Below are 54073 nucleotides of genomic sequence, written 5' to 3'. Positions count from 1 at the left end.
TTTGAAAATTTTTGAAAGTTTTTTCAAAATAAATCATTCTCAGGCACTTTTAAAAATTAAACTTTCGGACGGTAGTGAGTTTAGTTATTAATTCGGACTGGTTGTGGTTTGATTAAAGATTTGAAAACACGATATTACTGGTCTTTTTTGAGTGTCGCCTCAAAGTGTTGTGGTTTGATTAAAGATTTGAAAACACGATATTAAATTACTTGAAGAATTGAAAGCAAAAATAGTTGTGGTTTGATTAAAGATTTGAAAACACGATATTTTTGGAAATGAAATACTTTAATTTCTCAAGTTGTGGTTTGATTAAAGATTTGAAAACACGATATTAGTTTCGATTTAATCTCGTCACGTTTGCCTGTTGTGGTTTGATTAAAGATTTGAAAACACGATATTTTTTCGACTATGTCGCTACCTGCTACGGTAGTTGTGGTTTGATTAAAGATTTGAAAACACGATATTACAAAAAAAGAATGGAGAAATATCAAGAGTGTTGTGGTTTGATTAAAGATTTGAAAACACGATATTCTTTTTTTAACGAGGTAATGTTTATCAGTGTTGTGGTTTGATTAAAGATTTGAAAACACGATATTGCGGAATTCTTAACAGCTTCAAATGCGGTTGTTGTGGTTTGATTAAAGATTTGAAAACACGATATTTAATTCATTTAGCTTTTTGCGTGAAATGTGTTGTGGTTTGATTAAAGATTTGAAAACACGATATTATCTTGACACTCATCTACATAAACAAAATCGTTGTGGTTTGATTAAAGATTTGAAAACACGATATTAAAATTTGTGAATGTTTTAACTTTTGGTCTGTTGTGGTTTGATTAAAGATTTGAAAACACGATATTATAGATGGAATGTGGCAAAGTTATTTTACAGTTGTGGTTTGATTAAAGATTTGAAAACACGATATTGCTTCTTTTAAGTTATTAGTATCAAGCGCTGTTGTGGTTTGATTAAAGATTTGAAAACACGATATTTTTCCTTGACGCATTAATTCGTCTCCTTCTGTTGTGGTTTGATTAAAGATTTGAAAACACGATATTGTACCAAATACTGAAGAGCCAACAAGCGACGTTGTGGTTTGATTAAAGATTTGAAAACACGATATTATTAAACGCGCTGGTTCTCTTTACGAATGTGTTGTGGTTTGATTAAAGATTTGAAAACACGATATTGGTGCCACCTTTATCGATTGACTATCAAGAAATTATCGTGTTATTTATTGATAAAAAATGCTTCTTTTTTGTAGTGATAAGGCAAAATTGAGGCGTTTTTTGTTTTTTAGGGATAGGGCCTGAGGTGTTTGTGCTGTTTAAATTGGATGTAATAAATTAAATCAAGGTGGACAGGTCGCGACCTGTCCGTACGGGGGAAATTAGATTTGATTTTTTAAATTTGAATTTTATTTCTATTTTTGAATTTATATAAGCCATTTTAATAGTATAAGCCATGAAAAATCGCAAAAGAAATCGAATGAAAGGATTCGATTATTCAAGTAATAATTTGTATTTTGTTACAAATTGTGTGAAAAATAATTTGTGTTGTTTAGGAAATGTAATTTCCGATGCTATCGTAGGGACAGGTCGCGACCTGTCCGTACATCATTCCAAAAATCATCATTCCAAAAATCATCATTCCAAAAATCATCATTCCAAAAATCATCATTCCAAAAATCATCATTCTGAAAATCATCATTCTGAAAATCATCATTCTGAAATTAATCCATTTGGAAATGTTGTGATGGAATTGAATTCGTTTGGTTTAATTGTGAAAAATCAAATAGAATGGTTAGAAAATCAATATCCTTATATTTCCATTCATAATTACGTTATTATGCCAAATCATTTTCATTTGATATTGGAAATTGATGGTTCAAAAGTGAATATAAATGAGATTAAAATTAAATCATTATCAAGTTTAATGGGGGCTTTAAAAACGACTTCTTCTAAGCAAATTCGTGATTTTGGTTTTATTGATTTTGCCTGGCATCGTTCTTTTCATGATCATATTATTAGAAATGAAAAGGAATATGATTTGATTTCAAATTACATAGATAGAAATCCACAAAAATGGTTTGAGGATCGATTTTATTCTGGTCAATTAAAACAATTCTAATTGAGTAGGTTGCGGTTCTTTTGGCACTTCGGCTTTACCCCAAAAATTTAAAATATTTCCAAATTGTTTATCGGTTATTCGCAAGACACTCACTTTTCCGAGTGGCGGTAATAAGTTGTGAATTCGTTTTTCGTGCACATCGGCACTTTCACTACTGGCACAATGTCGTACATAAACCGAATATTGCATCATACTAAAACCATCTTTCAAAAGGTTATTTCTAAATCCCGAAGCATTTCTTCGGTCTTTTTTGGTTTCGGTAGGTAAGTCAAAAAATACAAATAACCACATAATACGGTATCCATTTAGTTCCATAATTTGGGATATTTAATTTTTTTTCTATCGCCAGTATAGCATTGTTGTAAAGAACTTGCTGTTTTTTGTAAAGCTACCATTAATGGACTTTTTTCCTCCTTAAAATAAACCGTTCGGGTTAAGATTTGTAAAAGTTCGGCTTTGATTGCTGTATTCAATTCTTGTTCTGAATAGTTTTGCATGATTTCGGCAACTTTTTCATCTACAATTGGTCGGAAAGGTTCCATTATGTCATCAGCCAAAGCAAAAGCATTATATTTACTTTTGTGATGTATTCCTAAGGTATTCAATAATCCACTTCCTGAAAGCGCTCTTGCGGTTGCAGCTCTTAATATGGCATAACCATAGTTTAAGAAATTATTAGGATAATCTCCAAATCGTTCTCTTTTGAAGTTGTGTTCAAAAAAAGATTTCCAATAAAAGTTAGCGGCTACTCCTTCCATGTTAGCGCTATCACCGCTTAATACTTTAGATGCTAAAAATTCAAAATTATTATTCTTAGATGTGATTTTTTGGAGTAATATTCCTTGATTCGTAATTTTTTCTATAATCGTTTGTTGCCAAAGTTGCTTTTTTAGTGGAGCACTAGCATTAATTTGATTTTTAAAAATTTCTTGTTGGATGTGATGGCTGTTGAGGTTTAAGAACATTCCATTTGGCAAATGGTTGGTGTTACAAATAATAACAGCTGTATTGTTATCAATTAATAAGTTTAAAGCAGGAATGCTCAAATATATTTCTGGATGATCTATAACTAAGTAGCCAATATCTTCAATTGGAATTGTACTTTCTCTTGTTTCGGTTTTAATTACAAGCTGTAGATTTTTAGTAGAAATTGAAGCTTTGTTTTCTAAGAGTATTGATTTTTTTAGCATTTTCTAGGATATTTTTAATTTAAAGTATTAAAAATTAAGCGATTAAGCGCTTAATAGCCTTTGAAATGCAAAAAAAGCAGATGAAAGTTTCTTTTTAACTTTTTAAAAGAAGTACAAGTTTTAAAATCGTAAGATAGCTTTTAAATTATTTTTGTATCATTTTTGTATTTTTACCAACAATTCAAGGCTATGAAAATCAAAATATCTTTTTTCTTTCTTCTTTTCTCTTTGTTCTCATTAGGGCAAGTGCCGCATTGTGGCTTTGATTTTACCTCTTATTTAGTAGTAAAAGTTCATGAAGAAGGAAAATCAGATAATATTCCCGATTTGAAAATTACTTTGGTCAACGAAAAAGGTGAAGAAGTCATCAACGAGAATAATAAATACAGTTGGAAGTACGGCAACCAAGCTTTGGTTTTTACTCGAAATCATTTAATAAGTAAACCAAACGAACCCGAAAAATGGTTTTTTCCGTATTCGGGAGATACCTATTTACTTTCGGTAACGAATACGTTTCCTGCGGAAGAATTTTACATTAAAATTGAAGATACTAAAGGAAAGTTCAAAGAGCAATTAGTCCAATTGCAAGCTTTTAATATGTATATTTTATGTTCGAGTGAAAACGAACGCCAAGCCAGAACTTTCGGACCTAGAAGTAATAATCCGATTGAAGTGATTTTGGAGAGAAAATAAAAAAACACCTCAAAAAAGGTGTTTACTAAATTAATTACCGTTGTTAACAGCAATAACTTTTAAAGTTTTGTTACCAGCAGGCAATTCCCAATCTACTTGATCGTTTACTTTAAACCCAATAATCGCCACGCTAAGCGGAACTAGTACAGAATATTTACTTTCTTTGATATTCGCCTGAGAAGGTAAAACGATTTGAAATTTCATTTGTTTTTGAGTGCTCATATCTTCAATAGTTACCTCCGAGTTAATTCGGATAACATCGTTTACAATGGCATTATCTTCTACAATATTACCTCTGTCTAATTCTTGAGTTAACAGATTGATTTCTTTAGCACTCGTAGCTGAAAGATTACTTTTAGTAATTTTTTTAAGCAGCTTATGATCGCTTGATGTAAATGTTGGTATTGGTTTCATATTATTTTAATTTAAGAATATTGTTTCTTTATCTAATGTTTTGTTTTTGGTTTCTGGATTGGTAAAATAAATTTCTTTAAAGTTTAAGTTGGTGTTATAATTTACTCGTTTAAAGAAAGTTTCTGCTGTAACTTGGTCAGGGGCTTCAAATCCGCAAGCTCCAATGAATTCAGCTACCGCTTTCAAAGTGTTTTTATGGAAATTTGCTACACGAACGCGTTTATCAGTAATGTCTAAACCTTTGTAAAGTGATTTGTCTTGCGTTGCGATACCAACCGGACATTTTCCGCTATCGCATTGTAAGGCTTGAATGCAACCTAAGGCAAACATCATTCCGCGAGCGCTGTAACAAGCATCGGCACCTAAAGACATGTTTTTAGCAATATCAAAAGCGGATATGATTTTTCCTGAAGCTAGTATTTTAATTTCGCTTCGTAAACCATAATCTAACAACGATTTGTGAGCAAATACTAAGGCATCCGATAACGCCATTCCCATATAATCGATGAATTCAAGTGGAGCAGCTCCTGTTCCTCCTTCAGCACCATCAATAGTAATGAAATCAGGAAGGATATTGGTAATTAACATCGCCTCTAAGATTTCGGTAAACTCTTCTTTTTTACCGATACAAATCTTAAATCCAACCGGTTTTCCATTAGACAAGTTTCGCAATTTTTGTATGAAATATAACAACTCAGTAGCATTAGAAAATGCGGTATGTGCTGATGGCGAATGAACGGTTGTGTGCGGTTCTAAGGCTCTAATTCGGGCAATTTCCGGTGTGTTTTTTTCAGCTGGAAGTAAGCCACCATGACCTGGTTTTGCACCTTGCGATAGTTTAATTTCAATCATTTTCACTTCTTTTAAATTGGCTTTTTCTACAAAAAGAGCGTCATTGAAGTGTCCTTTTCCATCTCTACAACCAAAATATCCTGTTCCAATTTGCCAAATCAAATCGCCTCCTTTTAAATGGTAATCACTGATTCCGCCTTCTCCTGTATTGTGAGCGAAATTCCCCATTTTAGCTCCTTCATTTAGAGAAGAAATAGCGGTTTTACTCAAAGCACCATAACTCATTGCACTAATATTGAAAATACTAGCACTATACGGTTTTGAACATTGCGAATTTCCAATGGTTATTCGGAATTGACTGAAATCGTTCTTTTTAGGATAAATCGAATGCGCTGCCCATTCATAACCAATTCTATTGGGCTCGTCTTGCATTCCAAACGAAATAGTTTGTTTTTGGTTCTTCGCTCTTTGATATACGATGGAACGTTGTCTTCTGTTAAAAGGTTTTCCATCCAATTCACCTTCAAAAAAGTATTGGCGAAATTCAGGGCGAACCGATTCAAATAAATAACGTAAACGTCCTATTAATGGATAATTTCTTCGTACCGAATGCTTAGATTGAAAGCTGTCGATAGTTACTAGAACAAGCATTAATAAAGGAGCAGATAGAAAAATTGGGTGCACTTTATAGTAGGCAACCAAAAAAAGAGTTCCCATCAAAAATGATAACGTGACTAACCAAATTATATGGCGTGCATATAATTTTCCCAAAAGTTTTTTTTGCGACATGATGTTAGAATTAAAAAAAATAATGATTACAGAAGATACTTCTGAAATGAATAGAAAATGTTTTAAGTAAAAATCCTCCGTCTGAGAATTAGGAATAGGATAGACGGAGGCCTAATTGATAAAGGCCTTGCTGTGTGTAAATGCTACTACTTTTGTAATAGTATTTGAAATTAAAGTGATATTTGAAACTAGGTATTTCAAAATGAATAGGTTTAATTTGGGTACAAAGTTAAGGAAACTAACGAGATAAAAAAATTACTTCCACTTAATATTACACCCAATACTCGGTTTCTGTTCTGGATTAATTAATCGATTCATCACCACACCATCAATAGCGCTTCGTAAATCAGAACCACTTAACGGAATACCATTTCCTGGTCGGCTGTCGTCTAATTGTCCACGGTAAACCAACTTATTTTGATTGTCAAAAAGATAAAAATCAGGCGTACAAGCCGCATCGTAGGCTTTGGCTACTTCTTGTGTTTCGTCATATAAATACGGAAATTCAAATCCGTTTTCAAAGGCAAATTCGGTCATTAATTCAGGAGCATCTTGCGGATATTTGACTACATCGTTGCTAGATATCGCGACAAAACCAATGCCTTGCACACGATAATCGTTTACTACACGAATTACCTCGTCCATCACATGATGCACAAACGGACAATGATTGCAAATAAACATTACGACCGTTCCTTTTTCACCTTTGCAATCAGCAAACGTTTTAAAATCGGTAGCATTAGTATCTTTCAAATTGAAATCAGGAGCAATGGTGCCTAACGGTAACATGTTAGAAGGAGTTTGAGCCATTTTGAAATTAGAATTTAGAAATTAGAATTTTGAATATATTTAATTGTTTTTTGGAACACAGATGACACAGATTTGAGAAATTTACACCGATTTTTTTAATTTTTAATTTCTTCAATCCGTGTTCCTGAATAAATTTTTTAAAATTGTTCTTGAACTTGTCTTTGTTCTTGAACTTATTCTTGCTAATTATACGCACCAAATCTTTTATTGTTACAAAATGCGTCAATACTTTTTTTTTGGGATTCCATTTTCTTACTTTTGCACAACAACACAACACACTATGTACAAAATCTTCATTCGTCCGTTACTTTTCTGTTTCGATCCAGAAAAAGTGCATTATTTTACCTTTTCATTAATTCGTTTTTTGAATAAAATTCCAGGTTTTTCAAGCTTATTTCAATCGCTTTACGAAGTAAAAGATGCTCGTTTAGAAAGAGAAGTTTTCGGAATTAAATTTAAAAATCCGGTTGGTTTAGCGGCAGGATTTGATAAAGATGCGAAGTTATATCAAGAGTTGTCAAACTTTGGTTTCGGATTTATTGAAATTGGAACGTTAACGCCTATTGGACAAGAAGGAAATCCTAAAAAACGTTTGTTTCGCTTAAAAGAAGACAATGCGATTATCAACCGAATGGGTTTCAATAATGGTGGTGTTAAAGAAGCAGTAGAACGTTTGAAACAAAATAAAGGCGTTTTAATTGGTGGAAACATTGGAAAAAATAAAGTTACGCCAAACGAAGAAGCGGTTAAGGATTACGAAATCTGTTTTGAAGCTTTGTTTCCGTATGTAGATTATTTTGTGGTGAATGTGAGTTCGCCAAACACACCAAATCTTCGCGAATTACAAGATAAAAAACCTTTGACGGAGTTATTGCAAACACTTCAAAATCAAAACAACGCAAAACCGAAACAAAAGCCAATTTTACTAAAAATCGCTCCCGATTTGACCGATGAACAACTTTTGGACATCATTGATATTGTAAACGAAACTAAAATTGCTGGCGTAATTGCTACGAATACGACAATTTCTCGCGAAGGTTTACAATCGGAAAACAAATCTGAAATGGGTGGTTTGTCTGGAAAACCATTAACCAAACGCTCTACAGAAGTGATTCGTTTTCTTTCGGAAAAAAGTAATAAGTCGTTCCCAATTATTGGAGTAGGAGGAATTCACACCGCAGAAGATGCGATTGAAAAGTTGAATGCTGGTGCAAGTTTGGTGCAGCTTTATACTGGATTTATTTACGAAGGTCCAGCTCTAGTGAAAGCGATTAACAAAAAGATTTTGGAAAACAGCTAAAATCCCTATCTTTGAAGCTATGAACGAAATCAAAATTATCGAGTGTCCGCGCGATGCCATGCAAGGTATCAAACCGTTTATTCCTACCGAAAGAAAGGTAAAATACATCCAATCGTTATTGCGTGTAGGCTTTGATACTATTGATTTTGGAAGTTTTGTTTCGCCAAAAGCGATTCCGCAAATGCAAGATACGGTTGAGGTATTAGCGCAATTGGATTTGTCTGCCACTAATAGCAAATTATTAGCGATTATTGCCAATACACAAGGTGCTCAAAATGCATCTGTTCATAAAGAAATTCAATATTTAGGTTTTCCATTTTCGATTTCGGAGAATTTTCAAATGCGAAATACCCATAAAACTATTGCGGAAAGTTTAATTACGTTGCAAGAGATTTTAGAAATCGCTGATAAATCCAACAAAGAAGTCGTGACTTACATTTCAATGGGTTTTGGAAATCCGTATGGAGATCCTTGGAATGTTGAAATTGTAGGAGAATGGACTGAAAAATTAGCGAATATGGGGGTGAAAATCCTTTCGCTTTCTGATACCGTTGGAAGTTCCACTCCAGAAGTAATTGATTATTTGTTTTCTAATTTGATTCCGAAATATCCAAACATTGAATTTGGTGCGCATCTTCATACTACGCCAGACAAATGGTTTGAAAAAATTGATGCGGCTTACAACGCAGGTTGTCGTCGTTATGATGGCGCGATTCAAGGTTTTGGTGGTTGTCCCATGGCAAAAGACGATTTGACAGGAAACATGCCAACAGAAAAATTATTGTCGTATTTCACTACTAAAAGAGAAAACACGAATACCAGTCCAATGAGCTTTGAAAGTGCTTATAATGAAGCGACTAAACTATTTGGCGAATTTCATTAAGCTGTTTTTCTTCGTTTAAAGGCTTTATAAATTTCTACCCAAAGTACCGAAATACTTCCCACTAAAACACATAATCCTATTTGGGAACCACTTACCATTTCGAACAAGAAGAAGTTTGAAAATGCAGGAATAAACAACAATAATCCTGTCAATACGATGGTTACTCCAATAATCAATCCTACCAAATTATTTTTGTATTGAATCGTTTTGAAAATGGAATAATAAAACGAACGATTCGCCAATGTTAATACTATATTTGAAGTGATTAAAGTTAAGAAAATCAAAGTTCTAGTACCGTTTTCTGACATGTTTTCTCCAATAGCATATTGATAAATGTACAGTAATCCTAAAGTAATGACTAATCCTTGAATGATGCTAATCAAAACTTCTTTGAAATTAAAGAATGTTGTGGTTAGTGGTCTTGGTTTTTGTAGCATGAGATTATCTTCCATCGGTTCATTTTCGTAGATAATGGAGCAAGTTGGTCCCATGATAATTTCCAAGAAAATAATGTGGACTGGTGTGAAAATATTTGGATACATCCAACCCAAAGCCAACGGAATAAACACAATTAATATAATCGGAATATGAATAGAAATGATGTATTGAATCGCTTTTTTAAGGTTGAGGTAAATTTTTCTTCCCATAGCAATAGCATCCGTCATTCGTTCGAAATTGTCGTCGATTAGAATTAAATTGGCGGCTTGTTTGGCGATTTCAGTACCTTTTTTGCCCATAGCAATTCCGATGTGTGCCGATTTTAAAGCGGGTCCGTCATTTACACCATCGCCTGTCATGGCTACGATTTGATTATTACCTTTTAAAGCTTTGATGATTCTTAGTTTTGCTTCTGGAAACATTCTGGTGAAAATAGCGGTTTCCATTACTTTTTCTTTCAAAGTCGCTTCATCCATTACCATTAATTCATTGCCATTCAATACTTTATCGGCGTTTTTGAACCCGACCTGTTTTGCGATGGTTGAAGTCGTTTCAGCATTATCACCGGTTACGATTTTTACTTGAATTCCTGCTTTGTAAAACGTTTCAAAAACCGCTTGAATGTTATGTTTTGGTGGATCGTAAAACGCTACTAATCCTTTAAAATGAAACTTTAATTCTTGTTGGGTAGCTGGATAATCCGTTCCTTCAAAGTCAGAAACACCCACGCCTAAAACTCGGAATCCTTTTTGCATCATGGTTTTCATTGCTTCAAAAATCTGATTTTTTTCAGCTTCACTTAAATAACTAACCGCTATTAATGCTTCTGGAGCGCCTTTCGCTGCAATGATTTTTTTACCCGATTCGTTTTCGAAAACGTGTGTCATCATTGGTGGTTTTCCACCTAAAGGATATTCGTGAACCATTTTAAAATGAGGTCGTTCGTCTTCGCTTTCAAAATTAGAATACGCTTCATGTATCGCAATTTCCATCGCATCAAACGGAATGGGTTCACTCGACCACATGGCGTAATTCAAGACTTCTTCTGCTTCGGGATTTAGTTTTTGAGAAGTTTCTATTGTCGAATTGGATTTAAAAAGATACAATTCGGCTAAACTCATTCTGTTTTCAGTAATCGTTCCCGTTTTGTCGGTGCAAATTACGGTGGCGCTTCCAAGAGTTTCAACGGTTTTGGTTTGTTTGGTAATGATTCCCATTTTCATCAAACGCCAAGCACCAAGAGCCATAAAAGTGGTGAAGGCTACCGGAATTTCCTCTGGAATAACGCTCATTGCCAAGGTTAAAGCCTTCAATAAACTGTCTAAAACCAATCTTGAATTATAGTAATTTATCGCCCAAACGACTGCAAAAATCACCAAACCGATAATTGACATTTTGGTAACGAAATTCCCAATTTGAATTTGCAAAGGTGTTTTTTCTTCTTCAATCGCATTCAAACTCGAACCAATTTTTCCTAATTGCGTTTTATTTCCAATAGCTGTTACTTCACAAATCGCTAAACCAGAAGCTACAATTGTGCCTTGAAAAACTTGTTTGTCTTCGGATTCATTTGACTTGAATACGGCTAAAGATTCACCTGTTAGTATAGATTCATTTACCGAAAAATCGTTGGATGAAAGAATAATTCCATCAGCAGGAATAAAAGCACCTTCTTCTAGTTGAACACAATCACCAATTACAATTTCTTCGGTTGGAATTTCGATTAATTGACTGTTTCGAATGACTTTACATTTTGGTTGGGTTAGTTTTTTTAAAGCTTCAATGGCATTACGACTTCTAGATTCTTGAAAAACCGAAATTGCCATAACAAAAACAATTGCAAAAGTCATGAAAATACCATCGCCATAATCTCCAGTTATGAAATAAATACTGGTAGCGGTCAATAATAAAAGAAACATGGGTTCTTTTACAATATCTAAAATGGAGTTCAGAAAATGGTTTTTTTTCTGGTGTTCGACAGAATTAGTGCCGAACTTTTTTGCGGATTCTATTACTTCTGAATCGGTTAGGCCTGTACTTGTTTTTTTAGAATCGCTCATTGAAGATGAAAAATTAATATGCAAGTTACATAATTTATTCTTAAAAGAGATAGATTATTTGGCTAATTTTTACTATATTTGCACGCAATTTAACAACAACTACAAATTGCACCATGAAAGCACACACAACTAAAATCGTTGGCGAAGGTCTTACTTACGACGATGTTTTGCTTATTCCAAATTATTCAGAAATTTTACCTCGCGAAGTTAGTATTCAATCGAAGTTTTCGAGAAATATTACGTTGAATGTTCCTATCGTTTCCGCAGCAATGGACACGGTTACCGAAAGTTCTATGGCAATTGCTATGGCACAAGAAGGCGGAATTGGCGTTTTACATAAAAACATGACGATTGAGCAACAAGCTGCAAAAGTAAAGAAAGTAAAACGTGCGGAAAGCGGTATGATTATCGATCCAGTAACGTTGCCTTTAACAGCTACGGTTGGTGATGCGAAAATGGCAATGAAAGAATTTAGTATTGGCGGAATTCCAGTAGTAGATGAAAACGGAATTTTAAAAGGAATTGTAACGAATAGAGATTTACGTTTCGAAAAAGTAAATTCACGTTCGATTTTAGAGGTAATGACTTCTGAAAATTTAGTAACGGCTGCTCAAGGAACCACTTTACATGAAGCAGAAGATATTCTTCAAGAAAATAAAATTGAAAAATTACCTGTAGTTGATAACAACAATAAATTAGTTGGTTTAATTACGTTTAGAGATATTACGAAGCTTACTCAGAAACCAATTGCTAATAAAGATAAATTTGGTCGTTTGCGAGTTGCTGCGGCTTTAGGTGTTACGGCTGATGCAGTAGATAGAGCAACAGCATTAGTAAATGCGGGAGTTGATGCAGTAATTATCGATACCGCTCATGGACATACAAAAGGTGTGGTGGATGTATTAAAAGCTGTAAAAGCAAAATTCCCAGAATTAGATGTAGTAGTGGGTAACATTGCTACTCCAGAAGCAGCATTATATTTGGCTCAAAACGGAGCTGATGCGGTTAAAGTTGGAATTGGTCCAGGTTCGATTTGTACAACAAGAGTTGTAGCTGGAGTTGGATTTCCTCAATTTTCAGCGGTTTTAGAAGTAGCTGCAGCTTTAAAAGGTTCAGGAGTTCCAGTTATTGCTGATGGTGGAATTCGTTACACAGGTGATATCCCTAAAGCTATTGCTGCGGGTGCTGATTGTGTAATGTTAGGTTCGTTATTAGCAGGAACAAAAGAATCTCCAGGAGAAACCATTATTTTTGAAGGAAGAAAATTCAAATCATATCGTGGAATGGGTTCTGTTGAAGCGATGCAAAAAGGTTCAAAAGACCGTTATTTCCAAGATGTAGAAGACGATGTGAAGAAATTAGTTCCAGAAGGCATTGTAGGTCGTGTTCCTTACAAAGGTGAATTAAACGAAAGCATGCAACAATTTATCGGTGGTTTAAGAGCCGGAATGGGATATTGTGGTGCAAAAGATATTCCAACCTTACAAGAAAATGGACGTTTCATTAGAATTACAGCGAGTGGAATTGGCGAGAGTCACCCACACAACGTAACGATTACGAAAGAAGCTCCGAATTATTCGAGATAAAAAAGTGTTCAATGCTCAGTGAGTAGTGTTCAGTAAAAATAAAAACCTGATAGTTGTTAGCTATCAGGTTTTTTGTGCTTAAAAATGAACACGAATTTCACTAATTTACACCAATTAATTCGTGCTAATTCGTGAAATTTGTGTTTAATTACTTCGCTCCAAACAATTGAACGGCATAAATTTTCTTGTTTTCCCAATCGATGCTAAAACCTATTTCAGTGTAGAAATATTGATGGTCTAAAATGTTTTTTAAATGATTGGGTGATTTTTTCCACAGATTGAACATTTTTAAGGCTAAAGCGTCTAAATCGGTTTCAGTGTAAATTTGGTCTTTAATACTAGTAAATAATAGATTTTCACCCACTAAAACAAACGAATTTCCGCCATAGAAATACACGCGCTCTTTTGGTGTTTCTTTTTTTATCACTGTTTGTTCGTGTGATAAAGTTTGTGCTTTTGCGATGTATTTGGCATGGTCGTCTGCGGCTTTTTTTAAATAAATATCCAAACCAAGTAATTTTCTGTCGTTATTGGAACGTTCTTCGTTTATTAATTTATATAGTTTAGTTTTTAGCTTCTCTAAATCAATTTTGTTTTGATTTTGGCTGAAACTTAAAGTGGAAATTAAGAGTAGGAATAGGGTGATTTGGGGTTTCATGTTAGTTTGGATTTTTTATAATAACTCGTTTAAGTTACAGATTATTGCATTTTTTACAGAAATCTGATTTAATTTGTTCATTTCTCAAAAGATTGAAGTTTTCTTTTTGCCATTCGCACCATTCTTTTTTATTCAGCTGATAGACTTTGTTTAAAATTTGTTGATTGGTTTTTACATCGTTTTCATCAAAGAATAGAGTTAACGTTTGCGCTAATAATAATGCTTCTTCTTTTGAAAATGTAGGCTTATTCATTTCGGCTTTGAGTAAAGCAATACTATAATTATAAACACTCCAATGATTGACAAATAAAGCCAAATTCATTCTATCTTCTTTTGTTTTTATATTCGATTTAAAACTCATGTAAACTCTATCGAAATAACGATTGATGTTCTTATAATCGTTGATATGATTGCTATAATAAAGTAAAATGTAATCGAAATTGGATTGAAGTTTTTTATTTTCTTTTAAAGTTATGAATTTATTTTCTATTGACGCCGGCTTACTAACATTCGTAAGTTTAGAAATATTAATATCCCATTTTTCAAGCAATTCAGTATTAATTCTACAATAAAGAATTAGTAAATTCAGTTGCGTGTTTTTTGGTAGGGATTCAAATTTTTCTAACCAAATTTTAAGAAATTGTGTCGTTTTAAAAAAATCTTGTTTAAAATTTTTACATATTACTGCCGTTGCATTTTGAACTAATTTAGGATTTGTTTTTATTTCATTAAAAACCATTTCATCAAAAATACTAGCACTGTATTCCAAAGTATACATTTTTGAAAGTGCTAAATTCGCCTTTTTATAATCCTTATCATAAATAGCAGTTCTTAGATTTAAGTCATATAAAGAACTTAAATAATCTTCATTTGACAACGAATCTTTATTGATTTCTCCATAATAATTGACAACCAATTTAGAAACTCTTTGGTCATTTAAATACGTTTCAAACTCCTTGTTTTTTATATTGATGTAATCTCTAATTTCATTTTTGGGTTTACTTGCTAAATATTCCATGTTTTCCATAGCTAATTGAATGTAGCATTTTTCCCAGTTTTCTTCAGCTATAACCAAAGAAGGTTTTACTTTTATATTTAAAGAATCTTTTGCAAATTTTTCGATAGCAATTGCTCTGCTGTCATGTAACTTTTTGTTTGAAATTTCATTTCCTTCCACGGAACTATAACTATATATTTGAGTGGAATGAACTTTATCATATAATTTATAGTAATTTTCATTATTTGATTTTACTTTGTTTTTGTCAAATTCAAATAAAATTTCTTCAGTATATATGATTCCTTTATTACTCAAACTTGTATCATTTGTTTGTTCAATGATTGGTTCTAATGGAAATAAATCAATGGTTTTTGATTTTATTTGTAAAGGCACAACATATTCGCAAGCGCAATTATCAAAAATCAAAATTACATTAGCGACAATTTCTTTTCCTAAAAGATGACTTGGAACTTTTCCAACTTTAGTGATTAACTTGTATTCGTTTTGAGCGGTGTTGTTTTTTAATAATTCTTCTCTGTAAATAGGTTCAGACATTACGCCATCATAAATTGGAGAGAAGTCAAAAGTATTTGGTTTGTTGCAACTCATTTGCTCTTTTTCAACAAAATCAATTGCAATTCCATCTTTTGGTTCAGAAAACATCAATTCAAATTCCTGTTTGTCATGATAATACAGAATGACATTTTCACCTTCTATTGCAATATTATTTCCAATATGTAGTTTTGTTCCAAAATCAATCGGTCTACATTTTTTATTCTTTTCTTCAACTCCAAATGCATTTTCAGAGAGTTGATTTGGTATTTGAATTCCTTTTATCCCAAAAACGTGAGTAGCGTAAATCCTATTTCTTTTTATATCAATAAAAAAACCTAAATCGGCTGCATCAAAATCTTTGTTAGTTATGTTTTTGTAATGAGGTGGCGAATTTTTCCACTGATTGAAAATCGTTTGAGCTAATTTATCTAATTCTTTATCGCTATATTTTTCTTGTTTAATAGAAGTAAATAAAATGTTTTCACCAAATCCACTAAACTTTTTTCCACCATAAAAAATAACTCGATCACTTGGATTCTTCTTTTTTACATCTTTCTGTTCGTGCGATAAAAAACCTAATTTCTTTAAATATAGACTATGGTCTTCTGCAGCCTTAAGAAGAAAAGTGTCTTTTTCGAATTCTTTTAATTTTAGTGATTTCCTGTGATTGTTTATTAAAAAACTCACTTTTGAATTTAACTTTTTAAAGTCAATTTCAACTTCTTGTTGTGAGAAAATTGAAATGGAAAATAGAAAAGATACAAATAGAAAAAATTTACTCATAGATTTTGGTTTGATGTCTAATTAATGCCAACTTTCATGCCAAAAAATCCAAGAGATTCCTTCGGAATGACAAAGTTGTGGATAACTGAATACTGTGACTGATCACTAAAAAATTATCCCTTCAAAAACTCATTGATTTTCTTCCTATCACCAGCAATCCATAAAATGTCATCGGATTCTAAAACAAGGTGCGATTCTGGATTTAGAATACGTTTTCCGTTACGTTCGATTCCTACGATGATGCCGTGTGTTTTTTCTCTAATTTGAGATTCTCGGATGCTTTTTCCGATGCAAACACGGTTTTTAAGTTCTAATTGTTGTAAAATGATGTCTTCTTTTTCTGTGGCTTCTGGAGCGTCGATTTCGTGTTTGTCTAAGTAGTTTTTGAATAGTTTTACTTGTTCGTCTGTACCAATTACATTGATTTCGTCACCAGGGAATAAGCGTTCGGTTCTAATTGGAATATTAATCGTAACATCACCACGTTTAATAGAAGCGATATTGATTCCAAATTGCTCTCTAATTTTTAATTCTTCTAAGGTTTTTCCAGCTAAATTGGAAGCTGTAGCAATTTCAAAATCTGCCATGTGTCCATCCCAAGGCGATAACACATTTTGACGTTTGTTGGCTTGTTTTGTAATTTCTCTATCGTTGAAATTTCTCAAGAAATGGCTTTCAATTTTGTTGTAAAACGCATGTAATCTTTTTGGGAATAAGATATAGGAAACGATTCCAATAACTAAGGCAATAATAGCAATTACTGGAGAGAAAAATTCATTCAATACAAATCCCATATAGAAAAGCGAAAGTGCAATTCTAAAGAAAACTAATACGATAATTGGACCTTGATATTTTCTTACTTGCATTAATTCTTGCACTTGTTCTACGGCCACTCTTCTAAGCGATAAAGCCCATAAAAAAGGAGATAAAATCACAACTGTTATTAATGCTGCGATAGCATTTCCAAAGCGCGAATCTTCCACCAATGGCAGAATATATTTCGACGAAAGTAAAATAATCGCCACAATAATAATCGAGTGAATAATTACCTGAGTCAAGTAGGCGCGAAGTACAATTTGCCATGTACTAACCGATTTAATTGCTTCGGTATTGGCGCTGTAGCGTTCTATTTTTTTCACCCAACGTCTTGGTAGTTTTTTCTCTAAATATGATGAAAATGGTGTTGAAAATTTCACCATGAAAGGCGTTGTAAAGGTGGTGATGGCTGAAACAGCTACCACAATTGGATATAAGAAATCGCTTGTTACATTTAACGTCATTCCTAAAGTTGCAATGATGAACGAAAACTCGCCAATTTGCGATAAACTCATTCCGGTTTGAATGGATTGTTTCAACGGTTGTCCCGAAAATAATGCGCCAATGGTAGCACTTAATGATTGTCCTAAGATAACAACCAACGTTAAAATAGCTACAGGAAATCCGTATTTTACTAACATTTCAGGATCTATCAACATACCGACCGATACGAAGAAAACGGCACCAAATAAATCTTTTACAGGTTTTACCAAATGTTCAATGTGTTCGGCTTGTGTGGTTTCGGCAATAATAGAACCCATGATAAAAGCACCAAGAGCAGGAGAGAAGCCTACGTTTGCAGCGAATAAAACCATTAATAGACATAATGCTAGCGAAATAATCAACAACATTTCGTCAGTTAAAAGATGTTTGGCTTTTTTTAGTAATGTTGGAATGAAGAAAATCCCTGCTACAAACCAAATTGTCAAAAAGAAAACTAGTTTTAATACTGATTGTAACAATTCAGTTCCTGAAAATTGTTGACTTACCGCAACGGTTGATAATAAAACCATCATTAAAATGGCTAAAATATCTTGTACAATCAACGCTCCGATTACATTTCCAGCGAATTTTTGTGTTTTTACTCCAAGTTCGTCAAAAGTTTTTAAGATAATGGTTGTGGAAGAAATGGATAAAATAACGCCTAAAAACAAACTGTTCATTTTGCCCCAATCCATTAGTTGTCCTACGAAATAACCCAAGGCTACCATTGAGATGATTTGGGTTAAAGCGGTTATGGAAGCTGTTCCGCCGACTTTCATTAGTTTCTTGAAACTAAATTCGAGTCCAAGACTAAACAAGAGGAAAATAACTCCAATTTCTGCCCAAACCTTTACACTATTCATGTCTTTAACTGTTGGGAAGAAATCTGATTCGCTACCAGCTAAAAATCCAGCTACTAAATAACCTAAAACGAGCGGTTGTTTTAATAGTCTAAAAATTAGCACTGCTATGGCTGCTGTTACAAGAATTAATCCTAGATCGCTAATTAAATCAGGAATGTGTAAGGTGGTTGAGGAAAGAAATATTGGCATATATTTGAATTTTGACTAAAGTAAAAAAAAATCTGCTTTTACCAAAATGATAAAAGCAGATTTGTTATAAATATGATATGCTTATTGAGAGATTAAATCCCCAAATAGTTACTAGGTGTAATTTGCATTAATTCCGCTCTCACTTCTTCAGAAACGTTTAAAGTTCCGATGAAATTATGAATCGCTTCTTTGTTAATTACAGTGTTGGTTCTAGTTAAGTCTTTTAAAGCTTCGTACGGATTTGGATAGCCTTCACGACGTAAAATCGTTTGAATAGCTTCTGCAACTACCGCCCAGTTTTTCTCTAAATCTTCTGCGAATTTGTCTTCGTTTAACAACAATTTGTTCAATCCTTTTAAAGTAGCTTCAAAGGCAATTAAAGTGTGTCCCATTGGTACGCCAATATTACGTAAAACCGTACTATCTGTTAAATCGCGTTGCAATCTTGATATAGGTAATTTTGCTGAAAGATGTTCGAAAATTGCATTGGCAATCCCTAAATTTCCTTCCGAATTTTCAAAATCGATTGGGTTTACTTTATGTGGCATGGCAGAAGAACCAATTTCCCCTGCTTTGATTTTTTGTTTGAAATAATCCATTGAAACATAGGTCCAAATGTCTCTGTCTAAATCGATTAAAATCGTATTAATGCGTTTTAAAGCATCAAAAAAGGCTGCAAAATGGTCGTAATGTTCAATTTGTGTCGTTGGGAATGAATGGTGTAGCCCTAAACTGTTTTCTACGAAATCAGTTCCAAATTTTCTCCAATCCGTGTTTGGATACGCTACTTTGTGTGCGTTGTAATTTCCAGTTGCGCCACCAAATTTAGCTGCAAACGGAACATTGAATAACAAACGCATTTGCTCTTCTAAACGCTCTACGAAAACTAAAATTTCTTTTCCTAAGCGAGTAGGAGAGGCTGGTTGACCGTGTGTTCTGGCTAACATTGGAACGTCTTTCCATTCCATTGCTAATTCTTTTAATTTTGCAATTACGCTTACTAAACCTGGTAAATATACATTTTCAAACGCTTCTTTTGTCGAAAGAGGAATTGCGGTATTGTTGATATCTTGAGAAGTCAATCCGAAATGGATAAACTCTTTGTATTCTTGTAATCCTAAACCGTCGAATTTCGATTTGATGAAATATTCCACCGCTTTTACATCGTGATTCGTTGTTTTTTCGGTTTCTTTAATCCAAAGGGCATCTTCGGTAGAAAAGTTTTTGTAAATGGCTCTTAAAGAATCGTAAATCGATTTGTCAATTTTGGCTAATTGAGGTACATCAGCTTCGCGCAAAGCAATAAAATATTCAACCTCTACCAAAACGCGGTATTTAATTAAGGCTTCTTCAGAAAAATAAGGAGATAATGAAATAGTTTTGCTTCTATAACGACCATCAATTGGCGAAATAGCATTTAATTCTGTTAATTGCATTTTGTTGTGTGTTGTTTAAAGAAGTGCAAATTTAGTAATTAGTGATTAGTTATGAGTAATTAGTTTCGAGTTTTTTACTTTAAATTTAAAAGTTCTTCTTTTATAATTTTCATTCCTTCAACGGCGGTTAGTGGTAATACTTTCAACTCATTTGGCAAATCATAAATGGTAGCTGGATTTGGATCGATGTAATAAACTGGGACGTTTTGGTTCACATAATTCATCAATCCAGCGGCAGGATAGACTTGTAATGAAGTTCCGATGATAATTAAAATATCAGCCGTTTCTACTACATCAATAGCGTGTTCAATCATCGGAACATCCTCGCCAAACCAAACAATATGAGGTCGTAATTGGTTGCCTTCTAAATCATAATCGCCCAGATTTAAATCTTGTTTCCAATCGATTACAAAGTCTTCGTTTGAAATGCTTCGCACTTTTAATAATTCGCCATGTAGATGAATCACTTTGTTGCTACCTGCTCTTTCGTGTAAGTCGTCAACGTTTTGGGTTATGATGTGAATGTCGAAATGTGCTTCTAATTCGGCTAGAATTTCGTGAGCTTTGTTGGGTATAACTGTTAAAAGTTGTGCTCTTCTTTTGTTGTAAAAGTCCAATACTAATTCGGCATTTTTCTTCCAACCCAATGGTGAAGCTACTTCCATAATATCATGGCCTTCCCACAAGCCATCTGCATCTCGGAATGTTTTGATTCCGCTTTCGGCACTAATTCCAGCACCTGTTAGTACTACAATTTTTTTCATTTTTCTTTTGCAATTTTAAAAAACAAATGCGCCATAAAGACGCATTTGAATATTATACTTTTCCTAAGGTATAGAGTTGTTCCATTGTTGGACCAGCGCTTCCGCCAGCTGGTTCTAATGTAATTCCGAAAGCTTGTGCTTCATTTGCGTTTTCTACTTTAATTACTTTTGTAGAACTTGTAGCATACGAATCAAGCAATCCAATACTTGTAGGTGTTAAAACAGGTTCTAATTTTAACGCCCAAACTTGGTACACCATTCCTTCTGGAGGAGTTGGTAAACCAGAAGCATCGATGTATACTTCTTTTGTGTTTTTGTTGTAATAGGCTTTTGCATAAGCATTTGGAGCTACTTGTTGTCCTGCTAAAGCTACTGCAATGTTACTTGTATCTCTTAAAATAGCTAAAACTTCTTCTGATTCTTTTTTCTTCAATTCTAAATCTACAACCGATTCTTGTAATAAGTCTTTCTGATTAGAAACGTTATTTAAGGTTTCGTTCGTTTGATTTAATTTATAAAATTGAAGTCCGAAACCAACCACTAATACTGCCGCAGCAACCCAACCTGTATATTGTGACCAATTTGAACGTGGTTTCATAGTTACGACTTTATTTCTTCCTAATAACTCGGCTCTAATTTTTTCGTAATTCGTTGCCGATAAATGAGGTGCTACACTATGTGATAAATTAATGACTGCTGCTTCAATAGCCTTAATTTCCTCTCTCACTTCAGGATATTGTGATGCCATTTGGTTAACTTCCGCAATTTCTTCTTCGGAAAGTTTTCCAAATACATACAATTCTAAAATTCCTGATTCTATATATTCTCTACTATTCATTTATCATTAGTCTTAATTCATTCATACAATTTCTATTCTGAGTTTTTACAGTTCCTAATGGAATTTCTAACTCTTCCGATGCTTCTTGCTGTGTATATCCTTTAAAAAACAATAAATCGATTAATTGTATACACTTGGGTTTCAATTTTTTGATGAATTCTTTAATTCCTATCGCATCTATTTTATTGATTGTCTTCGCATTGTCATCTAACAGATGTACGAAATTATCAGCCGATAAGTTTTTCTGGCTATTGTTAAAGTTTTTAGAACGTAATTTATCGATAGAAGTATTACGGGCAATATTCAACATCCAAGTGTAAAGTCGGCCTTTAGAGGTGTTGTACGTATCAATATTTTTCCAAATTTTAACAAATACTTCTTGAAGTACGTCTTCGGCTTCTTCTTTGTCTTTGATTAAATTGAAAATAATGCCATATAAACTCTTGGCATAATTGTCATAAAGTAGTGTAAATGACCTATCGTCTTTTTTGAGTAATAGGGGTAAAAGTTCTTCTTGAGTCATGCAGTTTTCTTTTTTTTGTCTAAAATAATAAAAAAAGTAGTATTATTTTTGCCTTATGGAGAAATTTAATCAAGAGTTGTTAACATATTTAGAAGGTTTTCTTACTGAGAATAGAAAAGAAGGCTTTTTACGTGTTTTAAAAAATAGAACTAAGCATTTTACCATTGCGATGGAGGATGTATATCAATTACATAACACTAGCGCGGTAATGCGTAGTTGTGAAGTTTTTGGAGTACAAGAATTGAATGTTATTGAACAAAAATTTGGAAAGCGAATCGATTCCGAAATTGCTATGGGCGCTCAAAAATGGGTTGATGTGAATCGATTCAACACCGTTCAAAGCTGTATTGATGCAAAGAGAGCACAAGGATATCAAATTATTGCTACAACACCTCATAATGATTCGTGTATGTTGCATGAATTTGATATTACAAAACCAGCAGCAATATTTTTCGGAACCGAAAAAAACGGACTTTCGGAAGAAGTGATTGAACAAGCGGATGGATTTATCAAAATTCCTATGGTGGGTTACACTGAAAGTTTGAATATTTCGGTTTCTGCTGCTATTATTATTCAAGATATTACAACTCGATTACGACAGTCTAATATTTATTGGCAATTGACAGAAGAAGAAGTTTTAGAAAAGCGTTTAGATTGGACTCGAAAATCGATAAAAGATATTGAGTTTATCGAAAAGAAGTTTTACGAAATCAAAGAAAGCGCAGTAAAATAGACTATTTGTTCTTTTTCAATATTTTGTAGTCTTCGTAACAAGCACTTATGGCATCCATTATTTGCAAATCGTTTGCTGTTTGAATAAAATATTCAGAATAATTACAGTTTTGAAGTATTAAAGGAATGTCATCTTTACTTATTTCTAGAAGCGCAGCTAGTGTTTCTCTATCAAATTTCGTTGCTAAAAGATTTCGAACGGTATCGTCTTTTTTCATTTCTTTCAGCTTTTTCATTTCTTTTGGACGTTTTCCAAAGATATTATACAAAAAATCGGCTGGATTTGAAATTGAACCCAATACTTTAGCAATAGCTCCAGGTCGGTAAGTTCCAGCTTCGTAACCAGCTTTTAATCCGGAAATGCTATATCGATAAGAATCATCAGCAACAGGAATTAACTTTGTATCAACATCGACATAACCAGTAAGATTGTATTTAGCCACTACTACTTCGTCTAAAACATAGGTTTTTTCGCTTAGATAAATTTTGGTTGGATTTTGTTTGATCCAGTCATTCGTTACTTTTACTTTGACATTTTCGTAACCAATGTAAGTGAATAAAATCGTATCGTTTACTTTAGCTTCAATTTCGAAAGTACCACTTGGTGATGTAACGGTTCCTTTTACACGAGATGCATTGATAACGTGAACATTACCCATGGGGAGTTTTGTTTCGTTATGAATAACAGTTCCCTTTATGTTAGTCACAAGGGTATCGTTTTGTGAAAAACAAATTGGTGAAATGAGTAAAAAAAGAAAAACTACAAAATATTTCATCCTTCAAATATTGATTCAAAAATACGAATCTAAAGATGATATTTTGTAGTTTTTTATAAATTTATAAGAAAATTAACGAAAATCGTTAGTTTCTTCTTGGTCTTCTTGGTCTAGAAGTATCTCCAGCGCTTTCAGCACGTCTCGGAGCTCTATCAGAAAATCCACCTTCTCTTCTTGGAGCAGAACTACTTCTTTCTCCTCTAAAACCACCTTCTTTTCTAGATGAACCTCTATCGCTTCTGAAACCTCCGTCTCTTCCGCCTTCTCTTCTTGGAGCCGAGCCGCTTCTTTCACCTCTAAATCCGCCTTCACGTCTTCCGCCACCCGAATTTCTTCCGTTGTGATCGCGTCTTCCGCCACCGTCGTTTTTAGAAATTTCAACGTTGATTCTTCTTCCGTTCATGTCATATCCGTTAAGAACAGACATTACTTTGTCAGTATGCTCACCATCGGTATTAAAGAAAGAGAAACCTTCTTTTACGTCTACTTTAAATACGTCATCACGACCTAAATCTAAAGTTTCTTTGATGAAGTCTTTTAATTGCATCCAATCGAAATCATCTCTTGCTCCAATGTTGATGAAATAACGAACTGGATCACCTGCTCTAATTTCTCTTGGCTCAGAACTTCTTTCACTTCTTTCAGATGAAATATCACGTTTTTTCTTGTAGTAATTTAAGAATCTATTGAATTCAACAGATACCATTCGTTTAATCAATTCTTCTTTTGATAAATCTTGGAAAACTTCATAAATGGCAGGCAAATAGTTATCAATTTCGTGGTCTATTTCAGCGTCGTGAATTTTGTTTGCTAAATGCAATAATTGAATTTCACAGATTTCAATTCCAGATGGGATTGTTTTTTCTTCGAATTTTTGTTGGATAATTCGTTCGATAGAATGAATTTTTCTCAATTCACTTTTCGTAACGATTACAATTGAAGTTCCTAATTTCCCAGCTCTACCTGTTCTTCCCGAACGGTGATTGTAGGTTTCAATTTCGTCTGGTAATTGATAATTTACTACGTGTGTAACATTATCCACGTCAATTCCACGAGCCGCAACATCAGTAGCAACTAACATTTGAATTTGACGACCACGGAATGATTTCATTACGCCATCACGTTGTGCTTGCGATAAATCTCCGTGTAAAGCCGCTGCGTTATAGCCATCTTCGATTAATTTTTCAGCAACTGCTTGCGTATCACGTTTTGTTCTACAAAAAACTACTGAGAAAATGTCTGGATTAGCATCAGCTAAACGTTTTAAAGCTTCGTAACGGTCTCTTGCGTTTACTACATAATATTCGTGAGAAACGGTAGCCGAACCTGAATTTTTATGTCCAACCGTAATTTCTTCTGGGTTTGACATGAATTTTTTTGCAATACGCGCTACTTCAGCAGGCATTGTTGCAGAGAATAACCAAGTGTTTTTCTCGTCTGGTGTGTCCGATAAAATGGAACAAATATCTTCGTAGAATCCCATGTTTAACATCTCATCTGCCTCATCTAAGATACAAAAATCGATGTTTTTAATGTTTACAAGACCTCTGTTAATCATGTCTTGCATTCTACCTGGTGTAGCTACAATAATTTGTGCTCCACGTTTCACTTCTCTAGCTTGTTCTGTAATGCTTGCACCACCATAAACAGCTACGGTATGTAAACCTTTAATGTACTTAGAGTACAATTTAATTTCGTTGGTGATTTGTAAGCATAACTCACGCGTTGGCGATAAAATTAATGCTTGAGTATTTTTGTTTTCAGCATCAATTTTTTGAATTAGTGGAAAACCAAAAGCTGCGGTTTTTCCTGTTCCTGTTTGCGCTAAGGCTACTAAGTCTGTGTTTTGTTCCAATAGTACTGGAATCGCTTTTTCTTGGACTTCTGACGGATTCTCAAATCCTAGATCTTTAATCGCCCGCAGTAGCGACTCATTCAATCCTAATTGTTCAAATTTATTCATATATTATTTTAAATTGGGTGCAAAGGTACGCTTTAAAAGTTAGATTAACTAATTTGTTACTAATTGATTTTCAATTTGTTATGTTTTTAGTCTTTTCACAGACTTTATAAAATATATTTTATAGTTAAATTTGAAATAGAAAAAATGACAAAATGAAGTACTTTTGTAAGAAATGATTCGATATGTTTGAACTATTAGATGTCACAGGAACTTTAGTGTTTGCTATTTCAGGAGCTTTGACTGCTATTTATAAGAAATTAGACTTGTTTGGGGTTTACTGTATTGCTTTTGTAACGGCTTTAGGAGGCGGAACAGTTCGTGATGTTATGATAGGAAGAACTCCTGTTGGCTGGATGTTAGATATCGATTATGTTTATATCATTACTATAGGTTTTCTACTTTCTATAATATTCAATCGGTATTTAGAGCGTTTACGAATTTCGATGTTATTGTTTGACACCATTGGATTAGGTGTTTTTACTTTAATAGGTTTGGAAAAAGGAATAGAGTATGGATTGAATCCTGTTGTTTGTGTTATTTTAGGAACTTTGACAGCGACTTTTGGTGGAGTAATTCGCGATATTTTATGTAATGAAATTCCGGTTTTGTTTCGAAAGGAAATTTATGCTACACTTTGTATTGCAGGTGGAATTTTATTCTTCTTATTACAAGAGTTGAAATTATCAGATGATATTATATCACCGATAGTAGCGGTTTTTATTATTACATTCCGATTAATTGCTTTTAAATATAACTGGAGTTTACCTACAGGGTCTGTTTTTGCAAGAAAAGAATAAGTTCTTTTACGGCAATTCCTCTATGGCTAATGGTTGATTTTTCTTCCATGCTTAATTCAGCAAAGGTTTTTTCATATCCATCAGCAACAAAAATTGGGTCATAGCCAAAACCGTTGGTTCCAATTTTTTCTTCAATGATTTTTCCATTGATGATTCCGGTAAATAAGTTTTGCTTCCCGTTAAGGTTTAAAGCTATAACTGTTTTGAAATTTGCTTTTCGATTCGATTTATCTTCCAATTCCGATAAAAGTTTATCCATATTATCATTGGCATCTTTTTGTTCGCCTGCATAACGAGCGGAATACACTCCAGGAGCACCATTTAAAGCATCAACTTCTAAACCGGTGTCATCTGCAAAGCAATTATAACCATATTTTTCGGTAACGTAATTGGCTTTTAAAATAGCATTTCCTTCAATGGTATCAGCAGTTTCTGGAATGTCTTCAGTACAACCAATTTCTTCTAAACTTACAATTTGAATAGTATTGGGAACTAAAGCTTGAATTTCCTGAATTTTATTTTTGTTGTTGGATGCGAATACGAGTTTCATGAAAAATGATTTAAAAAGCAAAGATACGAAATGTATAAAAAGCAAAAAGTCGAGGTGGAGCCCCCGACTTTTAAGGTGAACGTGTAACCACATTTCTGTGTCGTTCGTTGCAAATGTAAGTTCATTTCTGCAATAAACAAGTTTTTTTTGAATTTAATTTAAAAAGTTGCTCGGAATCATTTAATAAAAACTTTTTTCTTTATACTTTTGCTTCGTTTTAAACACCTATTATATATCATGGTAAAAGATTTATTCGAAAGAATTCAAAACAATAAAGGTCCGTTAGGAAAATGGGCATCTCAAGCAGAAGGATATTATGTATTTCCTAAATTAGAAGGTGATTTAGGTCCAAGGATGATGTTCCACGGAAAGAAAATCTTAAACTGGAGTATCAACGATTATTTAGGTTTAGCCAATCATCCAGAGGTTAGAAAAGCTGACGAAGAAGCAGCAAAACAATATGGAGCAGCTTACCCAATGGGAGCTCGTATGATGAGTGGTCATACTAATTATCACGAACAATTAGAAAAAGAATTGGCTGAATTTGTAATGAAAGAATCAGCTTATTTGTTAAACTTTGGTTACCAAGGAATGGTATCTATTATTGATGCTTTGGTTTCTAAAAATGATATCATTGTATATGATGTAGATTCTCATGCGTGTATCATCGATGGTGTACGTTTACACATGGGAAAACGTTTCACTTACAAACACAATGATTTAGAAAGTATGGAGAAAAACCTTCAGAGAGCTACTAAAATGGCTGAAGAAACTGGAGGAGGAATTTTATTCATTACAGAAGGTGTTTTCGGAATGAGAGGTCAACAAGGAAAATTGAAAGAAATTGTTGCCTTGAAAGAAAAATACAACTTCCGTTTGTTAGTTGACGATGCGCATGGTTTCGGAACACTTGGTAAAACAGGTGCTGGAGCAGGAGAGGAGCAAGGCTGTCAAGACGGAATAGATGTGTATTTTTCAACTTTTGCTAAATCAATGGCTAATATTGGAGCTTTTGTAGCAGCTGATAAAGATGTAATTGATTATTTAAAATACAACTTACGTTCGCAAATGTTTGCAAAAGCATTGCCGATGATTCAAACTATTGGCTCTTTAAAGCGTTTAGAGTTATTGCGTAATTCATCTGAAATTAAAGATAAATTATGGGTAAACGTAAATGCATTACAAAACGGATTAAAAGAAAGAGGTTTTAATATTGGTGATACGAATACATGTATTACACCTGTATATTTAGAAGGTTCTATTCCTGAAGCAATGGTTATGGTAAATGACTTACGTGAAAACTATGGAATTTTCCTTTCTATTGTAGTATATCCTGTAATTCCAAAAGGAATTATCTTATTAAGAATGATTCCTACTGCTTCGCATACTTTAGAAGATATTGCTGAAACTTTAGCAGCTTTTGAAGCTATTCGTGAGAAATTAGAAAATGGAACATATAAGCAAATTGCTGAAGCCAATGTTGTAAACATGGAACAATAAAATTAATTTGCATAGATAGTAAAGCCTTTCGTATGAAAGGCTTTTTTTATATGTTTTTACTAAAAGTACATCTTCTTTTGTTAATTCTAGAATTAAAGTTTTTCCATAAGTTATGCATGGCGTGATTTTCTTCTAATTCTGGAGTTCTAATGCAAGTTGTAATATTTTTAGCTTTAAATACTTTATAATATTCTTCAAAAATTACAGCAGTAATTCCTTTATTTTGATATTCAGGCAGTACACCAATCAAATAAAAAACGACTTCTTTTGAGTTCTTTTTAGCTTTAAGCAAATGCCACCATCCAAAAGGAAATAACTTCCCATTAGCTTTTTGAAGAGCATCTGCAAAATTTGGCATTACAATAGTAAATGCAATCATTTTATCGTTTTCATCCATTATAAACTTAATATATTCTGGATTGATAAAACTAATGTGTTTTTTCTTTATATAATCAATTTGTTCTTGAGAAACCGCTACAAATGATTGTAATTTAGCATATGTTTCATTAAACAATTCAAACATTTGGTCTACATAAGGCATAATTTCAGAAGTCGAGGTAAAATTAAGTGTTTTTAATTTGTATCGATCCTGTATCATTTTGCTAGCTCTCAAAAAAGGTTCTGGATTTACATCAAAAAATGAAAAAACACTTTCTTGATATTCTTTTTCTACACTTAAACCTAATTGTTTGAAGTGTTCTTGGTAGTAAGGTTTACTGTACCAAGTTATCATGTTTCCTTTTTCGTTAAAACCTTCAGTAAGCGCACCAACTTTATCCAAATTAGAAAATCCAATCGGGCCTTCCATTTGTGTCAAACCGTGTTTTTTTCCTAATTCTTCTACTTTTGCTAAAAGCGCTTTGGTAACCTCTATGTCATCAATTGCATCAAACCATCCAAATCGTACTTTTTGTTTCCCAAGTAAATTAACTTCATCCCAATTGATAATTGCGGCTAATTTTCCAACAATTTTATTGTCTTTGTATGCCAAAAATAAATGACATTCCGCTTTTAAGAGGGAAGGATTTTTAGTTTTGTCAAAAGTTTCCATTTCTTCACTAACTAAAGGGGGAATCCAATTAGTGTTTCCTTTAAAAAGATCAAAAGAAAACAAGACAAAATCTTTTATTTCTTTTTTAGTTAAAGCTTCTTTAATGATAATCATATTATTCAACTGCATCTTTTCTTTTCTTTGCTTCTTTTTCAGATTTCTTTTTTACCTTTTTATCTGTTTTACTTTCAGTTCCTGGTTTTGCCATTTGAACTTCTTCATACTGGTCTGCAAAACGCCATGAAAAACCAATTCCTGCATTTAATAAACCAGGAGTGTCTTTAAGATTTTTACCAATTGAAGCGTCCACTTGCATGTGTTTGTCAAACAAAAAGGCAGCTCCAATTCTGAAAACACCATCGCTGTAATAATCACCCATATAACCTTGATTTTCAATAAAACCCGACCATTGAGCATTAAATCCTCTAGTTAAGGTAAGGATATAGTTGATACTAGCGAAATCAGTTCCTATTTTATCGTAAGTTAAGTTCGTCACTAAAACCCATCTTCCTCCAAAATGATTTTGAGCAATTGCTGTTACTTTTGGACTAAAGCTAGGCTCTTTTATATTTGCCGGAGCATAATTAAAAGGAGTATCACCCACATTGAAATTTGCTCCAGCATACATTGAAAAAGCCGGAATAAATTGTCTCCATTTGAATTTTTTGTTGGCTTTCCAACTGTAAATGTTTTCTTTTTCTACATAATTTTTAAAGGGATCGTAAATTAAATATTTCGCTCCTAATGTCAATTGTTTGAAACCATTTCTTTTCTCTTCAAAATTACCAACGGTAAGTTTATCGCTCTGATATTGAATATCTGCAATAACTTCTAATTCTTCTTTCCAAACACCGTAGCGAATGGCTAATTCTCCGATAAATCCTTTTGCTTGATATCCTAAAAGATCGTGATCTTCTGAAACATAAGTTACGCCCGTTTCGGTTTGAATGATTTTTTTACCAACAGCATAAGCCATCATCGATTTTCCTGGACGATTAGAATTGATTTCATCTGTAAATTGACCATATGAAATTTGCGACATGATGCCGAAAAATAAAATAGAAAGTGTTTGAATTGATTTCATAAAAAATGATTTATGTCCAAAAATAGTTATTTTATCATAATTTTATGAAACAATTTTGAAGTTTTCCCAACCAATATCTGTATTTTTGAATTTTAAAATGTTTATCAATGGAAATGGCTTCTTTTTCAGGTTTTTTAAGAACCTTAGGAATTATAGTTATATTTTATTACTTGTTTAAGTTTGCAGTGCGATTATTTGCTCCAATTTTAATGCAAAAGGCTGTAAACAAGATGCAAGATAAAATGCAAGAACAATACAGACAACAACAAGAACAACAATACAATGCTTCTCAAGCTACGAAAGCAACTCCGAAACCAAAGAAAGAAGTAGGCGAATACATCGATTATGAAGAAGTAAAATAATTTTTTGTTTATCAACTTACTTAAAAGGATATTGTAACGATATCCTTTTTTTAATTACTTTAGCACCTTTATTTATAGCAATAATATGAAGAACATAAAAGCATTCTATCCCCATTTATTAGTTGTAGTTGGATTTATCTTAGTTTCACTATTTTACTTTTATCCGGTTTTAAAAGGAGAAAAAATTTTCCAATCCGATATCGTACAATATACCGGAATGGCAAAAGAACAAATCGATTTCAGAAAAGAAACAGGTGAGGAGCCTTACTGGACCAATAGTGCTTTTGGAGGAATGCCAACGTATCAGTTAGGAGCTAAATATCCAAATGATGTAATTGGAATGGTTGACGATGCTTTACGTTTTTTACCAAGACCAGCGGATTATTTATTTCTTTATTTCTTAGGATTTTATGTGTTGTTAATGGTTTTGAAAGTAGATCCATTAAAAGCATTTTTCGGAGCGTTAGCCTTTGGATTATCAACGTATTTGATTATTATTTTAGGTGTAGGACACAATGCCAAAGCACACGCTATCGCTTATATGCCAATGGTTGTTGCAGGAGTTTTATTAGTATTTCAAAGAAAATATATTGCAGGAGGTTTGCTTACCATGGTAGCCGCAGCATTAGAGATTAATGCGAATCACTTCCAAATGACGTATTATTTATTGTTACTGTTAGCGATTATTGCTGTTTATTATGTTGTAATTGCAGTAAAAAATAAAGAGTTTAAAGAATTAGGGAAAGTAGTAGGTGTATTTATTATTGCTGGAATTTTAGCTATCGGAGCGAATGCAACCAATTTAATGGCAACTTCAGAATATGCTAAATTTTCTACCAGAAGCAATAGCGAATTAACTTTCAATCCTGATGGTTCGCCTAAAACGGATGGTAATGCTATGTCGTATGACTACATTACCGAATACAGCTACGGAATAGCAGAAAGTTTAAATTTAATAGCACCAGGACTTTTTGGAGGTTCCAATAATGAAAATTTGGGAATTGAATCGGAAACCTATCAAAATTTTGTAGCACAAGGCTATCCAGCTGATCAAGTGCAAGGTTTTGTAGAACACGCGCCAGCGTATTGGGGAGCACAGCCAATTGTTGCGGCACCAGCTTACATAGGAGTAGTGGTGTTTTTCTTATTTGTAATGGCCTTTTTTGTTGAAAAACGTAATATAAAATACTTATTCTTAGCTGGAGCTTTATTTTCATTATTACTTTCTTGGGGTAAGAATTTCAGTATTTTGACTGATTTCTTCATCAATTATGTTCCATTATACGACAAATTTAGAGCGGTTTCTTCTATTCAAGTGATTTTAGAATTGTGTGTGCCAGCTTTAGCAATTGTTGGGTTATACCAATTTTTCAAACAAGATGAAAAAGCTAAATGGAATGCGCTATGGAAATCAGGAGCCATTACTTTCGGACTTTTAGTGGTTTTATTCTTGATTAAAGGAATGTTCACTTTTTCTTCTGCAAACGATGCGATGTATGCGCAAGCTTATGGAGATGAATTCATTCGAACTCTAAAATTAGACCGCGAAGCACTTTACACTTCTGATGTATTGCGTTCGATGTTGTTTGTGGGATTAACATTTGCTGTTTTATTCCTTTTCGTGAAAAACATGATGAAAGAAACTACAGCGATTATTCTAGTTGGAATTTTAATGATTTTTGATTTGTTTATGGTAGACAAACGTTATGTAAACAACAATCCAGATCAATTCAAAAGTGCAAGAGAAGTCGATATGCCATTTGAACCAACAGAAGCCGACCAAAGAATTCTAGCTGATACGACACATTTCCGTGTTTTTGAAGTAGAAGGCGGAATGAGTAGTGCTAGAACGTCGTTTTTTCATAAATCTATTGGTGGTTATCATGCTGCAAAACCGCGAAGAATGCAACAATTATTCGACTACCAAATCGCTAAAAATAACGTTCGTGTGCTAAACATGTTAAACGTAAAATACGTTATCCAATCCGATGAAAACGGACAAAAATTAGCTTTAGCCAATCCAGCAGCAAATGGAAATGCTTGGTTTGTAGAGAAAATTAAGTTTGTGAATTCTGCCAATGAAGAAATGAAAGCATTGGATAGTTTGGATAATAAGAATGAAGTGGTAATTGCAAATAAATTTAAAAGTTTAGTGTCCATTCCTCTAAATTATACTAAAGATTCATTAGCTTCAATTCAATTAGTTTCTTACAAACCAAATCAGTTGAAATATGTTTCAAATAATAGTAATGAAGGCTTTGCCGTTTTCTCTGAAATGTATTATCAAAACGGTTGGAAAGCAACGATAGATGGAAAAGAGGCTGAAATTTTAAATGTAAACTACGTTTTGAGAGGTTTACAAATTCCAGCAGGAAAACATACTATCGAATTCAAATTTGAACCAGAAGTGATAAAAACAGGAAGTACAATCGCATTAATGAGTTCAATCGGAATGCTTTTATTGATTGGAGCTGGAGTTTATTTTGAGAGAAAGAAAAAGATTCAAGATTAACGATTTTTGATTTTTGAAATTGAATTTGTAATTGAACTTGACATTGAAACCAACAAAAAAAATACTCATCATATCATATTACTGGCCACCAGCAGGAGGTCCGGGAGTGCAGCGTTGGTTGAAATTTGTCAAATATTTACCTGATTTTAATATCGAACCTCACGTTTATATTCCTGAAAATCCAACTTATCCGTTGGTTGATGAGAAATTATTGAGTGAAGTTTCGGATAAAGCTATTATTATCAAAAAACCGATTTTTGAACCTTACGGATTGGCTTCTGTTTTTTCAAAAAATAAGACCAAAAAAATCAGTTCCGGAATTATTCCGAATCAAAAAAAGCAATCGTTTATAGAAAAAGCAATGCTTTGGATTCGTGGTAACGTTTTTATTCCAGATGCGAGAGTATTTTGGGTAAAACCTTCGGTTAAGTTTCTGAAAAAATATCTTCAAGAACATCAAATCGATACTATCATTACAACAGGTCCGCCACATAGTTTGCATTTGATAGGTTTACAATTGAAAAAAGAATTGAATATTACTTGGTTGGCCGATTTTCGTGATCCTTGGACAACTATTGGCTATCACAAACAGTTAAAATTAAGTTCGTGGGCGGCAAATAAACATAAAATGTTAGAAAAAGAAGTTATGAACACTTGTGATCAGCTTCTTGTAACGTCTCCAACTACAAAAGTCGAATTTGAAGCCATTACTTCAAAACCAATTGAAGTGATTACGAATGGTTATGATGTAGAAAAAGTAATCAAAAAGCCTTTGGACGAAAAATTTACTTTGGCACACATTGGTTCGTTTTTATCAGCTCGAAATCCAAGAATTTTGTGGAAAGCTTTAAAGGAATTAGCCAAAGAAAATCCAGAATTTAAAAAACAATTCCAATTAAAATTGATAGGAGCGGTGAGTGCTGAGGTGCTTCAAGCGATTAAGGAATTTAAGTTGGAAAAATATGTGAATCATTTGGGCTATTTACCACACGATGAAGCCATAATTGAACAACGTAGTTCGCAAGTGTTATTGCTTATTGAAATTGATTCAGAAGAAACAAAATGTATTATTCCAGGGAAATTATTCGAATATATGGTTTCTGAGCGACCAATTATCGCAATTGGACCTGAAAATGCTGATTTTGCTCAAATCATAAAAGAAACCAACACGGGAACTTTCTTCAAATATGACGAGTTAGAAGCTTTAAAAGCACAAATTCTGACCTATTTCGAGCAATATCAACAAAATAATTTAAAAGTATATCCTGTTGGTTTGCAACAATACAGCAGAAAGTCCTTGACTGAGAAATTAGCCAAACTGCTAATCACTAATCACTAACCACTTTTCACTAAAAATATGGGAATTGTCATAAAACAATCGATTAAAAACACCATCATTACTTACATTGGTTTTGGAATTGGTGCGGTTAATGTATTGTACATGTATCCTGTTTTTTTAGGAAAAGAGTATTTAGGTTTAACAAACTATATTTTATCTGCTGCTAATATTTTATATCCAATTTTATCCTTTGGTATTCAAAATACATTAATTAAATTCTTTAATGAGAATAATAAAACGGAGGAAGATTTAAGCCGATATTTTACATATATGCTTTTACTTCCGTTGTTTGTTATCATTCCCTTTTTTTGTTTATTTTTTTATTTTTATGAAAACATTGCTTTGTATGAATCAAATAAAAACATCATAGTTTATGATTTTGTGTGGGAAATTCCTTTAATAGCTTTGTTTATAGGTTATTTTGAGATTTTTTATGCATGGTTAAGAGCTCACATGAAATCAGTTTTTGGTTCATTTGTCAAAGAAGTTTTTGTTAGAGTTTTGGTTACAATTTCACTTTTTGCGGTGTATTTTAATTATATAACGCTAACTGAATTTGTTCATTCTTTAGTTTTAATTTACGGGATAAGTTTATTGGTTATTATATATTATGCTAATAAGACCAAAAGAATTCAATTGAACAAGAAATTGCCGAAAAAGACAAAGGAAATTTTTGTTTTTACCATTTTTATTATTTTGTCCGCTAGTGTTGCTAATATGCTTTTAGATATTGATAAATACATGATTAATCAATTTTTAAAGATTGAAAATATTGCTTTTTACTCTTTAGCTGTTTATTTGGCTATGGTAATTTCAGTTCCACAAAGAGCAATGCATCAAATTACATATCCTATTACAGCTAAATTAATGAGTGAAAACAAATGGGAGGAGTTAAATGAGCTTTATAAAAAATCTTCTGTAACGCTTCAAGTTATTGGAGGATTAATATATATAGGAATTTTAGTAAATATCAAACAAATCTATGAGCTCTTACCTGATGAAGGATATGATAATGGTTTATTTGTTGTTTTTACTATTGGGTTATCTAAGTATTTTGATGTTATTTTGGGAAATAATAATTCCATTATTTTTAATTCGAAATATTATAAAATGGTTTTGCTTTTAGGAGTTTTGTTAGTTTTTGTTGTCGTTGGATTGAATTTGATTTTTATTCCAAAATATGGAATAAATGGAGCTGCATTAGCTACATTAATTGCAATTGGGTTATATAGTTTAGCTAAACTGCTTTTTGTAGTGCTTAAAATGAAGTTATTTCCGTTTACCAAAAATACAATCGTTGCTTTAGTTATAGCAATAGTAAGTTTTGGAGTGTTTTATTATTGGGATTTCAGTTTTCATCCTTTTGTAAATATTATCCTGAAATCTATTTTAGTGACTATTTTCTACTTAGGATTGAGTTATTATTTAAAAATTTCTTCTGATATCAATTTTGTGATGAACTCTGTTTTTAAGAGAATTTTGAAGAAATAATAAAGATTTTTTTAATTTCTTCGATTTATTCAATCTGTGTTCCAAATAAAGATTTTTAAAATTTAAAAACAAAAAATCCTGCTTCATCTTCCCAGAATCCGCAGGATTTAAAAACAAACTTAACCAACCAATTTTTATTTTCTTTTAACTTCTAAAGTTTCTCTTTTGATTTCTTTTACGTCATCATCAGACATTTTTGCTTTAGAACAGTCTTTTCTGTAGTAGTAATAGTCATCATCACTTTCGTAATCATCATCATAGTTGTCATCGTAGCCATAACCACCATTTCCTCCAGAATAATGCTCTCCTCTTGGGTTGTAAACATATCCGCTGTTTGCATAGTTGATAAAACCATATACATCTATAATTCTTCCTCTTCTATCATAAACAATTCGCATATTCCCAACTCTTGTTACTGCAAAACTGTTATAGCTCATATAAATAGTTCCAATACGTTTTACTCTTCCAAAAGCGTCGTAGTTGATGTACACATTTCCTACGCGTCTTACTCTACCAAAGTTATCGTGTTCAACTCGGATTCCTCTTTCAGAAGGACCGTAGTAACCTCTAGTTCCAGGAGCGCCATTAGTACCGTTTACGTGGTATCTTGGTCCTGAAGGTCTTGTGTTGAAATCAAATTCGCCATTTGGAAACAACATAAACTCAATTCCGCGTTCTCTGAAGATAATAGGCTCTGCATCTCTATAATCGATGTAATACCCTCTTCTGTTTGTGTTGTCAGAAAAAACTGGGTTTTCTGACGCTAAAGCCATGTTCCCTACCAGAAGGATACTGGCTACTACTAAAAGTGTAATTTTTTTCATGATACAACAATTTAAAAGTTGGGCAACTTCATTTTAAAACTCGTTTCTAAAACTTGTTGCTTGATTAGGTATTTCCAATTGCTGTGCCAAACTCAAAAAAAGTGTTGTGAACGATTTGTTAATGAGTTGTTATTAAATAAAAAAAGAACGCTAACTTGTTGATAGCGTTCTTTTTAGTGATATAAAAATTCTTGTGTTTATTGTGATCCGTATCTTCTCATCATTTCTTGTTGCATTTGTTCAATGCCTTCCATTCCTAATGTAGAGAATAAAAATATTACATAAATTAAGTAAATAACTCCTAATGCAATTCCAATGATACTTAGAATTTTACCTATTTTCAAATTGTTATAGTTAGTGTATGCACTCGGATTTTCAGCATATAGTTTAGCATCTTTATTGGCTAAAACTAATCCAATAGCTCCAAGTATAATACTAATAATTCCATAACAACAACAAGTTAAGATTGAAAAAATCCCCAGAATAAGTACTGCGGTGGCATTAGGTAATTTTTGATTTTCCATATTGATAAAGTTTAATTGGTTACGGTATTGAAATAAATTTTGATAAAATAAGCTATCAGAATTACGGCACCATTTAAAATAGCGCTAGCGATAACTAATTTAGCATAATTTCTTTTCTTGTCCAATAGGTGTAGACCTAAAAGAATAAAAAATAAACCTAGAGTGTAAATAGCAGGAAAGATTTTAAAGGCTTCATAAAATTCTCCATCTAATAAAAAAGCAATCGCTCTTTGTGTGCCACAACCCGGACATTCAACTCCAAAAAGTTGTTTGTTCATACAAGGAAACATATGTTCTTCCATACCGCTTTTTGAAAGTTGAAAATTTGTTTTACAAGTTTACAAAAAAAAGTTCACAATCAAATACTAAATTTAAAAAGACTATTTTTGAAACCAGAAAAAAGTATTATTTAAGAGAAAAAAATATGAAGCAATTTTTATACATTTTGATGTTCGCAGCAGTTGGAATTTTTGCTATGATTGAACAATCAAAACCAGCTCCAAATCGATTTATTATGATAGGAGCAATGGCTGTTTTTATGTTTGGATTATTTAGATTGATGAAGAAAATTCCATCTAAAAATGATGGAGAAAACGAAGAAGAAAATGGCACAGAAATTTGAAATAGGAGATAAGGTCGCGGTTTTAGACGACGACATCTCCGGAGTAGTAATTAAGGTTCAAAACAATGAAATTTCAGTGGAAACTACTGATAATTTTGCGATGACATTTTTTGTCAACGAATTGGTTAAAATAAACAATTCCAACGAGTTAAGTGGTTTTTTTTCTACTCAAAGTTTAGGTTCGGTTTTAAAGGATAAAGAAGAGCCAAAAAAGCGCAGTTTTGTTAAAGAAAAGCGCTCTCGTAAGGACGAATTTGTCTTAGAAGTGGATTTGCATATCGAAAAATTAGTACCTTCAAAACGCGGAATGAGCAACTATGATATTCTGACTTTCCAAATGGAAACTGCAAAAAGGCAACTCGATTTTGCAATCAAAAATCGAATGCCAAAAGTGGTTTTTATACATGGTGTTGGTGAAGGTGTTTTGAAAGCCGAATTAGATTTTATGTTGGGACGTTATGACAACATTTCGTTCCAAGATGCCAACTATCAAAAATATGGTTTGGGTGCAACTGAAGTTTATATCAAGCAAAATGTGAAGTAAAAAAAAACACGTTTATTCTTTATAAACGTGTTTTTTAAATCATTTTTGATTATCTAATTTGTGACATAGGAACCAAAATCAAAAATATCATGTGTAAAACTCAAATCACCTTTTTTATATGTGATATCTATAAATTTTATGTCATATTTAAGTGCTGGTAAATTATTTGAACCAGTTACTTCAGTAGTAATTATTTCAACTGTTCCTGTGGTTGCAATCCATTCTTCTTCTAAAATAAACGGACTATCAGGAGAAGTCGTAGAGCAAATTAATACATTTGTTAATGTTCCCCCACTAAACATTTTATAAGTGATTTTATTTGTTGCATCTAAATTAATTGAAGTAGTTCCTGCCGTTGTTGGTAAGAGATAGTCTGGATAATCATATGAAATTAATTGCGTGTTATTGTTTTTGTATAAATTGTTAGCATTACACTGAGCTCCGTTATTTGTAGAAAAATTAAAAGAAAGAATATTTGTTTTAGATTTATAATTTCCGAATAAAAATTCTTCATAAATTAAATTATTTTCACCATTTGTGAATTGAACATTAATCAATTTTATTTGATGAATATAATTAATAGTTGTTGCTTTTGTAGTTTCATTGACAGAAGGCAAAACACTTGTTGTAATTTGAATTTGTCCACCAGGCAGGGCTTTATATTCTTCAAGTACTGTAGGTGATGCAGGGGGAATTTCTGAACAAATAGCTGTAGAATTTACATTTTCATTATACAATCTATAAACTAATTCTTCTGAATTAGCCAAAGTATAAATTCTAGGAGTTCCTTCAATTGTTGGCTCATCAATAAAAATTGAACTTGGAATATTTAAAATTAATATTTCTTTATCCTTTGATACAAAAAGTAAATTATTACACTTTTGAACTGTTTCATTATTAAAATTAAAAGTTTTCAAAATTAAATCTCCATCGTCACATGATTGAAATAAAAATAGTGAAGCTATCAAAACTAGAATTTTTTTCATTTATTAATCGAATTTATGCAACAAAAATAAGGGTTTTAATTTATTAATTTACTAATGTTTGTTAATTTCAATGCGAATTGATTTTAAGATTTCTAAAATAAAATGATTTGTATCTTTGTGACATGAAATGAGCACTCACCATTTTTTGATTTTTTCACCAATTTTAATGTGCGAATTCCATTTGTTCTTTAAAAAACAATTAAAAGCCTCAAATGAAAAAAGTGTATTTAGATAACGCCGCAACCACGCCTCTTCATCCAGAAGTCATTACTGCTATGATGAATGTTTTACAAAACGATTTTGGAAATCCATCTTCAACGCATAGTTTTGGGAGAAGCGCCAAGACTTTGTTAGAATCATCGCGAAAATCCATTGCGAAATTACTAAATGCACAAGCTTCAGAAATTATTTTCACGTCAAGCGCAACAGAAGCTACGAATTGGATTCTTACAAACGCAGTAAAAGATTTGGGAATTAAACGCATTATAACAACTAAAATCGAGCATCACGCTACGTTACATACTGTCGAACATTTAGCAAAGGAATTCGGAATTCAAGTTGAATATGTTACGATTTTATCCAACGGAAACATCGATTACCATGATTTTGCTGATAAATTACATTCAGATGTTCCAACTCTAGTCTCGCTAATCCACGTAAATAACGAAATAGGAACGATTTTAGACATCAAACGCGTTTCGGACTTGTGCAAGTATGCGAAAGCACTTTTTCATTGCGATACGGTACAATCTGTTGGAAAAACGAATTTAGATGTACAAGACTTGGGAATTGATTTTTTAGTAGCGAGTGCGCATAAATTTCATGGGCCAAAAGGAGTAGGGTTTGCATACATTAAAAAGAATTCGATGTTGCAACCGATGATTTTTGGTGGTGAACAAGAAAAAGGGATGCGTGCTGGAACAGAAGCCGTACATCAAGTTGTGGGAATGGCAAAAGCATTAGAATTGGCTTACGAAAATTTAGAAAATGATACCAACTATATTTCTGATTTAAAGAATTATTGCTTTTCAGAATTAAAAAAGATATTTCCAGATGTTAAAATCAACGGAGAAAATACGTTTTATAATCTTTTGAATGTTCAATTACCATTATCAGAAGAAAAGACTTCTATGTTGTTATTCACATTAGATATGAAAGGAATAGCGGTTTCTCGCGGAAGTGCTTGTCAAAGTGGAAGTATTAAACCATCTCACGTTTTAGCCGAGTTTTTATCACCAGAAGAAGCTAAAAAACCGAGTTTACGAATTTCTTTTAGCCATTTCAATACTAAAGAAGATATCGATTTGTTGATTGAAGCTTTGAAAACTGCATAAAAAAAGTCCGTTTTAAAACGGACTTTCATTTTTATTTAAATCTGGAAATTACAATTTCCCCAAATTCTGAGCCAATGTCTCAATAAATTTTGTGATAGGTCCTTTGATCATCATGGCCATCATCGGATTGAAATCACCTTCAAAAGCTAATTGAACTTCTGTGTTATCAGCATCAATTGCGTTTAAGTTTCCAGTTAAGGTAAAAGGCAATTTACTTGAAGCTGCTCCTAAAACAATTTGTGAGTTTGGAGTTCCGCCTTTTTTAATCAATTTAATTTCTGGCATTCCTTTTAAGCCGAATTCAAAGCAATTTTCATCGATTACTTCAAACTTTGCAATATTTTCAGGCATTAATTTTTCGAAATTCTTTACGTCGTTTAAAGCGTTGAATAAATATTCAGCCGATTTTGCTACGTTTACTTTTGGACTTTCTAAGTTCATATCTTTTTGTTTATAAGTTTAAAAGGTTAAGAGTTTAAAAGGATGAAACTAAACTTCTGCATTCCACTCAGCAGGATTAGCATTCCAAGCGCTTAATGTTTCCAATTCGTTTTCGGAAACATATTGTTTGTCTACTGCTTTTTGTAATAAGCTTTCGTAATTACTTAGGGTAAAAACATCCAAATTAGCTGCTTCAAAGCGTTCTTTTGATACTGGAAAACCATAGGTGAAAATGGCTGCCATTCCTTTGATGTTGGCGCCTTCGTTGCGTAAAGCTTCAACTGCTAATAGGCTACTTCCACCTGTTGAAATTAAATCTTCTACGACTACCACGTTTTGTCCTTTTTGCAAGAAACCTTCTACTTGGTTTTGTCTTCCGTGTTTTTTTGGTTCAGGTCTAACGTATACAAAAGGAAGTCCCATTGCTTCTGCAACAAGTATACCAATTCCAATTGCGCCAGTTGCAACGCCTGCAATTACATCGGGTTTACCAAATTTTTCTTCAATATGTTTGGCAAATTCATCGCGAATATAATTTCTAACCGCTGGAAATGAAAGGATTATGCGGTTATCACAATAAATCGGAGACTTCCAGCCTGAAGCCCACGTAAAAGGATTTTTAGAATTTAATTTAATTGCGTTTATTTGTAAAAGCAATTCGGCTGTTTGTTGTGCTGTGTTGTTATTAAAAATCATATTGCAAATGTATAAAGTTTTTGTGAACGATAAGCCACTTTTTTTGACAAATGAAGTTCAAAAGGAGACCGATTTCAAACTTTTTTTATTAGAAAGTGTTGATATCAAGAAGTTGATTGTTAAAATTTTTCAGAATAAAATTCAGAAAGCGTTTCTGTATCATCCCGATGAAAAGTTAATCATGAAAACACTTCGTGCTAAATTACCTGTTGAAAAAGCAGGTGGAGGCTTGGTTTACAACAAAGACGGCGATGTGCTTTTTATTTTCAGAAACGGCAAATGGGATTTACCAAAAGGCGGCACCGAAAAAAACGAAACCATCGAAGAAACCGCTATGCGCGAAGTAGAAGAAGAAACGGGCGTAACCGGTTTAGTCATCACCGAAAAACTACAAAGAACCTACCATATTTTCAAACGCAACGGTCGCTACAAACTAAAAATTACGCAATGGTTTGAAATGCGCACCAAATACGAAGGCACACCACAAGGTCAAGCCGATGAAGGAATCGAACGAGTAGAATGGGTAAATCCAAAAGATATTAAGTTTTTATTAGAGAACTCGTACGAGAATATTAAGTTGTTGTTTGAAGCTGAGAACTCTAATGTGTCAATTTGATAATTAGCCAATGTGTCAATTCATACTCATCGACACATTTGCTAATTGACACATTATCTATTTCACTCTATAAACCGGATACTGCAAATGCGCTTTTTCATAATAAGGCGATTGTCTGTACACCCAATCCAATTGTGCTGCGCCGTTTTCAGCGAAAGCTTTGTCGTTTTGTTTCTTTTGTTCTAATTCGGCTTTGATTTTTGGATTTTTATCTAAAAATTCTTTGGCTAAATCTTCAAAAACATAACTCGAAAAATACTCTTTTTGTTGTAAAATAGGATCGAAGAAGTTCCAATTGAAGTAACTGTCCACTGCTTCTGGTTCTAAAGTTTCCACTAAGTATTTTACTCCAGGTTGATTCGTATAAAACACATAATCGCCATAGTAAAACTGTATTTTTTGAGTGGATTTTGTCACTTTCGTATTGTAATGTCCGTAATGTCCTTCGTATGGCGATTTTGAGGTTTGATAACTATCAATTTTATACGATTCAACTTCAATTATCGTATCATTTTGAAGACGATGTGCATTGATATTGTTCAATTTTAAAATATCCAAAACTTGCCATTGCGATTGCGGAATAATATACGCTTTCGGAATGCTTACAAATTTCGTAGGTTTATAATTGCCATAAAACGGAATTTTCTTGGTAAAAGGTTTACTTTTATCGTAAAACAATCGGTCTTTTCCTGAAATATCGCTTGGTTTGTATCCGCCTTGATAGCCTTTGAAATCAATATAAGACACTTTTGTAGAGTCAATTGCCCAATCCAAAGGATATTGCATCCCAACTTGATATTCGTTCAATGCGTCTTTTCGAATTTGCTTGATTTTTTGCCAATTTGTATCAGCGAAATTAATCGTGCTGACCATAAATTCGTAAGTCACTTTCACGCGTTCTTTATATACTTTCAACATGTGCGTTTCTGGAACAAATCCTAATGTGTGGAATAAAGTCGAATAACCTGTCGCATATCTTGGTGTATCAGTAAATTGCTCAAAACCTTTATCAGGAGTAGTGCTGTGCACATTTACATACGGAACGACATCGATTTTCTTTTTGTTCATGTCTTTCACCACCGAAGGATATAATTCGTTGATGAAATAATTGCCTAATTTGTTTCCCAAACGTTCGTGTTGGGTAGCAATACAAGTAAACGTATATTGATAATCCGCACCATTAGAAACGTGGTTGTCTAAGAAAATATCAGGATTTAATTCGGTAAACAACTTTTGAAAACTTCTCGAATTCTTTGTGTCTGATTTAATAAAATCGCGATTTAAATCATAATTGCGCGCATTTCCTCTAAAACCATATTCTTCCGGACCGTTTTGGTTGGCTCTTGAATGCGAATTTCGATTCAACATGCCACCAACACTATACACCGGAATAGCAGCTATTAATGTGTTTTTAGCTGTTTTGATTTTCCCCATAGCTAAATCGCGCATCAACATCATGGTAGCGTCAATTCCGTCAGGTTCACCTGCGTGAATTCCGTTGTTGATTAAAATTACAGTTTTATTTTTAGTGAAATATTCGTCAAAATCAAATTTGCCTTCGCTTGAAAAAAGTACCAAATGCAGAGGTTTTCCGCTATCGGTGGTGCCTTTTTGAATCATTTGAATATTGGAAAAATTTTCATCTAATTTTTCATAAAACGCAATACATTCTTCATAAGTAGTAGATTGATTGCCGTTGCCTCGTTCAAAAGGTGTTGTAAAATTGTTTTGTGAAAACACAGAAATCGAAAAGAAAAGCAGACTTATTTTAAGAAAACGCATAGTTGAATTGTATTTGATTTTCAAAAATAAATTTTTTTAAACAAATTATCTCCTTTGTAAGCAATTGTTTTAGCTATTTCTCTGTATAGGAAAAGTTATTTTTAAAGGTAACTTTTTTAAAAATTAAAAAACCACAAAGCAAAGCTAAGTGGTTTTTAAGTTAGTTAGGGTTGGTAATAAGATTCTCAGTTAAACTGTAAAATCAAATATTTAGAATTAGTTGCTCAACATTACTGGCATTACAAGCATCGTAACGGTTTCGCCTTCGTCTAAGCCGTCAACTGGAGTTAAAATTCCGGCTCTGTTTGGCATCGACATTTCTAATTGGATTTCATCACTTGATAAATTATTCAACATTTCGGTTAAGAAACGTGAGTTGAACCCGATTTGCATGTCGTCTCCTTGGTAATCACAAGTCAAACGCTCGTCTGCTTTGTTAGAGTAATCGATATCTTCGGCTGATATATTCAATTCAGTTCCTGCAATTTTTAAACGGATTTGGTGCGTTGTTTTGTTAGCAAAAATTGCCACACGACGAACTGAGTTTAAAAACTGAACTCTATTGATTAATAATTTGTTTGGATTTTCTTTTGGAATAACCGCCTCATAGTTTGGATATTTTCCATCGATTAAACGACAAGTCAATACATAATTCTCGAAAGAGAACGTTGCATTTGAATCGTTGTATTCGATAGCTACTTCTGCATCAGAAGCGCCTAAAATTCCTTTTAAAATGTTTAAAGGTTTCTTTGGCATAATAAAATCTGCTACTTGTGATGCTTTTACATCGGTGCGAGCATATTTTACTAATTTGTGAGCGTCTGTTGCTACGAAAATTAATCCTTCTGGTGAAAATTGGAAGAAAACACCACTCATTACAGGGCGTAAATCATCGTTTCCAGCAGCGAAGATGGTTTTGCTTACTGCAGTTGCTAATACTTCCGCAGGAACTAATGTTTTTGAAGGATTATCTAAAACTACTGCTTTAGGGAATTCTTCTCCTGGTGCATAAGCAATGGCATATTTACCCGAGTTTGAGCTAATTTCTACAGTTGAATTGTCTTCTACTGTAAACGTTAACGGTTGCTCTGGGAATGTTTTTAAGATATCTAATAAAAGTTTCGCTGGAATAGCTACGCTTCCTTGACTCGTAGAATCAATTTCTAACGTAGCTGTCATCGTAGTTTCTAAATCAGAAGCTGAAACTTTTAATTGGTTGTTGTCTAATTCAAAAAGGAAATTATCAAGGATTGGTAGGGTGTTACTACTGTTGATAACACTACCTAAAACTTGTAATTGTTTTAATAAATACGAACTCGATACTATAAACTTCATCATCTTGTATTTTAAAATCGTGATTTGATTTTATATTTCACAAATATATTCTAATTCTACTCAAACGCAAAAACAAATTATCAACAACTAGCGGCTGTATTTTCTTTTGCGTAAGAAAGTAAATAAAAATCCAAAGATAGCCAAAATAACTATTGGTAATCCGACAGTTACCATTTGTGCCATGGTATAATTTTTATACACTTCTTCCTTATTTAAAAGTGGTAAATCAACATCTTTACTTCGGATGTTAATAAGTCCGTTGTCGTCTAAAAGGTAATTTACGCAGTTCATTAAGAACTCTTTGTTACCATAAAGTTGATTTGTCCACTTGTCAAAACCTAGTTCTAATGGCACGCCTTTGTCTAATTGATTTTTAATCACATCACCATCCGAAATTACAATCATTTTATTGTCTTTTCCAGTAGCTTGGAACGAATTGTCTTTGAAAGGCAACACACGATTTTGATACATCGATTTGAATTTCCCTTCCATTAAAACTGCTACTGGAAGCAAGCCTTTTCCTTCGTATTCTTCAGGAGTGGTTTCTTCTGTAACCATATCTAAAGAAATCGGACTTGGTGTTCCAATGGTTTTCGAATATTCAGACGAACTCAATAAAACGGTTTTCTTGATATCGTTTTTCAGGATTTCGATTGGGGAAGCAAATTCAAACTTAATCCCTTCCATGTTTTTCACAATCGGATTGGTTGAAGTAGGATAGATAAACGGAGCAAATTTCCATTTATACTCTTGCATTTGGGTTTCGCTTCCTTGATTTCCTGATGCTAATTTAATTGGCGTTGCATATTCGTCTTTTACCAATAACGGATTGATTCTAATTCCATATTTGAAGAACATATCCGTCAAATTCAATTCGCGTTGCGCTGCTAAAATCGTACCGGTTTCGTTGTACAAACTGTCCATATCAGCTGAAACTGCATCGACTAACCACAAGGTTTTTCCACCGTTCATGATGAACTGGTCTAACACTTGTTTTTCTTCTTCTGTGAAAGCTTCTGTTGGTTTTGCAATTACAGCTAAATCGTATTTTTTTAGCGCTTCTAAAGTCTGAGTAGGCTGCTTTGCTACCGAATCTAACGTAAAAGGTCCGATGTAATAACTTTCTTTAACCGTTCTTAAGAAATCAGCCATGAAAGGTTCAATTAACTCGCCATTTCCTTTGATTACGGCAATTTTCTTTTGTTTTTCTTTCGAAATTTTATTGATAGCTTCTGCAAAACCAAATTCCAAATGCTGTACCGAACTAATTACTTTTTGCTCGGTTGAAGCTCCCATTAAGTTTTTCAATAATGCCACTTTCGTGAATTTATCACCATAAGTTGCTTGAGCCCACGGAAAAACTACTTCTTGCGATTGCTTTCCTTTGTCTTCCACGGTGATGCTAAGCGGTTGCATGCCTTTTGCATAGAATTCTTTCATTTTTTCAACTCGCGTTTCCTCTTTTTCAATCGGATTTTTGAAGTTGAAAATGATGTTCGAATTATAAGCCGTGAATTCCTCTAAAAGTTGTTTGGTTTCGTTTTGCAAACGCTTGAATTCAGGTGGAAAATTACCTTCTAAATACACTTCAATGTATAACGGACTATCTACACTTTCAATAATGTTTAAAGTTGTTTCCGATAATGTATAACGTTTGTCTTGAGTTAAGTCGAAACGCTTAAAAAAGAAGTTGCTGATTAAATTGATAACGATAATCGCTAAAAATACAATTCCTAATTGCTTTAAAGCTTTTGATTTATTTTCCTTCATTACCATTTCAAAGATTTAAGTTGATAAACCGTTGCCGATAAAAATAAAAACGTCACACTAACAAAATACACAATATCACGTGTATCTAACACACCGCGACTCATACTTTTAAAGTGATAATCCATTCCTAAAGCAGCAAACATCGAACTGTAATTTCCAAGGAACGACGCAATGCCATCAAATCCGAAGTAGAAAAAGAAACAACAAAAAACCGCAATTATAAACGCTACAATTTGATTGTCTGATAAAGTAGAAGCAAAAATTCCAATCGCTGTGTAAGCCGCAATTAAGAACAATAATCCGAAGTAAGAACCTAAGGTGCTTCCCATATCAATATTGCCTTGAGGATTTCCAAAATGAGAAATCGTCAACACATAAATAATCGTTGGTACAATCGCTAAAATGATTAAAACTAAAGCGCCTATGAATTTTCCGTTTACGATGTCCCAATTAGAAAGCGGTTTGGTAAACAATAATTCAATCGTACCTTGTTTTTTCTCATCTGAAAAACTGCGCATGGTTACGGCAGGAATTAAGAAAATTAAAATCCATGGTGCCAATTTGAAAAACGGACTCATATCGGCAAAACCCGAGTTTAAAATGTTGAATTCGCCTTCAAAAACCCAAAGAAATAATCCGTTGAGTAAAAGAAAAATCCCGATGACTAAATACCCAATCGGCGAACCAAAAAAGGATTTTATTTCTCGTAATAATAATGCTTTCATTTTTTATTTTTTGTTTCAGGTTTCAAGTTTCAAGTTTTTTAACTCTCAACTCCAACTTCTATTTCTGAATTCTAAATTCTAAATTCTAATTTAATGTAACCAATCTATCCACACTCCAAGCTTCTGGCTTATCGCTAAACAATGTTTTAGTATAACTCCAAACGCCATCAAACAAAGCTGATTTTCTGTAATTCTCTAACGCTTCTTCGTTTTCCCAATAACTATAAGTGAAGAAAATACGTTTGTCGTTTTTGTCTTGATACAATTCTAAGAAACGGTTTCCTTCGAAGTTTCGTATGTGGTGTTTCACTTCTTCAAAATTATTTAAAAAAGCTTCGATTTTATCTTCTTGAAAACGCATTTTTACAATTCTTATGAACATATTTTATTTGAATTTAATGGATACCGTATCTCTAAAATGCAATCCTAATAAGGTGGCTGCCGAACCTACCGTTTTTGGATTACTTTTATATATCGCAATTTCTAAATAGCCGTTTTCATTGAATAACGCCAAGAAATCACCTTCTAAATCTTTCAATTGTTTCACATCGGAAACCGGAAAATCGGAGTAGTTTTTGTGCAAACGACTAAACTTCTTGTTTTTGATTACGATTTCGAATTTTCTTCCTCTGATGGTTTCGTTAAATTGTTTGTGCGAAATATTAGTAACGCAATTTCCAAACGAATCAATATAAACGATTTGTCCTTTTATTCCAGATAAGTCATCTGATACAATAGAAGTTAGTGTATTGACTGGTTTTAAGGTTTTAATTTCCTTTCCAATAACATTCAACAAACCACCTCTAGAAATATGACAAGCAACGGCTACAAAAACATCCATATCGCTAACATCGGTATTCAATCTATCGTGGATGGTAATGGCAACAATTTTCTGAGGAATTTTTTTCTGAATCAAAGTGTTTAAAATCCCATTATCGGCACAAATGAAGTAATGATCATCCCATTGCATTGCAATATGTTGGGCGTCACCTACACGTTCGCTATCAACACCAATAATGTGAATAGTACCTTTTGGAAAATTAGAATAAGCCGCTTCAATGCAGTAACTTGCTTCTAATGTGTTGAATAAGTCAATCTCGTGTGAAATATCTACAATAACCGCTTCTTTATGTTCCGATAGAATTTTTCCCTTCAAAGCGCCTACGAAGTAGTCTTTGTGTCCAAAATCGGTAATTAGCGTAATTATTGACATTATTTTGTTTATAACTTATTTAAAATGCAACAGTAGTTTTTACTAAATTTGATTGCAAAGCTAGTATAATTTTAGCGTTTCAAAAATAATTAAAAAAAGAAAGCCTTTGAACGAAAGAATCATTGAATTAGTCGACATTGCTCCAAAAGAATTTTGGGGTGCGCAAGATACTCATCTTGAAACGATTAAGAAGTATTATCCAAAACTTAAAATTGTGGCTCGTGGTACAACTTTAAAAGCTTTTGGAGAACCTGAAATCTTAGATGAGTTTGAAAATCGCTTCAAAAGATTGATGCATCATTTTACGCGTTACAACAGTATTGATGATAATGTTATTTTGAGGGTTTTAGAAACAAGTCACCAACATGATGCCGAACACATGCACGACCGCGATAAGATTTTAGTGCATGGTGTAGGAGGAAAGTTAATCAAAGCCATGACGCCTAACCAACAAAAATTGGTCGATTATGTGCACAAAAATGACATGGTTTTCGCTGTTGGGCCTGCAGGAACTGGAAAAACGTATACAGGTGTCGCTTTAGCGGTAAAAGCTTTGAAGGAAAAACAAGTCAAGCGTATCATATTAACGCGTCCAGCTGTAGAAGCAGGGGAGAACTTAGGTTTTCTTCCAGGTGATATGAAGGAAAAGTTAGATCCATACATGCAACCGTTGTATGATGCGTTGAGAGATATGTTGCCACCACAAACTTTAGAAGATTACATTTTAAAAGGCATCATTCAAATTGCACCATTAGCGTTTATGCGTGGACGTACGTTAGATAACGCTTTCGTAATCTTAGATGAAGCACAAAATACGACGCATTCCCAAATGAAAATGTTCTTAACGCGTATGGGAAAAAACGCCAAATTCATCATCACGGGCGACCCAGGTCAGGTGGATTTACCGAGAAGAACCATTTCAGGATTGAAAGAAGCGCTTTTAGTATTGAAAGATGTAGAAGGCATCGGAATCATTTACTTAGATGATAAAGACATCGTACGTCACAGATTAGTGAAGAAAATTATTGATGCGTATAAGAGTATTGAGAATAATGATTAGATAGTTGTAGTTGGGTTTAATTTATGGCAAAAATAAATGTAAAAGAAACTGAGATAGCAATCATCAATAATAGTGAAAATGATTATATTTCAATCACAGATATTGCAAAATATAAAACCGATAACCCATCCGCAGCTATTGGTAATTGGATGCGAAACAGAAATACCATTGAATTTTTAGGTCTTTGGGAAATTATACACAATCCAAATTTTAAACCCCTCGAATTCGAGGGGTTTAAAAAAGAAGCAGGATTAAACGCTTTTACAATGTCACCTCAAAAATGGATTTCATCAACAAATGCGGTTGGATTTATTTCAAAATCAGGTAGATATGGTGGTACTTATGCTCAAAGAGATATTGCTTTCAAATTTGCAAGTTGGATTTCAGTAGAGTTTGAACTTTATCTCGTTAAAGAATTCCAGCGTCTTAAAGAAGAAGAACAAAAACAAATTGGTTGGTCTGCTAAAAGGGAATTGGCTAAAATTAATTATAGAATTCATACCGATGCTATCAAATATAATTTAATCCCACAAGAACTAACATTACAACAAACCGCTTTAGTTTATGCTAACGAAGCAGATGTCTTGAATGTAGCACTTTTTGGAATAACTGCTAAAGAATGGCGTGAACAAAACCCAGATTTAAAAGGGAATATGCGTGATTATGCAACTATTAATGAATTGATAAGTTTGAGTAATATGGAAAATTTAAACGCCGTTTTAATTGACGAAAAAATTCCACAAAAAGAACGATTAATCAAACTCAACCGAATTGCAATTCAGCAAATTAGTATTCTAGAAAATGTTGAAGAGAGAAAATTTTTAAAGTAATGCACATCTTAATCTCACATATTTAAACACTTTTATAAAAGTTAAAAAAATCTTATAATTCCACCTTTTAAAAAATAAAACTCCGCTTTTCTTCGTTATACTTGTAAACCTTAAAATTTACAAGTATGAAAAAAGTTGTTTTGTTTTTAGCCACGTTATGTTATGGTTTAAGTTATGGTCAAGAAATTCCTGAAGTGGATATTACCACAAAGAATTCTTGGTTTAAAGCAGGATTAACTGCTGGTGTGCCTATGGGAGATGCAAAAGATATTTCGTCTTTCAATGTGGGAGTAGATGTAAGAGGACAATATTTATTTACACCTCATTTTGGTGTTGGTATTGCTTCTGGATACAATCATTTTTTTGGAAAAGATGAGGTGGATGATTTCGGAGTGATTCCGTTAGCTGGTTTTGCTCGTTACTATTTTCAAACCGAAGGCGTTTTTGTAGGTGCCGATTTCGGTTACGGATTCCTAACTAACGTTGATAATTCGGGCGGATTGTATATTAATCCCCAAATCGGATATCACAACAAAAAATGGAATATCTACGGCTATTACCAAAATACCTTTGCCGAAGACATTGCTATTCGTTCTTTAGGTGTTGGGGTAACGTATAACATTATGTTTAAATAAATTGTAGTGATGATAAATTTTCGTCATATCGAGTGATTTTCGAAGAAAATTGTATCGAGATAAGAAAATTGGAATAAAAAACGGTTCTCGATTTTCGTTATTAGAAGTAAAAAGCGTATCTAAAAATCCAGTTTTGTCAAGCTGAACTCGTTTCAGCTTCTATAAATAATTGTTTCTAATCATTTATAGATTCCGAACTAAATTCGGAATGACAAAATCAGTCTTTTAGATACGCTCTTTTTTTATGAAATCATTTTTTGAAAGAAAATAAATAGTTTACTTTTGCACGACAAACAACAACACAACATAATGAATACAATTACTACTACCAATTTCAATTTTCCAGGTCAAAAATCGGTTTACCGTGGAAAAGTTAGAGAAGTTTACAATATCAATGATGACTTATTAGTGATGGTTGCTACCGACCGTCTTTCGGCATTTGATGTGGTTTTACCAAAAGGAATTCCTTATAAAGGTCAAATTCTTAATCAAATTGCTACGAAGTTCATGGAATTAACTTCCGATATTGTACCGAATTGGTTATTAGCAACTCCAGATCCAAACGTGGCGGTAGGACATTTATGTGAGCCGTTCAAAGTAGAAATGGTAATTCGTGGATATTTATCAGGACATGCAGCGCGTGAATATACAGCAGGAAGAAGAATCCTTTGCGGTGTAGCAATGCCAGAAGGTTTAAAAGAAAACGATAAATTCCCAACACCAATCATCACGCCAACTACGAAAGCAGATAACGGTTCTCACGACGAAGATATTTCTCGCGAAGCTATTTTGGCTAACGGAATTGTTTCGGAAGAAGATTACTTAGTTTTAGAAAAATATACCAGAGCGTTATACCAAAGAGGAACTGAAATTGCAGCGTCTCGCGGTTTAATCTTAGTAGATACCAAATACGAATTCGGGAAGACTAAAGACGGACAAATCGTATTAATCGACGAAATCCATACGCCTGATTCTTCTCGTTATTTCTACGCAGAAGGCTACCAAGAAAGACAAAACAACAACGAAGAACAAAAACAATTATCAAAAGAGTTCGTACGTCGTTGGTTAATTGAAAACGGGTTCCAAGGAAAAGAAGGCCAACAAATTCCGTTTATGTCAGACGAATACATCGAAACGGTTTCAGAACGTTACATTGAATTGTTTGAAAACATCATTGGAGAAAAATTCGTAAAAGCGGATATTTCCAACATCAATGAAAGAATAGAGAAAAACGTTTTGAATTATTTACAGAATAGATAAGCTATCATACAGTAAAAAGCAAAAGTCGGTACTTCACCGACTTTTTTTTATCCCATTCGTTAAAGTTTTGTTAGAAATGTAGTACGAGTGTAACGATATTCTTTTCGGTTCGTCCTATTCATATCAATCATTAAAAATCAATCATCATGAAAAAAACGAACAGATTTTGGGTAATCGTACCCGCAGTAGCTATGTTGTTTACTAATGCGTTACAAGCAAGTGAAAGTACAACAACAAACACAATACCAGTTGCCGTTGTAAAACTAACACCATCCCAGTTAAATGTAGCCATTAGTAAAGGCGATTTAGGAAAAGTTCAACAGTTTGTGGAAATAGGAGTAGACGTTAACAAAAAAGACGAACGTGGGACAACACCTTTAATGTACGCCATCCTATTCAAACAAACCGAAATTGTCTCCTACTTAATTAGAAACGGTGCCGATTACAGAGCCGAAGATTCTAACGGTTTAACCATCTCAGATTACGCCGAGAAATCAAAATCAGAAGAAATTATAAAACTGGTCAAAGACGCTCGTAAAAGAAGATAAGAGAAAATCCCGCGAAAGCGGGATTTTTTATTTTTAGTTTGCACGCGAAGGGATTCGCGCGGGCAATGTCATTAAGTTAAGGGTTTAATTACTTGAAAATCAACAGATTAAATTTGTTTTTTTGTGAATAAATTCGTATATTTATATGGTAATCAGATAATTAGTATCATGCAAAAAAACAG

Annotated in this window: 51 protein-coding genes and 1 CRISPR repeat array; of the genes, 21 read left to right on the top strand and 30 right to left on the bottom strand. The window is 33.2% G+C overall.

Annotated features, from left to right (window positions below):
• Positions 1-100: 100 nt before the first annotated feature.
• A CRISPR array of direct repeats spans positions 101-1194; the repeat unit is 36 nt; unit sequence GTTGTGGTTTGATTAAAGATTTGAAAACACGATATT.
• Positions 1195-1463: 269 nt separating this feature from the next.
• Positions 1464-2129 carry a transposase gene (locus ACE3PD_RS09650; RefSeq protein ID WP_374401891.1) on the top strand — a complete coding sequence of 222 codons (666 nt, stop codon included), beginning with the start codon at positions 1464-1466 and terminating at the stop codon, positions 2127-2129.
• Here ACE3PD_RS09650 and cas2 read toward each other — a convergent pair.
• Entirely contained in the window at positions 2115-2444 is a 330-nt protein-coding gene (gene cas2, locus ACE3PD_RS09645) for a CRISPR-associated endonuclease Cas2 (protein ID WP_291107203.1), read from the bottom strand. The two genes, ACE3PD_RS09650 and cas2, sit on opposite strands and share 15 nt — an antisense overlap.
• The gene (cas1, locus tag ACE3PD_RS09640; RefSeq protein ID WP_374401887.1) at positions 2435-3319 is read right to left on the bottom strand and encodes a type II CRISPR-associated endonuclease Cas1; all 885 of its coding nucleotides are present in this window, start codon (positions 3317-3319) and stop codon (positions 2435-2437) included. Before cas1 ends, cas2 begins: the two co-directional genes overlap by 10 nt.
• Positions 3320-3508: 189 nt before the next feature.
• Between cas1 and ACE3PD_RS09635 the strand changes: the two genes are divergently transcribed.
• Complete coding sequence (locus tag ACE3PD_RS09635) at positions 3509-4012, top strand: hypothetical protein (RefSeq protein ID WP_374401885.1); 504 nt, start codon at positions 3509-3511, stop codon at positions 4010-4012.
• Between the two features lie 30 nt (positions 4013-4042).
• On the opposite strand, the gene ACE3PD_RS09630 is transcribed toward ACE3PD_RS09635, so the two are convergent.
• The 3 genes from ACE3PD_RS09630 to ACE3PD_RS09620 form a co-directional block, all read right to left on the bottom strand.
• Positions 4043-4426 (bottom strand): GreA/GreB family elongation factor, encoded by a 384-nt coding sequence (locus ACE3PD_RS09630; RefSeq protein ID WP_374401882.1) that lies wholly within the window; start codon positions 4424-4426, stop codon positions 4043-4045.
• A gap of 6 nt (positions 4427-4432) precedes the next feature.
• Positions 4433-6007 carry an FMN-binding glutamate synthase family protein gene (locus ACE3PD_RS09625; protein ID WP_374401880.1) on the bottom strand — a complete coding sequence of 525 codons (1575 nt, stop codon included), beginning with the start codon at positions 6005-6007 and terminating at the stop codon, positions 4433-4435.
• A gap of 255 nt (positions 6008-6262) precedes the next feature.
• Positions 6263-6817 carry a thioredoxin family protein gene (locus tag ACE3PD_RS09620; RefSeq protein ID WP_374401878.1) on the bottom strand — a complete coding sequence of 185 codons (555 nt, stop codon included), beginning with the start codon at positions 6815-6817 and terminating at the stop codon, positions 6263-6265.
• Positions 6818-7097: 280 nt separating this feature from the next.
• On the opposite strand from ACE3PD_RS09620, the gene ACE3PD_RS09615 reads away from it, so the two are divergent.
• Together ACE3PD_RS09615 and ACE3PD_RS09610 are read left to right on the top strand one after the other, a co-directional pair.
• Complete coding sequence (locus ACE3PD_RS09615) at positions 7098-8117, top strand: quinone-dependent dihydroorotate dehydrogenase (protein WP_374401876.1); 1020 nt, start codon at positions 7098-7100, stop codon at positions 8115-8117.
• A 19-nt stretch (positions 8118-8136) separates the two neighbouring features.
• The gene (locus ACE3PD_RS09610; RefSeq protein WP_374401874.1) at positions 8137-9000 is read left to right on the top strand and encodes a hydroxymethylglutaryl-CoA lyase; all 864 of its coding nucleotides are present in this window, start codon (positions 8137-8139) and stop codon (positions 8998-9000) included.
• On the opposite strand, the gene ACE3PD_RS09605 is transcribed toward ACE3PD_RS09610, so the two are convergent.
• A complete protein-coding gene (locus ACE3PD_RS09605) occupies positions 8997-11498 on the bottom strand; it encodes a cation-translocating P-type ATPase (protein ID WP_374401872.1) in 2502 nt (833 codons plus the stop codon). The genes ACE3PD_RS09610 and ACE3PD_RS09605 overlap by 4 nt on opposite strands.
• Before the next feature lie 113 nt (positions 11499-11611).
• On the opposite strand from ACE3PD_RS09605, the gene guaB reads away from it, so the two are divergent.
• A complete protein-coding gene (guaB, locus tag ACE3PD_RS09600; protein ID WP_374401870.1) occupies positions 11612-13084 on the top strand; it encodes an IMP dehydrogenase in 1473 nt (490 codons plus the stop codon).
• Positions 13085-13232: 148 nt separating this feature from the next.
• On the opposite strand, the gene ACE3PD_RS09595 is transcribed toward guaB, so the two are convergent.
• The 7 genes from ACE3PD_RS09595 to ACE3PD_RS09565 all read right to left on the bottom strand — a co-directional run bounded on the left by ACE3PD_RS09595 (position 13233) and on the right by ACE3PD_RS09565 (position 21989).
• On the bottom strand, positions 13233-13742 hold the full coding sequence (locus tag ACE3PD_RS09595) for a CAP domain-containing protein (protein WP_374401867.1): 510 nt from the start codon (positions 13740-13742) through the stop codon (positions 13233-13235).
• A 34-nt stretch (positions 13743-13776) separates the two neighbouring features.
• Positions 13777-16077, bottom strand: a complete 2301-nt coding sequence (locus ACE3PD_RS09590; protein ID WP_374401865.1) for a CAP domain-containing protein — start codon at positions 16075-16077, stop codon at positions 13777-13779.
• A gap of 113 nt (positions 16078-16190) precedes the next feature.
• Positions 16191-18428, bottom strand: coding sequence for a cation:proton antiporter (locus tag ACE3PD_RS09585; protein WP_374401863.1), 2238 nt, complete (start codon positions 18426-18428; stop codon positions 16191-16193).
• 92 nt (positions 18429-18520) lie between these two features.
• Positions 18521-19864, bottom strand: a complete 1344-nt coding sequence (purB, locus tag ACE3PD_RS09580) for an adenylosuccinate lyase (protein ID WP_374401860.1) — start codon at positions 19862-19864, stop codon at positions 18521-18523.
• Between the two features lie 74 nt (positions 19865-19938).
• Positions 19939-20628 (bottom strand): NAD-dependent deacylase, encoded by a 690-nt coding sequence (locus tag ACE3PD_RS09575; RefSeq protein WP_374401858.1) that lies wholly within the window; start codon positions 20626-20628, stop codon positions 19939-19941.
• A 52-nt stretch (positions 20629-20680) separates the two neighbouring features.
• Positions 20681-21466 (bottom strand): anti-sigma factor domain-containing protein, encoded by a 786-nt coding sequence (locus tag ACE3PD_RS09570; RefSeq protein WP_374401856.1) that lies wholly within the window; start codon positions 21464-21466, stop codon positions 20681-20683.
• On the bottom strand, positions 21459-21989 hold the full coding sequence (locus tag ACE3PD_RS09565; RefSeq protein ID WP_374401854.1) for an RNA polymerase sigma factor: 531 nt from the start codon (positions 21987-21989) through the stop codon (positions 21459-21461). The genes ACE3PD_RS09570 and ACE3PD_RS09565 overlap by 8 nt, the downstream gene beginning before the upstream one ends.
• Before the next feature lie 55 nt (positions 21990-22044).
• Between ACE3PD_RS09565 and ACE3PD_RS09560 the strand changes: the two genes are divergently transcribed.
• Positions 22045-22722: a TrmH family RNA methyltransferase gene (locus ACE3PD_RS09560; RefSeq protein WP_374401852.1), complete on the top strand. Its 678-nt coding sequence runs from the start codon at positions 22045-22047 to the stop codon at positions 22720-22722.
• 1 nt (position 22723) lies between these two features.
• On the opposite strand, the gene ACE3PD_RS09555 is transcribed toward ACE3PD_RS09560, so the two are convergent.
• Together ACE3PD_RS09555 and ACE3PD_RS09550 are read right to left on the bottom strand one after the other, a co-directional pair.
• Entirely contained in the window at positions 22724-23497 is a 774-nt protein-coding gene (locus ACE3PD_RS09555; protein ID WP_374401850.1) for a carboxypeptidase-like regulatory domain-containing protein, read from the bottom strand.
• 85 nt (positions 23498-23582) lie between these two features.
• Complete coding sequence (locus tag ACE3PD_RS09550; protein WP_374401848.1) at positions 23583-25460, bottom strand: DEAD/DEAH box helicase; 1878 nt, start codon at positions 25458-25460, stop codon at positions 23583-23585.
• A 182-nt stretch (positions 25461-25642) separates the two neighbouring features.
• On the opposite strand from ACE3PD_RS09550, the gene ACE3PD_RS09545 reads away from it, so the two are divergent.
• Positions 25643-26257 carry a trimeric intracellular cation channel family protein gene (locus ACE3PD_RS09545; protein WP_374401846.1) on the top strand — a complete coding sequence of 205 codons (615 nt, stop codon included), beginning with the start codon at positions 25643-25645 and terminating at the stop codon, positions 26255-26257.
• On the opposite strand, the gene ACE3PD_RS09540 is transcribed toward ACE3PD_RS09545, so the two are convergent.
• Positions 26226-26807: a non-canonical purine NTP diphosphatase gene (locus ACE3PD_RS09540; RefSeq protein ID WP_374401844.1), complete on the bottom strand. Its 582-nt coding sequence runs from the start codon at positions 26805-26807 to the stop codon at positions 26226-26228. The two genes, ACE3PD_RS09545 and ACE3PD_RS09540, sit on opposite strands and share 32 nt — an antisense overlap.
• 237 nt (positions 26808-27044) lie before the next feature.
• On the opposite strand from ACE3PD_RS09540, the gene ACE3PD_RS09535 reads away from it, so the two are divergent.
• Entirely contained in the window at positions 27045-28307 is a 1263-nt protein-coding gene (locus ACE3PD_RS09535) for an aminotransferase class I/II-fold pyridoxal phosphate-dependent enzyme (protein WP_374401842.1), read from the top strand.
• Positions 28308-28353: 46 nt separating this feature from the next.
• Here the strand turns inward: ACE3PD_RS09535 and ACE3PD_RS09530 are convergent, their stop codons facing one another.
• Positions 28354-29472: a GTP cyclohydrolase gene (locus ACE3PD_RS09530; RefSeq protein WP_374401897.1), complete on the bottom strand. Its 1119-nt coding sequence runs from the start codon at positions 29470-29472 to the stop codon at positions 28354-28356.
• Position 29473: 1 nt separating this feature from the next.
• Positions 29474-30442 (bottom strand): transporter, encoded by a 969-nt coding sequence (locus ACE3PD_RS09525; RefSeq protein WP_374401840.1) that lies wholly within the window; start codon positions 30440-30442, stop codon positions 29474-29476.
• Between the two features lie 107 nt (positions 30443-30549).
• On the opposite strand from ACE3PD_RS09525, the gene ACE3PD_RS09520 reads away from it, so the two are divergent.
• The 4 genes from ACE3PD_RS09520 to ACE3PD_RS09505 all read left to right on the top strand — a co-directional run bounded on the left by ACE3PD_RS09520 (position 30550) and on the right by ACE3PD_RS09505 (position 36146).
• Positions 30550-30804 carry a DUF4834 domain-containing protein gene (locus tag ACE3PD_RS09520; protein WP_374401838.1) on the top strand — a complete coding sequence of 85 codons (255 nt, stop codon included), beginning with the start codon at positions 30550-30552 and terminating at the stop codon, positions 30802-30804.
• 85 nt (positions 30805-30889) lie between these two features.
• Entirely contained in the window at positions 30890-33316 is a 2427-nt protein-coding gene (locus ACE3PD_RS09515) for a YfhO family protein (RefSeq protein ID WP_374401837.1), read from the top strand.
• Positions 33317-33359: 43 nt separating this feature from the next.
• Complete coding sequence (locus ACE3PD_RS09510; protein ID WP_374401835.1) at positions 33360-34655, top strand: glycosyltransferase family 4 protein; 1296 nt, start codon at positions 33360-33362, stop codon at positions 34653-34655.
• An 18-nt stretch (positions 34656-34673) separates the two neighbouring features.
• Positions 34674-36146: an oligosaccharide flippase family protein gene (locus ACE3PD_RS09505; RefSeq protein ID WP_374401833.1), complete on the top strand. Its 1473-nt coding sequence runs from the start codon at positions 34674-34676 to the stop codon at positions 36144-36146.
• Positions 36147-36280: 134 nt separating this feature from the next.
• Here the strand turns inward: ACE3PD_RS09505 and ACE3PD_RS09500 are convergent, their stop codons facing one another.
• The 3 genes from ACE3PD_RS09500 to ACE3PD_RS09490 all read right to left on the bottom strand — a co-directional run bounded on the left by ACE3PD_RS09500 (position 36281) and on the right by ACE3PD_RS09490 (position 37796).
• Positions 36281-36970, bottom strand: coding sequence for a hypothetical protein (locus ACE3PD_RS09500; RefSeq protein ID WP_374401831.1), 690 nt, complete (start codon positions 36968-36970; stop codon positions 36281-36283).
• 197 nt (positions 36971-37167) lie between these two features.
• Positions 37168-37494, bottom strand: coding sequence for a CCC motif membrane protein (locus ACE3PD_RS09495; protein WP_133606215.1), 327 nt, complete (start codon positions 37492-37494; stop codon positions 37168-37170).
• An 11-nt stretch (positions 37495-37505) separates the two neighbouring features.
• Positions 37506-37796, bottom strand: a complete 291-nt coding sequence (locus ACE3PD_RS09490; RefSeq protein ID WP_374401828.1) for a DUF2752 domain-containing protein — start codon at positions 37794-37796, stop codon at positions 37506-37508.
• 122 nt (positions 37797-37918) lie between these two features.
• Here ACE3PD_RS09490 and ACE3PD_RS09485 point away from each other — a divergent pair, with 122 nt between their 5' ends.
• The gene (locus ACE3PD_RS09485) at positions 37919-38116 is read left to right on the top strand and encodes a hypothetical protein (RefSeq protein WP_153199548.1); all 198 of its coding nucleotides are present in this window, start codon (positions 37919-37921) and stop codon (positions 38114-38116) included.
• Positions 38100-38660, top strand: a complete 561-nt coding sequence (locus tag ACE3PD_RS09480; RefSeq protein ID WP_374401825.1) for a Smr/MutS family protein — start codon at positions 38100-38102, stop codon at positions 38658-38660. Before ACE3PD_RS09485 ends, ACE3PD_RS09480 begins: the two co-directional genes overlap by 17 nt.
• Positions 38661-38713: 53 nt before the next feature.
• On the opposite strand, the gene ACE3PD_RS09475 is transcribed toward ACE3PD_RS09480, so the two are convergent.
• Positions 38714-39646: a hypothetical protein gene (locus ACE3PD_RS09475; protein WP_291106689.1), complete on the bottom strand. Its 933-nt coding sequence runs from the start codon at positions 39644-39646 to the stop codon at positions 38714-38716.
• Between the two features lie 212 nt (positions 39647-39858).
• On the opposite strand from ACE3PD_RS09475, the gene ACE3PD_RS09470 reads away from it, so the two are divergent.
• Complete coding sequence (locus ACE3PD_RS09470; protein WP_374401823.1) at positions 39859-40980, top strand: cysteine desulfurase family protein; 1122 nt, start codon at positions 39859-39861, stop codon at positions 40978-40980.
• Positions 40981-41028: 48 nt separating this feature from the next.
• Here ACE3PD_RS09470 and ACE3PD_RS09465 read toward each other — a convergent pair whose 3' ends face one another.
• Together ACE3PD_RS09465 and pyrE are read right to left on the bottom strand one after the other, a co-directional pair.
• A complete protein-coding gene (locus tag ACE3PD_RS09465; protein WP_374401821.1) occupies positions 41029-41421 on the bottom strand; it encodes an SRPBCC family protein in 393 nt (130 codons plus the stop codon).
• Positions 41422-41469: 48 nt separating this feature from the next.
• A complete protein-coding gene (pyrE, locus tag ACE3PD_RS09460; protein ID WP_374401818.1) occupies positions 41470-42117 on the bottom strand; it encodes an orotate phosphoribosyltransferase in 648 nt (215 codons plus the stop codon).
• 7 nt (positions 42118-42124) lie between these two features.
• On the opposite strand from pyrE, the gene ACE3PD_RS09455 reads away from it, so the two are divergent.
• Entirely contained in the window at positions 42125-42733 is a 609-nt protein-coding gene (locus ACE3PD_RS09455) for an NUDIX hydrolase (protein WP_374401816.1), read from the top strand.
• Positions 42734-42790: 57 nt separating this feature from the next.
• On the opposite strand, the gene ACE3PD_RS09450 is transcribed toward ACE3PD_RS09455, so the two are convergent.
• The 6 genes from ACE3PD_RS09450 to ACE3PD_RS09425 form a co-directional block, all read right to left on the bottom strand.
• Positions 42791-44515, bottom strand: a complete 1725-nt coding sequence (locus tag ACE3PD_RS09450; RefSeq protein ID WP_374401895.1) for a M14 family zinc carboxypeptidase — start codon at positions 44513-44515, stop codon at positions 42791-42793.
• A 216-nt stretch (positions 44516-44731) separates the two neighbouring features.
• Complete coding sequence (gene dnaN / locus ACE3PD_RS09445; protein WP_374401812.1) at positions 44732-45850, bottom strand: DNA polymerase III subunit beta; 1119 nt, start codon at positions 45848-45850, stop codon at positions 44732-44734.
• A gap of 87 nt (positions 45851-45937) precedes the next feature.
• Positions 45938-47620: a gliding motility-associated ABC transporter substrate-binding protein GldG gene (gene gldG / locus ACE3PD_RS09440; RefSeq protein ID WP_374401810.1), complete on the bottom strand. Its 1683-nt coding sequence runs from the start codon at positions 47618-47620 to the stop codon at positions 45938-45940.
• Entirely contained in the window at positions 47620-48345 is a 726-nt protein-coding gene (gene gldF, locus ACE3PD_RS09435) for a gliding motility-associated ABC transporter permease subunit GldF (protein WP_374401808.1), read from the bottom strand. The genes gldG and gldF overlap by 1 nt, the downstream gene beginning before the upstream one ends.
• Before the next feature lie 85 nt (positions 48346-48430).
• Positions 48431-48727, bottom strand: a complete 297-nt coding sequence (locus ACE3PD_RS09430; RefSeq protein ID WP_374401806.1) for a putative quinol monooxygenase — start codon at positions 48725-48727, stop codon at positions 48431-48433.
• Between the two features lie 3 nt (positions 48728-48730).
• Positions 48731-49558 (bottom strand): S-adenosyl-l-methionine hydroxide adenosyltransferase family protein, encoded by an 828-nt coding sequence (locus ACE3PD_RS09425; protein ID WP_374401804.1) that lies wholly within the window; start codon positions 49556-49558, stop codon positions 48731-48733.
• A 106-nt stretch (positions 49559-49664) separates the two neighbouring features.
• Between ACE3PD_RS09425 and ACE3PD_RS09420 the strand changes: the two genes are divergently transcribed.
• The 5 genes from ACE3PD_RS09420 to ACE3PD_RS09400 all read left to right on the top strand — a co-directional run bounded on the left by ACE3PD_RS09420 (position 49665) and on the right by ACE3PD_RS09400 (position 53891).
• Positions 49665-50618: a PhoH family protein gene (locus ACE3PD_RS09420; protein ID WP_374401802.1), complete on the top strand. Its 954-nt coding sequence runs from the start codon at positions 49665-49667 to the stop codon at positions 50616-50618.
• Positions 50619-50641: 23 nt separating this feature from the next.
• Complete coding sequence (locus ACE3PD_RS09415; RefSeq protein WP_374401799.1) at positions 50642-51448, top strand: KilA-N domain-containing protein; 807 nt, start codon at positions 50642-50644, stop codon at positions 51446-51448.
• 125 nt (positions 51449-51573) lie between these two features.
• Entirely contained in the window at positions 51574-52083 is a 510-nt protein-coding gene (locus ACE3PD_RS09410) for a hypothetical protein (RefSeq protein WP_374401797.1), read from the top strand.
• A 309-nt stretch (positions 52084-52392) separates the two neighbouring features.
• Positions 52393-53343: a phosphoribosylaminoimidazolesuccinocarboxamide synthase gene (locus tag ACE3PD_RS09405; protein ID WP_374401795.1), complete on the top strand. Its 951-nt coding sequence runs from the start codon at positions 52393-52395 to the stop codon at positions 53341-53343.
• Between the two features lie 146 nt (positions 53344-53489).
• Positions 53490-53891, top strand: coding sequence for an ankyrin repeat domain-containing protein (locus ACE3PD_RS09400; protein WP_374401793.1), 402 nt, complete (start codon positions 53490-53492; stop codon positions 53889-53891).
• Positions 53892-54073 lie beyond the last annotated feature (182 nt).

The sequence above is a fragment of the Flavobacterium sp. genome (genome assembly GCF_041911335.1).
Classification (GTDB): domain Bacteria; phylum Bacteroidota; class Bacteroidia; order Flavobacteriales; family Flavobacteriaceae; genus Flavobacterium.
This window is presented reverse-complemented; position numbering and strand designations above follow the sequence as displayed.

Bases quoted from the DNA above. Each gene is read 5' to 3' on its own strand.
- ACE3PD_RS09575 (WP_374401858.1), bottom strand. From the start codon at position 20,628: ATGAAAAAAATTGTAGTACTAACAGGTGCTGGAATTAGTGCCGAAAGC.
- ACE3PD_RS09505 (WP_374401833.1), top strand. From the start codon at position 34,674: ATGGGAATTGTCATAAAACAATCGATTAAAAACACCATCATTACTTAC.
- ACE3PD_RS09530 (WP_374401897.1), bottom strand. From the start codon at position 29,472: ATGATTATCATTAAAGAAGCTTTAACTAAAAAAGAAATAAAAGATTTT.
- ACE3PD_RS09610 (WP_374401874.1), top strand. From the start codon at position 8,137: ATGAACGAAATCAAAATTATCGAGTGTCCGCGCGATGCCATGCAAGGT.
- ACE3PD_RS09535 (WP_374401842.1), top strand. From the start codon at position 27,045: ATGGTAAAAGATTTATTCGAAAGAATTCAAAACAATAAAGGTCCGTTA.
- ACE3PD_RS09620 (WP_374401878.1), bottom strand. From the start codon at position 6,817: ATGGCTCAAACTCCTTCTAACATGTTACCGTTAGGCACCATTGCTCCT.
- ACE3PD_RS09545 (WP_374401846.1), top strand. From the start codon at position 25,643: ATGTTTGAACTATTAGATGTCACAGGAACTTTAGTGTTTGCTATTTCA.
- cas1 (WP_374401887.1), bottom strand. From the start codon at position 3,319: ATGCTAAAAAAATCAATACTCTTAGAAAACAAAGCTTCAATTTCTACT.
- guaB (WP_374401870.1), top strand. From the start codon at position 11,612: ATGAAAGCACACACAACTAAAATCGTTGGCGAAGGTCTTACTTACGAC.
- ACE3PD_RS09470 (WP_374401823.1), top strand. From the start codon at position 39,859: ATGAAAAAAGTGTATTTAGATAACGCCGCAACCACGCCTCTTCATCCA.
- gldG (WP_374401810.1), bottom strand. From the start codon at position 47,620: ATGAAGGAAAATAAATCAAAAGCTTTAAAGCAATTAGGAATTGTATTT.
- ACE3PD_RS09615 (WP_374401876.1), top strand. From the start codon at position 7,098: ATGTACAAAATCTTCATTCGTCCGTTACTTTTCTGTTTCGATCCAGAA.
- cas2 (WP_291107203.1), bottom strand. From the start codon at position 2,444: ATGGAACTAAATGGATACCGTATTATGTGGTTATTTGTATTTTTTGAC.
- ACE3PD_RS09400 (WP_374401793.1), top strand. From the start codon at position 53,490: ATGAAAAAAACGAACAGATTTTGGGTAATCGTACCCGCAGTAGCTATG.
- gldF (WP_374401808.1), bottom strand. From the start codon at position 48,345: ATGAAAGCATTATTATTACGAGAAATAAAATCCTTTTTTGGTTCGCCG.
- pyrE (WP_374401818.1), bottom strand. From the start codon at position 42,117: ATGATTTTTAATAACAACACAGCACAACAAACAGCCGAATTGCTTTTA.
- ACE3PD_RS09425 (WP_374401804.1), bottom strand. From the start codon at position 49,558: ATGTCAATAATTACGCTAATTACCGATTTTGGACACAAAGACTACTTC.
- ACE3PD_RS09480 (WP_374401825.1), top strand. From the start codon at position 38,100: ATGGCACAGAAATTTGAAATAGGAGATAAGGTCGCGGTTTTAGACGAC.
- dnaN (WP_374401812.1), bottom strand. From the start codon at position 45,850: ATGAAGTTTATAGTATCGAGTTCGTATTTATTAAAACAATTACAAGTT.
- ACE3PD_RS09650 (WP_374401891.1), top strand. From the start codon at position 1,464: ATGAAAAATCGCAAAAGAAATCGAATGAAAGGATTCGATTATTCAAGT.
- ACE3PD_RS09465 (WP_374401821.1), bottom strand. From the start codon at position 41,421: ATGAACTTAGAAAGTCCAAAAGTAAACGTAGCAAAATCGGCTGAATAT.
- ACE3PD_RS09605 (WP_374401872.1), bottom strand. From the start codon at position 11,498: ATGAGCGATTCTAAAAAAACAAGTACAGGCCTAACCGATTCAGAAGTA.
- ACE3PD_RS09430 (WP_374401806.1), bottom strand. From the start codon at position 48,727: ATGTTCATAAGAATTGTAAAAATGCGTTTTCAAGAAGATAAAATCGAA.
- ACE3PD_RS09570 (WP_374401856.1), bottom strand. From the start codon at position 21,466: ATGAATAGTAGAGAATATATAGAATCAGGAATTTTAGAATTGTATGTA.
- ACE3PD_RS09540 (WP_374401844.1), bottom strand. From the start codon at position 26,807: ATGAAACTCGTATTCGCATCCAACAACAAAAATAAAATTCAGGAAATT.
- ACE3PD_RS09590 (WP_374401865.1), bottom strand. From the start codon at position 16,077: ATGAGTAAATTTTTTCTATTTGTATCTTTTCTATTTTCCATTTCAATT.
- ACE3PD_RS09495 (WP_133606215.1), bottom strand. From the start codon at position 37,494: ATGGAAAATCAAAAATTACCTAATGCCACCGCAGTACTTATTCTGGGG.
- ACE3PD_RS09630 (WP_374401882.1), bottom strand. From the start codon at position 4,426: ATGAAACCAATACCAACATTTACATCAAGCGATCATAAGCTGCTTAAA.
- ACE3PD_RS09555 (WP_374401850.1), bottom strand. From the start codon at position 23,497: ATGAAATATTTTGTAGTTTTTCTTTTTTTACTCATTTCACCAATTTGT.
- ACE3PD_RS09515 (WP_374401837.1), top strand. From the start codon at position 30,890: ATGAAGAACATAAAAGCATTCTATCCCCATTTATTAGTTGTAGTTGGA.
- ACE3PD_RS09585 (WP_374401863.1), bottom strand. From the start codon at position 18,428: ATGCCAATATTTCTTTCCTCAACCACCTTACACATTCCTGATTTAATT.
- ACE3PD_RS09550 (WP_374401848.1), bottom strand. From the start codon at position 25,460: ATGAATAAATTTGAACAATTAGGATTGAATGAGTCGCTACTGCGGGCG.
- ACE3PD_RS09485 (WP_153199548.1), top strand. From the start codon at position 37,919: ATGAAGCAATTTTTATACATTTTGATGTTCGCAGCAGTTGGAATTTTT.
- ACE3PD_RS09500 (WP_374401831.1), bottom strand. From the start codon at position 36,970: ATGAAAAAAATTACACTTTTAGTAGTAGCCAGTATCCTTCTGGTAGGG.
- ACE3PD_RS09560 (WP_374401852.1), top strand. From the start codon at position 22,045: ATGGAGAAATTTAATCAAGAGTTGTTAACATATTTAGAAGGTTTTCTT.
- purB (WP_374401860.1), bottom strand. From the start codon at position 19,864: ATGCAATTAACAGAATTAAATGCTATTTCGCCAATTGATGGTCGTTAT.
- ACE3PD_RS09625 (WP_374401880.1), bottom strand. From the start codon at position 6,007: ATGTCGCAAAAAAAACTTTTGGGAAAATTATATGCACGCCATATAATT.
- ACE3PD_RS09525 (WP_374401840.1), bottom strand. From the start codon at position 30,442: ATGAAATCAATTCAAACACTTTCTATTTTATTTTTCGGCATCATGTCG.
- ACE3PD_RS09450 (WP_374401895.1), bottom strand. From the start codon at position 44,515: ATGCGTTTTCTTAAAATAAGTCTGCTTTTCTTTTCGATTTCTGTGTTT.
- ACE3PD_RS09410 (WP_374401797.1), top strand. From the start codon at position 51,574: ATGAAAAAAGTTGTTTTGTTTTTAGCCACGTTATGTTATGGTTTAAGT.
- ACE3PD_RS09490 (WP_374401828.1), bottom strand. From the start codon at position 37,796: ATGGAAGAACATATGTTTCCTTGTATGAACAAACAACTTTTTGGAGTT.
- ACE3PD_RS09405 (WP_374401795.1), top strand. From the start codon at position 52,393: ATGAATACAATTACTACTACCAATTTCAATTTTCCAGGTCAAAAATCG.
- ACE3PD_RS09595 (WP_374401867.1), bottom strand. From the start codon at position 13,742: ATGAAACCCCAAATCACCCTATTCCTACTCTTAATTTCCACTTTAAGT.
- ACE3PD_RS09455 (WP_374401816.1), top strand. From the start codon at position 42,125: ATGTATAAAGTTTTTGTGAACGATAAGCCACTTTTTTTGACAAATGAA.
- ACE3PD_RS09475 (WP_291106689.1), bottom strand. From the start codon at position 39,646: ATGAAAAAAATTCTAGTTTTGATAGCTTCACTATTTTTATTTCAATCA.
- ACE3PD_RS09415 (WP_374401799.1), top strand. From the start codon at position 50,642: ATGGCAAAAATAAATGTAAAAGAAACTGAGATAGCAATCATCAATAAT.
- ACE3PD_RS09635 (WP_374401885.1), top strand. From the start codon at position 3,509: ATGAAAATCAAAATATCTTTTTTCTTTCTTCTTTTCTCTTTGTTCTCA.
- ACE3PD_RS09565 (WP_374401854.1), bottom strand. From the start codon at position 21,989: ATGACTCAAGAAGAACTTTTACCCCTATTACTCAAAAAAGACGATAGG.
- ACE3PD_RS09520 (WP_374401838.1), top strand. From the start codon at position 30,550: ATGGAAATGGCTTCTTTTTCAGGTTTTTTAAGAACCTTAGGAATTATA.